Genomic DNA, 43,764 nt, shown 5'->3' with positions numbered 1-43,764 from the left:
AGCACCCTCGCGCACCGAGACGCACCTGGACGGACCGCAGGCCCGGCCCCCTCGCATCGGGGTCCGGGCCTGCGGCGTCCAAGAAGACTAGTGCTGAGCGGCCTCGTGCTCGGCGATCTTCTCGCGGACCTCGTCCATGTCCAGGCCCTCGACGGCGTCGATGAGCTGCTGGAGGGCGGGACCGGGAAGCGCGCCGGCCTGGTTGAAGACCATGATGCCGTCGCGGAACGCCATGAGGGTCGGGATCGCGGTGACGCCGAACTTGGCGCCCAGCTCCTGCTGGTCCTCGGTGTCGACCTTCGCGTGGACGATCTCGGTCTTGGCCTCGGAGGACTGCTCGAAGATCGGCGCGAAGCGCTTGCACGGGCCGCACCACTCGGCCCAGAAGTCGACGAGGACGATGCCGTCCTTGCCGACGGTCTCGTCGAAGGTCTCTGCGGTCAGATCGATCGTTGCCATGTATTCCTCTCCTGCGGTGTATACCCCCGGGGGGTATCTTACCACCGCTCGAGCTGCTGCGCCTGCGTGTTCAGATTGTCATGTCCCGGCGCGGATGGCGGACCATACGCACCGACGCGGTAGAAATGACTCATGACCGAGATGGCCGAGCTTCCCGACGAGCCCACCGGCTGGCTGTCCGACCGTGAGTTGGACCATGTCCGCAGCGAGCTCCCGCTGGTGTACGTCAACGTCGTGCCGGTGCGGATCAATTCCATGGGCGAGGTGACGCAGGTGGGACTCCTGCTGCGCGCGTTCGACGGGTCGATCTCCCGCGCGATCGTGGCGGGCCGCGTGCTCTATCACGAGCGCATCCGCGACGCGATCGTGCGCAACCTCGAGAAGGACCTCGGGCTGGCGGCCATGCCGCAGGTGCCGCTGTCCCCGACACCGTTCGCCGTCGCCGAGTACTTCCCCTCCAAGGGGGTCTCGCCGTTCCACGACTCGCGCCAGCACGCCGTCGCTCTCGCCTACGTGGTGCCGGTCGAGGGGCACTGCGAGCCGCAGCAGGACGCACTCGACCTCACCTGGCTCTCGCCCGAGGAGGCCGCGTCGGACGAGGTCGCGGGCGACATGGCCGGCGGCCAGCACGTGCTGCTGCGCCAGGCGCTGGCGCACTGCGGCGCGCTGCAGTAGGCCCTAGCCGAGCAGCCGGCCCAGCTCCGACCACCACGCGAGGCGCGTCGCCCGCCCGTCGTAGGCGGCGCGTCCCTGGTTGCGTCCGCTCGGGCTGGGCAGCACGAACACCCGTGCGCCCTCGAACGTCCAGCCCTGCTCCCCGAGGCCCGGGCGCGGGCGGCCGAGCCACCGCGCGGCCTGCATGCCCGCCTCCTTCGAGGTGAAGGCGATCCAGGCGGGACGATGCGCGGCCACCTTCGCGGCCAGCGCCGGGACGTCGTAGGGCAGGCCGCGGTCGTGGCTCTGCGCCAGGGTCTTCACCAGGTCGGTGAGGCCGATGCCGTGCGCGAGCACCCGCGAGTCGTCCTCGGGCCCCAGCGGCTCGGGGACGATCCCGGCCTCGTGAAGGAACGGCCAGAAGCGGTTGCCCGGTCCGGCGTAGTAGTGGCCACGCGCGGCCGAGGCCAGCCCGGGCGCGGTGCCGCAGAAGACGGCGCGCAGCCCGGGCGCCAGGAGGTCCGGGAGCACCGGCGCACCCACGTCAGGCCCCGAGGACCTCGGCGACGTGCGGCGCGAGCATCCGGAACGCCCGGCCGCGGTGCGAGATCTCGTTCTTGCGCTCGGGGGTGAGCTCCGCGTTCGAGACGGCCTCGCCGTGCGCGCGGAAGATCGGGTCGTAGCCGAAGCCGCCCTCACCCGCGGGGGCGCGCAGCAGCTCGCCCTCCTGATGCGCCACGCACGTGTGCTCGACGCCGTCGGGGGTCACCAGCACGGCGGCGCACACGAACCGCGCGCCGCGGTGCTCGTCGGGGATGTCCGCCATCTGCGCGAGCAGCAGCTCGAGGTTCTCGCGGTCGGCGCCGTGGCGGCCCGACCACAGCGCCGAGAAGATGCCCGGCGCGCCGCCCATGACGTCGACGGCGATGCCGGAGTCGTCCGCGATCGCCGGCAGCCCCGTCGAGGCTGCGAGCGCGCGCGCCTTGATGAGCGCGTTCTCGGCGAACGTCACGCCGTCCTCCACTGGTGAGGGCGCACCCAGCTCCCGGGCGGACGCCACATCGTCCCTGCTCAGCCCCGGTACGAGGGGCGCGAGGATGCCCCAGATCTCTCCCACCTTGTGGGAGTTGTGGGTCGCGATGGCGAGCCGCGGCATCGTCACCCCTCGAGCGCGAGGCGCTGCAGCTCGGCGAGGCGCGCGTTGCCCGCGGTCGCGAGGTCGAGGAGCGCGTCGAGCTCCGCCTTCGAGAAGGGGGTCTTCTCGGCGGTGCCCTGCACCTCGACGAAGCCGCCGTCGCCCGTCATCACCACGTTCATGTCGGTCTCGGCGCGCACGTCCTCGACGTAGGGCAGGTCCAGCATCGGGGTGCCGTCGATGATGCCCACGGAGATCGCGGAGACCGAGCCGGTGAGCGGTCGCGCGCCGGGCTTGATCGCACCCTTGGCCTTGCCCCACTCGATCGCGTCGGCGAGGGCGACGTAGGCGCCGGTGATCGCGGCGGTGCGGGTGCCGCCGTCGGCGTCGAGCACGTCGCAGTCGAGGACGATCGTGTTCTCGCCGAGCGCCTTGACGTCGACCACGGCGCGCAGGGAGCGGCCGATGAGCCTGCTGATCTCCATGGTGCGGCCGCCGATCTTGCCGCGCACGGACTCGCGGTCGTTGCGGGTGTTGGTCGCGCGCGGCAGCATCGCGTACTCGGCGGTGACCCAGCCCGCGCCGGAGCCCTTCTTCCAGCGCGGCACGCCCTCGGTGAAGGACGCGGAGCACAGCACGCGGGTCCCGCCGAACGTCACCAGGCAGGACCCCTCGGCGGAGCGCTGGAAGCCGCGCTCGAAGAGCACGGGGCGGAGCTGGTCGGGAAGGCGGCCGTCGGCACGGGTAGCAGTCATGGGCACGAGCCTAACGGCGCCCCTTCCCCTGCTCCTCCGGACAGTACGCACGGATCTCGAGACGACACTCCGGCGAACGGCCCCGCACGATGCCCGACACGCCGCACACCCGGGACCAGCTCCGTGCGGAGTGTCCGGTGAGCGGGGGCGGGCGGCGTGGGTCGGGGACCGGGGAGGTGCGCCCGGCGTCAGATGACGTAGACCTCGCCCGGCGTCGCGAGCGCCGCCGGGGCGCCGTAGGCCGCGGTCGCGAGCTCGAGCGCGCCGGTCGGGTCGACCCAGGAGGCGACGTGGGTCAGCACCAGCTCGCCCACCGCGGCGTCGCGCGCGAGCGTGCCGGCCTGCGTGCCGTTCATGTGGATGCCCTCGGGGTTGACGCGCTGGTGCGCCCAGCCGGCCTCGGCCAGCAGCAGGTCGGCGTCGCGCGCGAGCTCGAGCACGGGCTCGCAGACGTCCGTGTCGCCCGTGAACACCAGCGAGCCCGTCTCCGTCACCACCGACGGACCCGTCACCCGCACGGCGACCGCCGGGATCGGGTGCCATGCGTCGGCGAAGTCCAGCACGAACGGGCCGACCTCCACGCGGTCGCCCCCGGCGACGGGCGTGTAGGAGAAGGGGTCGAGGTCGTGGTCGTCATGGGAGCCCGCGATCTGGACGATGCGCTGGTCCAGCCCGGGCGGGCCGTACAGCGGGATCGGGGCGAGGGCGCCGTCCTTGCGCGGGCCGTACCGGCGCAGCACCGACAGCGCCGCCAGGTCCGCGCAGTGGTCCGGGTGGCCGTGCGAGACGACGACGGCGTCCACGGTGGCCGGGTCGCAGAACCGCTGCAGGGGTCCGATCGCACCCGATCCCAGGTCGAGGACGACCCGCCAGGTACGTCCCTCGACCTCGGTCTCGACCAGGTAGCACGAGGCGGCGGAGTCGGGGCCGGCCGTCGAGCCGGCGCAGCCGACCACCGTGAGCCTCATGACAGCGCCTCCACCACGGGAAGCGACTCGACCTCGGTGACCACCGGGCCGAGGAAGCGCTGGGCGAGCGCCTCGAAGCGGTCGCGAGGCCCGGTCGCGTAGAAGCGGTGGCGCGGCGGCACCTCCCCCGAGGCCTCGAGCCCGTTCTTCGCGAGCGCCCGGTACACGTCGCGTGCGGTCTCCGTCGCGGAGTCCACCAGGGTCACCTCCTCGCCCATCACGTAGCCGATCGCGCCGGCGAGCAGCGGGTAGTGCGTGCAGCCGAGGATCACGGTGTCGACCTCCGCCTCCCGCAGCGGGGCGAGGTAGTCGCGCGCGACGTCCACCACGCGGGGCCCCGACGTGACGCCGGACTCGACGAGCTCGACGAACCGCGGGCAGGCCTGGCTCACGACCTCGATCTCCGGGGCGGCGGCCAGCGCGTCGCTGTACGCGCCCGAGGTCACCGTGGCGACGGTGCCGATCACGCCCACGCGACGGTTGCGCGACAGCGCCGCCGCGCGCCTGGCGGCCGGGACGATCACCTCGACCACCGGCACGCCCCGCTCCTGGGAGAAGCGCTCGCGCGCGTCGCGAAGCACCGCCGCGGACGCGGTGTTGCAGGCGATGACCAGCATCTTCACGCCGTCCTCGACCAGCGCGTCCATGATGTGGAGCGCGTGACGGCGGACCTCGGCGATCGGCAGCGGCCCGTAGGGGCCGTGCTCGGTGTCGCCCACGTAGTGCACGGACTCTCCCGGCATCGTGTCCATGATGGCGCGTGCGACGGTGAGGCCGCCCACGCCCGAGTCGAACACGCCGATGGGCGCGTCATTCATCGGATCCTCCGATCCTGAGGGAGACGAGCGACTCCTGCAGCCAGGTGAGCGCGTCGTAGAGCATGCCGAGCCACAACCGCTCGGGGTCGAGGCCGAGGTCCTCGGGATCCGCGGTCCGCAGGCCCGCGGACGCCTCGGCGATGTCGCGGTGCAGCGCCTCCGCGTCCTCGTCGGACTCGATGCCGAGGCGCGACGCGACCACGAGCCGGACGTCGGTGAGCGCGGCGGCTGTCGCCATCACCTCGTCGCTCGGGACCGCCCACTCGTCGCCGGGCGCGCTGAGCTGCTCCCAGACCCGCCGCAGGCGGTCGATCTTGCCGTCGCGGATGTCCTGGTGCGTGAGGCGGCGGAACTCGTCGGCGACCTCGCGGTCGTCGGGCGCGGCGTTGGGCAGCAGCCTCAGCAGCGCCGGGTCGTCCGGCTCGACCGCCGCATCGTCCAACCGCTCGAGGAAGCGCATGACGGAGGCGAGGTCGTCCCGCTCGGGGGTGCGCGCCTCCCCGTGGCCGAAGCTCTCGGCACCCAGCAGCAGGCCTACGTCGGCGACGATCCGCGCGATCACCAGGCGCTCGTCCTCGTCGAGACCCGCGACCGCCTCGTGGTCGCGCACGACGAAGGCCCTCACTCGCCGCTCCTCTGGAGGGTCGCCCACAGGCCGTACGAGTGCATCGCCTGCACGTCGACCTCCATCTGCTCGCGGCTGCCCGTGCTGAGCACGCTGCGGCCCTGCTCGTGCACCTCGCGCATGCGGGCCTCCGCCTCGGAGCGGGGCAGCGCGAAGTACTCCTGGAACACGCGCGTGACGTAGCTCATGAGGTTCACCGGGTCGTTCCAGACGATCGTGACCCACGAGTCGGCGAGGCGCGTGCCGGACTGGCTGGCGACCTCGGTCTGCTCCTGCGTTCCCACGGGCTCAGCCTACGGCCGGGACCGCGCGCAGCCCGTTATTCGCCGCCGTCGTCCGACCCGAACGCGGCCTCCATGATCTCCTTGCACGCCGGGCACACCGGGAAGCGGTTCGGATCGCGGCCGGGCACCCACACCTTGCCGCACAGCGCGATCACGGGCTCGCCCGACAGCGCCGACTCGAGGATCTTGTCCTTCTTGACGTAGTGCGCGAACCGCTCGGCGTCACCGGGCTCGACCAGCTCGCGGGTCTCGGTGCGCTCGATGGTCGCGGTGCCGCCCTGGGGCGAGGTCTGGGGCTCGAGGGTCTCGCTCATGGCGCCCATGGTACGCGCGGCCCGCCCGATCGCGCGGGCGGCGTCAGGCGACGGCGGCGAGCAGGCGGCCCGCCCGCTTGTCGTACAGGACGCCCGCGAGCGTGACGCCGCCCAGGTAGGCGGCCCCTCCCACGGCCAGTCCGGCGACCGCCGCGCCCCAGCCCCAGCGGGGGTCGACCACGAGGCCCAGCACGAACGGCGCGACCACGACCGGCAGCACCACCATCGCGACGGCGGACGAGACCAGCTGGGCCGCGAGCCCCGCGCCGACGGAGCCGACCTCCGCACCGAACGGGTTCTGTCCGGGGGCGGGGGTCCGGTACGGGGTGGCGACGGCGAACACAGCCGCGATCCCGAGGCTCACACCGAGCACGCCGACGGTGGTGCCGAGCAGGCTGCCCGCGTCCTCCCAGCGACCGGTCCACGCGACCGTCGCGAGCGCGACCAGCACGGTCACGGGGAGCCCCCAGGCGACCGTCGCGGACATGCGTCCGCGCATGACGGCGGAGCCGAGCCGACCCGACACCACGTCGAGCCACAGCCCGGTCGAGTCGAACGCGACGTCGTTGTGGCGGCCCCAGCCCACCGATGCGGCGAGCATGAGCGGGACGGCGTACGCCCAGCGGCCGTCGAGGTCGAAGACCGGCACGACCAGGATGAAGAACGATGCGGGCAGCAGCAGGACGCCCGCGAGCGACGCGAGGTAGCGGGGGTCGGACAGCCACGCGCGGCGCAGCCGGGCGTGGACGGCGGCGGCGGGGGCGTCGGTGGGGGCCGCGAGCGTCGGCGGCGCGTCGAGGACGCGGTCCTGTCGGCGGCGCGCACCCGAGCCGCGCGACAGCGGCCGCACCAGCGCCCTGGCGATGTTCGCATGCCACGCGCCGATCAGCAGCAGCGCCCAGCCGGCCTGCAGGCCGAGCCGCCACGCCGCACCCCACCAGTCGCCGTACGCGGCGGACCGCCCGACGGCGGCCCCCGCCCCGAGCGGGGTGAGCGCGAGCTGTGCGAGCAGGGTGTCGAGATCCGTCTCGACCAGGCCGCTGAGGCCCTCGATGAACAGCGACCGGGCGATCACGGCGCCGATGGCGAGGCCCACGAGCATGGTGGCGGCCGTGACGAGCTTGGCGCGCCGCGATGCCAGGAGGCGGGTGCCCCACAGCGCGGTCACGCGGGCGCCCACGATCATGCACAGGAGCGTCGCCGCGAGGCCCGCGTAGGCGACCGCCTGCACCGCCCAGCCCTCGTCCGCCCACACGGAGCCGATCACCGCGAAGGCGAGCGCGAAGAACACCGCGGGCAGGGTGAGGAGCGCCGCGACGAGCAGGCCCGGCAGGATCGCGCGGGCCGGCACGCCGACGATCCTGAAGCGGGCGGGGTCGAGCGTGTCGTCGAGGCTCGCGACCACCAGGGGCACCACCACCCAGCCGAGCCCGGCGAGCGCGGCGATCGCCACCAGCCCGTCGCCCCGGATCTGGGCGTCCTGGGTCGCGAGCGCGGCGCGGATCCAGACCAGCGACGGCAGCATCATGACCACCCAGAGCACGCCGAAGCCCGTGAGCAGGGCGCGCCACCACTCGCGCCGCAGCAGGTGGGCCGCGGTGCGGAAGCGGATGCCTAGGACCGCTGCAACCATGTGAGGTCCCGCTGGTCCTGCACGTCGCCCACGAGCTCGACGAACCGGCGCTCGAGGTCGGATCCGCCGCTGACGTGGGCGAGGGGCCCCGACGCGAGGATGCGGCCGTCGCCGACGATCGCGACGTGGTCGCACAGCCGCTCGACCAGTGCCATCACGTGGGAGGACATGATCACCGTCCCGCCGCCGGCGACGAAGGCCGCGAGGATCCGGCGGATCGCGCCGGCGGACACCGGGTCGACCGCCTCGAACGGCTCGTCGAGCACCAGCACGCGCGGCGCGTGCACCAGCGCGCAGGCCAGCCCGATCTTCTTGGTCATGCCCGCCGAGTAGTCCATCACCAGGGTGCTGCCCGCCTCCGCGAGGTCGAGCGCCGCGAGGAGGTCGTCGCGACGGGCGCGCACGGTCTCGCGGTCGAGCCCGCGCAGCCGGGCGGCGTACGAGATGAGCTCGGCGCCGGTGAGCCGGTCGAAGGTGTGGAGCCCGTCGGGCAGCACCCCGAGCAGCGGCTTGGCCTGCGCCGGATGCCCCCACAGGTCCACGCCGAGCACGGACACCGTCCCGTGGTCGGGCTCGAGCAGGCCCGTCGCCATCGACAGCATGGTGGTCTTGCCGGCGCCGTTGGGTCCGACGACGCCGTAGAACGAGCCCGCCGGGATGTCGAGATCGACGCCCGCGACCGCGGTGGTCTCGCCGAATCGCTTGACGAGCGCACGGATGGACAGGGCGGGGACGGTCACGCCGTCAGGCTACCGCCGCATCGTCGCCGCGCGGCATCCGTCACCCACTTACTTGTATCTACAACCAATGTGGGATACGGTGGCCTCCATGACCGCATCCCCGCACCTCTCCGACCGCATCGCGGCGGGTACCCGGATGGGCCCCGTCGAGCTCCACGTCCGCGACCTCGATGCGATGCTCGCGTACTACCGCGACGTGCTCGCGCTGGACCACCTCGCGAGCCACGGCGACACGCACGTGCTGGGCCGCCACGGCGTCGCGACCGTCACGCTGACGCGCTCCCCCGACCTGCCCGTGTTCGACCGCTCCGGGGCGGGCCTGTTCCACACCGCGGTGCTCTTCGACACCGCGCCGGGGCTCGCCGCCGGCGTCGCCCGCGTCGCGCAGTCCGGGCTCGGGCGCTACACCGGAAGCGCGGACCACCTGGTGTCGGAGGCCTTCTACTTCGACGACCCCGAGGGCAACGGCGTCGAGCTCTACCTCGACCGGCCGCGCGAAGCGTGGAAGCGCGACGCGGCCGGGCGCCCCCTCATGGACACGCTCTACCTCGACCCGAACGCGTTCCTCACGGCGCACCTGGGCGAGGACGAGCTCGCCGCTCCGACCGCGGTGGCCAAGGTGGGCCACGTCCACCTGCAGGTGGGCGACATCCCGTCGGCCAAGGACTTCTACGTGGGCGTGCTCGGTTTCGACGAGGTGCTCGACATGGGCTCCGCGCTGTTCGTCTCCGCCGGCGGCTACCACCACCACATCGGGCTCAACACGTGGAACTCGCGCGGCGCGGGACCGCGAGCCGCGTCGCTGGGCCTCGGCACCATGGACGTGGTGCTCCCGGCGGAGGATGACCTGGCCGCGCTGCGGGATCGCGTCGCGCACCGCGGCGGCACGGTCGACGACGACGGACGCACGGTGCGGATCCGCGACCCGTGGGGGTCCGAGCTGCGGTTCACCGTCGACGGCCGCGGCTGAGCCACGCCCTCCGGGCGGGACGATGCGCGGGCTCAGCCCTTGCTGAGGGCGTCCGTCTCGTCGGTCGACTCCCCGCGCGCCGGGGCGATGTAGGACGCCTCGAGCGAGTCCTCGCGGCGCGCCTTGCCCGCGACGAACGCGTACGCGACGCCGATCACCAGGCCACCGCCGACCAGGTTGCCCAGGCCGACGAAGACCATGTTCGTGCCGAAGTCGAGCCACGTGACGTCCACGGCCCCGCCCAGGAGGCCGAGCGCGAAGGTGGTCATGTTGGCGACCACGTGCTCGAAGCCGGCCGCGATGAACGCCAGCACGGCCCAGAAGATGATGACGGCCTTGGCGACCTCGTTCGTGAGACGGGCCGCCGCCCAGATCGCGACGCACACGAGCACGTTGCACATGACGCCGCGCCAGAACAGCTCCGAGGGCGTGTGGTCGATCTTGCCCTCGAGGTAGGTGGCGAAGAACTCCCCCGCCGGGCCGTGCGCGAGCACGCCAGTCTGGAGCAGCACCCACGCGAGCGCGAACGCCCCGACCATGTTCGAGAAGACGATCGCGAGCAGCACGCGCGCGCCCTGCCACCACGTGATGGTGCCGCGAAGGGCCCCGATCGGCAGGATCATCATGGCGGAGGTCGCGAGCTCCGAGCCGGCGAAGACCACGATCGTCAGCGCGGCGGCGAACACCGCCCCGGCGACCAGCTTGGCGGCGGGATCGCCCGCGACCGCGAAGGGGCCGGCGGCCGCCCACATCAGCGTGTCGCCGACGCCGATCCACATGCCCGCGAGCATCGCGGACACCAGCAGTCGCAGCGGGGTCCGGGCGAGCGTCACCTTCGCGGCGGCGGCGCGGGCGTGGACGTCGACGGTGTCGGGGAGAGTCAGCACTCCCACACGGTACGAGGCACGATCCGCCCGGGCGCGGGGCGAAGGTCCCCGGGGCGAGAGTCCCGGGATCAGCTCGCGGTCGTCAGCAGCAGCACCGTGTAGCCGATCCACGCGGCGAGCAGCACCGCGCCCTCGACGCGGTTGATGCGCCCGTCGCGATGGCGGTGATAGCCCATCACCACCAGCGCCAGCGTCATGCCCACCAGCACGGGGATGTCGCGGGTGAGCGCGGACGGGTCGTTCACGGACGGCGCGATCAGCCCCGCGAGGCCGACCACCGCGAGCGTGTTGAAGATGTTCGAGCCGATCACGTTGCCGAGCACCAGCTCGGTCGCGCCCTTGCGGGCCGCGACCACGGCGGCGGCGAGCTCGGGCGCGGACGTGCCGATCGCGACCACGGTGAGCCCGATCACCAGGTCCGACCAGCCGAGGCGCTCGGCGATGCCCACGGCGCCCCACACCAGCACGCGGGACGAGGCGACCAGGAGGAGGATGCCGCCCAGGGTCCATCCCCAGGCGGCCCGCCGGCTCATCGCCCTCTCCAGCTCGCGCTCCTCGATCTCGACGGCCAGCTCGTCGGCGGGGACGGTGACCGCCTCCCGCCTGCCCGTCCGGATGGACCACGCCAGCTGCGCGACCAGGACCAGCAGCAGCACCGCCGCGTCGAGGCGCGAGGTCTCGCCGTCGAGCATCGTGCCGACCAGCACCAGGGTGACCAGCAGGAGCACGGGCAGCTCGCGGCGCAGGACGCCGCGATGGACGACGATCGGCACCAGCAGCGCGGTGACGCCCAGGATGAGGCCGATGTTGGCGATGTTCGACCCGAGCGCGTTGCCCAGCGCGATCTCGGGATTGCCGCCCGCGGCGGCGAACGCGGAGACCACCAGCTCCGGGGCGGAGGTGCCGAAGCCGACCACCAGCATGCCCACCAGCAGCGGCGCCATGCCGAGGTGGGAGGCGACGGCGGACGCCCCTGCGACGAACTTGTCCGCGCTCCAGCCGAGCGCGACGAGCCCGAGGAGCGTCACGAGGATCGCCAGGGCCATGAGCCGAGCCTAGCGAGGAGGGCGGATCGGACGATGCGCGGGCACGCGAACGGCCGCCTCACCCGGGTGGGTGGGCGGCCGCTGACGAACCGCAAGGGACGAATGGAGATGACCGTCACGTTCACGGAGTTCTCCCGACTTGGGGCTCTTCCGTTGAGGGTCAGCCAGCGCGAGCCTCAAGCGGCGATGCGTCGTCCGGCAAGCGGCTGCCCCTGGGACTAGATACCGAATGCGCGCACGATTGCCCACCCGTACAACGCGATCAGCGCGACAGCGTGCCAAGAGGCACCAGTCCACTCGCGGGCCACCACGACCGGGCCGTCGACAGGTGAGACGTCAGCGAGGGCCGTGCGGAGCTCGCCTGCGACCTTGTCCACGCGTGTGGCTCGTCCCAGCATCAGCATGAGGTTCGTCGCCTGGATGGCCCAGCACTTGAGCTCCCTGCCGTCGACGAGTTCGATCACCAGGCGCGCCTCGCCCTGGGAACGGACCGCGCGCACGGCTCCCGCAGCGCACCGGTGCGACACGAACACGTTCCGAACGACGAGCTCATCCCCTTCGAGAACAACCCGTGCGCGGAACCCCATCGCCGAACCCCACACGACGAGGAACATGGCCGCGAGCCCGAACACCAGGGCGTCCGACATGTCGCCGTCACCCGCGCTCTCATGCGCACCCACCAGCGCTGCCGCGGTCGCAACGGGGTACAGAAGCAGCGCCACGACCATCCGCAGCTGCCACGATGCACGCCAGATGCGGGGTGGCGGCGTCCGCGCAACCGTCGCGACTCCGCGTCGGGTGCGGGTCCCGCGCGGGGTCATGGGTTGTTCTGCTCGCTGCGCGCCGGCTCATTTCGCCCACCGCGCGCCCGGGGCGTCACCGAAGCGGTCGCCACGCCGGGGTCACGCGCCTCGACAGCGCCCTGGCTCTCGCGCCGCATCTGAGTCCACGACACCAGCACTGCCGCACCCGAGAATCCGAGCTCCGGCCAGAGCAGCGCAGAGTTGAAGTAGACGCCCGCGCCACAGAGACCGCCCGCCGCGACGAGACCGGGGAACGCGGCCGCGAGCAGCTTGTCGATTCGCTTCGTCTGCGCCACCACGCACCCTTCTCGGACGATCCCGCGTACCCGATCGTAGCCACGCGAGCAAAGCACGCTTCGGCTCTGACAAGCGCGTTTCGTTTCGTCCATCACTCGCGCAGGATTGGCGTGCGGCCCACCATGTCAGGTCGGCCAGGCCGGCCGCGATTGACAAGGCACAGTCTTGTCGCGCCTCCACGCTTGGGAGGAACACACCCGGGCACGCGAACGGCCGCCTCACCCTGGTGGGTGGGCGGCCGCTGACGAACCGTACGGGATGAGTGGAGATGCCGGGAATCGAACCCGGGTCCGCATGTCCAAACCGAAGTCTTCTCCGGGCGCAGCCTGAAGAAGGTTTTCTCGGCCCCTCACCCACCATCAGGCAGGTGGTGAGCGGGCTCAGTCATCTAAGAGTCCCGCAGCCCCCGATGACGTGAGGCTGAAGCAAGTTCCCTAGTCGACGCCAGGATCCGGGTCGGGAACACCCCCGGGCTGACGGACTTCATGGCGCTCGCTTAGGCAGCGAGGGCGAAGTCGGTGCGCTTGGAATCGGCACCTATTGGTTTGCAGGGGTCGTTAACGAGATAACCCTGCGTTCTCGGCCCGCTTCCCTTCGGAAGTAAACACACGTCGAAACCGATCATCCCCTGTGCAGTTGTGACTTCATTCTACCGGGAGGTCCGACACCGCCCAAGCCCCCTCCGGGGCCCGCGGCGCCGCAGCGCCCGCCCCCGGCCGAGCATCGTCCCTCCTTCCTGCACGACTCGCCCGCGCCCTCTCGCCAGCGAACCTACGGTCCCGTAGGGTTGCGGTCATCCGCACGACGAGCCCTCGCTCAGCCCCCGACCGGGAGGTCACCCCCACACCCCCCAGGAGAGGCATGCCCACCTCGCAGCCCGCCGCGCCCTCGTTCCCCCTCAACCCCGTCACGCAGTCGTTCGCCCCACTGGCCGCGACCGTGCGCGAGATGGGCCTGCTGCGCCGCAGCTACGGGTTCTACTCCGGATTCGGCGCCGCGCTCGTGCTGGCGCTCGGGGGCGTGATCACGGGGTTCGTCCTGCTGGGCGACTCCTGGCTCCAGCTGCTGATGGCCGCGGCGCTCGGCGTGGTCCTCACACAGGTGGCGTTCCTGGCCCACGAGGCGTCGCACCGCACGGTGCTCGGCTCCGGCCCGGCCAACGACCGGCTGGGGCGTGTGCTCAGCACGGTCATCGTGGGCGTGAGCCACCAGTGGTGGATGACCAAGCACACCCGCCACCACGGCAACCCGAACACGGTGGGCAAGGACCCCGACATCGAGAAGGACACCATCTCCTTCCTCGAGGACGATGCGCGGGAGTCGCGCGTCCTGATCCGCGCCATCACCCGCCGCCAGGGCTGGCTGTTCTTCCCGCTGCTCACGCTCGAGGGGCTCAACCTCCACTACCGCTCGATCGCGTCGCTGATCACGTCCGGCACCCGTCGCCAGCGGTGGATCGAGCTGCCCTCGATCGCGCTGCACTTCGGGCTGTACCTGGTGCCGGTGTTCTGGTTCCTGCCGCTGGGCATGGCCTTCGCGTTCGTCGGCGTCCAGATGGCAGTGTTCGGCGTGTACATGGGCGCGTCGTTCGCGCCCAACCACAAGGGCATGGCGATCATCCCGGCGGGCACCCGTGTCGACTTCCTGTCCAAGCAGGTGCTCACCAGCCGGAACATCCGCGGCGGCTGGGCGATGTCGATCCTCATGGGCGGCCTCAACTACCAGATCGAGCACCACCTGTTCCCGTCGATGGCGCGGCCGCACCTGGCACGCGCCCGGGAGATCGTCCGCGAGCACTGCGCCACCGTCGGCCTGCCGTACACCGAGACGTCGCTGCTCCGCTCCTACGGCATCGTGGTCGCGTACCTCAACCGCGTGGGCCTCGCGGCCCGCGACCCGTTCGACTGCCCGGAGCGGGTCGCGCTCGGGCGCTGACCCCCGGGCTCAGCGCTCGGGCGAGAGCCCGGGGAGCCCGAGCACGATCCGCCAGATCCACCGGCCGGCCTCGTCGGCTCCGGGCCGGTCCTCCTGGGCGAGCCATTCCCCGATCACCCCGAGCACCAGCCCCGTGATCCCCGCCGCGACCACGTCGACGGGCACCTGGCGCGGCATGATCGGCTCCGCCTCCGGCGCGAGGCCGCGGATCGCGTCCCGCGCGTTCGCGCGCAGCCGTGCGAGCACCGCGCCGTAGCCGGGCTCGCTGAACACCCGCGCATAGAGGGCGGCGTGCGCCTCGATGTGCGCGAGGAAGCCCAGGAGCGCCTGCGGCGGGTCGGGCGAGGCGAAGTCGATCTCGCCCAGCTGCGCCCCGGCCTCGTCGGCGATCAGGTCGAGCGCGTCGGCGAGCAGCGTCTCCTTGTCGGAGTAGTGCTGGTAGAAGGTCGACCGGTTGACACCCGCCCGGGCGGCGATGTCGCTCACCGAGATCTCGTCGACGCCGCGCTCGCGGGCGAGCGCGAAGAGCGCCTCCTGCAGGCTGCGGCGGGTTCGGACGATGCGGGCATCCACGGGGAGATTGTGGCATCACTTCCTGGGCCTTGGCCACATGAAAACCAACAGTTGTCGCAGAACTGGGTTTTCTGACCTAGACTGACCGCAGGCCCAGGCCACGCCCGACCGCCCGGTCGAGGCGCCCGCCGGCCAGGCAGCGTCGCCGCCCTCACCTGCTCCGTCCCCACCCTGAGAAAGGCACACCTGTGGCCCACCTCCTCTACCGCATCGGCCGCGCGGCCGCGCTGCGCCCGATCGTGGCGATCGTCGCGTGGCTGCTCGCGCTCGGCGTCGCCGGCGGCTCGTTCGTCGCGTTCGGCGGCACGCTCACCGACAGCTTCTCCATCCCCGGGCTCGAGACCGAGAAGGTCACCGAGCAGCTCACCGAGGAGATCCCGGAGCTCGCCGGCGGGTCCTCGCGCGCGGTCTTCCAGACCGTCGACGGCGAGCCGTTCACCGCCGAGCAGGAGCAGGCCGTCACCGAGGCGCTCGCAGCCGCGGAGACCGTGGACTCGGTGACCGGCGTGGTCGACCCGTTCGCCACCCAGGCCCAGCTCGAGGCGCAGGCGGCGCAGCTCGCGGACGCCCCGCAGCAGATCGCCGACGCCCAGGCCCAGCTCGACGCCGGCCAGGAGCAGCTCGACGCCGGCCAGGCCCAGCTCGACGCCGCGCGTGCCGAGCTCGAGGCGGGCCAGGCGCAGCTCGACGCCGCGATCCAGCAGGCCCAGGACGCCGGCACCTACGAGCTCGCGAAGGAGCAGCTCGATGCGCAGCAGGCGCAGCTCGACGCGGGCCTCGCCCAGCTCGACGAGCAGCAGGCGACCATCGACGCCCAGCAGCAGCAGATCGACGACGGGCTCGCGGAGCTCCAGGCCCAGACCGAGCAGCTCGACCTCGGCGCCCAGCTCGCCGAGGCCGCCTCGGGCATCACCACCGTCTCGGAGGACGGCACCACCGCGCTCGGCATCATCCAGTTCGACGCGAGCGTCTACGAGGTGGTCCAGGAGGACAAGGACGCCGTCATCGAGGCCGTCCGCGAGGCGACCCCGGAGGACGTCACCGTCAACTTCTCCGCCGACATCGCCACCTCCGTCGAGGGTGTGATGGGCGCCGGCGAGATCGTCGGCGTGCTCCTCGCCTTCGTGGTGCTGATGGTGATGATGCGCGCCATCTGGCCCGCGCTGCTGCCGATCGTCACCTCGGTGCTGGGCGTGGGCGTCGGCGTCGCCACCGCGCTCGCCTTCTCCGGCGTGGTCGAGATGTCCTCCGTCAGCCCGATCCTGGGCGTGATGCTCGCGCTCGCGGTGGGCATCGACTACTCGCTGTTCATCGTCAACCGCCACCGCCAGCAGTACAAGCGCGGCATGGATCTCCACGAGTCGATCGGGCTCGCGAACGGCACCTCGGGCAACGCGGTGGTCTTTGCGGGCTCCACCGTGATCGTCGCGCTGCTCGCGCTGAACATCACCGGGATCCCCTTCCTCGGGATCATGGGCTCGGTCGGCGCGTTCTGCGTGGGCATCGCCGTCCTGATCGCGGTGACGCTCACGCCGGCGGCGCTCGGCCTGATCGGGCACCGCGTGCTCGGCAGGAAGGCGCGCGCGACCATCGGCGCACCCGAGCACGCCGAGGCCCCCGTGAAGCCGATGCGCACCGGCCGCGCGCTGCTCCGGTTCACCGCCGCTGTGGTGGGGCTCGCCGTGATCGCCATCCCCGCGATGTCGATGCGCCTGGGTCTGCCGGACGGCACGCAGGAGCCCCAGGACTCGACCCAGTACATCGCGTACAAGACCGTCGACCAGAAGTTCGGCGAGGGCCTCAACGGCACGCTCCTGGTGACCGCCGACCTCCCCGAGGCGGTCGCGGACGAGGACCTGCTCGCGGCCCAGGTCGCCGTGGTGAACGCGCTCATGGCCGACGAGGACGTGGCCGCGGTCGCGCCCGCCGGATCGTCCGCGGACAACAGCTTCCTCGCGTTCCAGGTGATCCCGCAGGAGGGACCGTCGAGCGAGACCACCGTCCAGCTGGTCTCGGACCTGCGTGAGCTGTCACCGCTCGACGACGGCACCGTGATCGGCGTCGCCGGCGAGGCGTCGGGCAACATCGACGTCTCCGAGAAGCTCGACGCGGCGCTGCCGGTCTACCTCGCGATCGTGGTCGGGCTGTCGATCATCATCCTGATCGTGGTGTTCCGCTCGCTGATCGTGCCGCTCATCGCGACGCTCGGGTTCGTGCTGTCGCTGTTCGCCGCGTTCGGCATGGTCACCGCGGTGTTCCAGTGGGGCTGGCTGGGCTCGCTGTTCGGCGTGCACGACCCGGGTCCGATCCTGAGCTTCCTCCCCATCCTGCTCACGGGCATCCTGTTCGGCCTCGCCATGGACTACCAGCTGTTCCTCACCACCGGCATGCGCGAGGCGTACGTTCACGGCCTCGACGCGCGCCGCTCGGTGGTGGCGGGCCTGCGCCACGGCCGCGCGGTGGTGACGGCCGCCGCGATCATCATGGTGTCGGTGTTCGGCGGCTTCATCTTCTCCCACATCGCGATGATCCGGCCCATGGGCTTCGGCCTCGCGATGGGTGTGCTGTTCGACGCCTTCGTGGTCCGCATGGTGATCGTGCCGTCGCTCATGCACCTCGTCGGCGAGAAGGCGTGGTGGCTCCCGGCCTGGCTCGACCGCATCCTGCCGAACGTGGACGTCGAAGGCTCCGCGCTCGAGCGCGAGCACCCGGTGCCGCACGCCGAGGAGGAGTCGGAGGCCGCGACCGCCTGACGGCCCGGCTCAGCACGCGAGACGGCCCGCACCCCTGCCCGGGGAGCGGGCCGTCTCGCATCTGCGGTGAGCGGGCGCGGGGCGTGATCACCAGCCTCCGCCGCCGCCACCGCCGCCGCCACCACCGGAGAAGCCTCCGCCGCCGCTGAAGCCCGAGCCCCCGCTCGAGCCCGGGGTCGGCGCGCTCATGGCGGCGTCGGCGAGCGTCGCGAACTCGTTCATCCGGGTGCCGAAGCCCGCGGCGTGGGCCCAGAAGAACCCGTAGGCCGCGCCTCGGTACCAGGTCGGCTCGGCCAGCCGCACGCCCTGAGCGGCGAGCGCCTCGAACTTCTTGGACCACTGCTCGGCGACGCCGAACGCGATCGCGAACGGCAGATAGCGCCCGAAGACGTCGTGACCCTCCTCGAACCGCAGCTGGTTCGCCTCGGCCGTCTTCAGGTACAGCTCGAAGCCGCGCGTCTCGGCCAGCACGCGGGTCCCCTCGGCGGTCCGTGCGGGCGCCGCCATGGTGGTCGCGAGCATCATGATGCCGAGCACCACCAGCGGCACGCCCAGCAGCGCGAGCGTGGTGGTCGCGGCGAGCAGGATGGTCAGCAGCACTCCGCCGACGAGCAGCGCGACGCCGATGCCCGCCCACTGGTTCCTCGCGTGCGAGGGGTTCCGGTTGAACCAGCCCTGCGCGGTGACGTTGCGGTACAGCTGCGCCTGGACCTTCGCCATGTCGGCATGGAACGTGGTCTTCAGCTCCGACAGCGTCACCCGCTGCCGGCCCTCGAAGACCGCGTCGATCAGCATCTGCTCGTACGGGAAGAGACCGGCGTCGGCGTCGCGCAGGCGCACCAGCGCGTAGTCACGGTCCCCGCGTCCGTCCGCCGGCGCGACCTCCTCGATGACCAGGTAGCCACGCACGGCGAGGTCGACCACCGTCGCGGTCACGTCCCGCGGGTCCGCCTTCTCGTCGATCAGGGTGCCCAGCTGCCCGGGCCTGAGGCCCGGCGGCGGCTGGAAGGCGACCGCCACGGCCGCCCGCTTGTCGCGCCGCTCGGTCGGCGCCTCCGCCCCGAGCGCGGGCGAGGTCCCGGGCACGATCCCCGCGTACTGCTGGTCCGCTCCCACGTGGAGGAGCCTCCGCGCCAGCACCCAGAGCCCGCCGATGAGGATCGCCGCCGCGCCTCCCACGGTCCACGGGGTGAGCCGGAAGGCGTGCGCCAGGTCGTTGCTCTCGATCAGCGCCGGCTCGGTGGAGAACGTCCCGGTCGGGTACAGCACATCCACGGTGAAGGGCTGGCCCGGGTCCAGGGCGTCCTGCGTGAAGGTGGCGCGACCCCCGCTCCCGGCGGCCGACGTGCACGGGTCGGCGACGCCGGGGCGCCCCGCCCAGCACTGCTGCGCCTGCACGTCGGCGGCCCCGTTGACGGTGACGGTGATGTCGCGGATCGGGGTGGTCCAGCCGTCGCCGATCACGTTCCAGTACAGCTCGTCGCCGGCGATCCCCGTCGAGGTCTCGTCGGCGGTGGTCTCGTTCATCACGTCGTGCACGGTGTACGTCAGCACATACGTCTGCACGCCCGAGACGTCGTCGATCGACTCGTCGCCCACCCTCACCGACGTGTAGCTCCGCCCCTCGTCGAGGTAGACCCTCGCCGGCGCCCCTGTCGGCGACTCCGCGGCCACGTCCGTGACCGCGTAGAGCCGGTCGAACGTCTCGTCGTACCCCTGCCGCGTCACGAAGGTCCAGTAGGGACCGTGACCCGGGTCGTTCCCGAAGTCGAAGTCGATCTCGACGCGGACCCGCGCCGAACCGTCGGGCTGCAGGTCGTAGGTCGCGTCCCAGCGCTCCACGCTGCGGCCGCCGTCGGGCGCCTCCGCGTGGGCCGCGGCGGGGATGAGCACGGCGGCGAGGGCGGCCAGGAGCGCCAGGGCGGCTCTTCTCATGGCCCCCATCATGCCGGACAGGAGGGACGATGCGGTGGTCTCCCGCGCATCGTCCCGCGCCCGGGCGACGGCGTCAGGTGTTGATGCGCCGCTGCGTGCCGAAGGCCCGCTCCGCCTCGCGCTTGTCCTGCTTCTCGCGCAGCGCCTGACGCTTGTCGTGCATCTTCTTGCCTCGGGCGATGCCGATCTCGAGCTTCGCGCGACCGTTCAGGAAGTACATCCGCAGCGGGATGATCGTGAAGCCCTTCTCGCGGGTCGCCTGCTGCAGCTCCTCGATCTCGTGGGTGTGCAGCAGCAGCTTGCGCTTGCGCCGCGGCGCGTGGTTGGTCCACGTGCCCTGCGCGTACTCGGGGATGTGGAGGTTGTCGGCCCACGCCTCGCCGCCGTCGACGTAGACGTAGCCGTCGCCGATGGTCGCGCGCCCCTGGCGCAACGACTTCACCTCGGTGCCGGTGAGGACGATCCCAGCCTCGAAGACGTCGTCGACGAAGTAGTCGTGGCGCGCGGCGCGGTTGGTCGCGATCACCTTCTCCGCCTCGACCATGGCTCACCTCCTCGACTGCTGGTCCTGCTGATGCGGCCCTCCAGTCTAGCCGGGTCCGCGCCGCGCGGGGTCAGCCGCCGATGAGCGTCATCGGATCGACGGTGTCGCCGTTGACGTACACCTCGAAGTGCAGGTGGCAGGCCGTCGACGTGCCCGTGTTGCCGGAGTAGCCGAGCAGCTGGCCCTGGGTGACGTACTGACCCGAGCTCACCACGGAGCGGGTGAGGTGGTTGTAGCTGGTCATGAGCGACTTGCCGTTGACGATCCCGTGGTCGACCATCACCTGGTTGCCGAACCCCGACATCCAGGTCGACCACTGGACCCGGCCCTCGCGCGCGGCGTAGATGGGCGTGCCGCAGTACGCGCGGAAGTCGGTGCCGGCGTGGAGACGCCAGTAGTGGAGCACCGGGTGGTAGCGCATGCCGTAGGAGCTGGTGATGTACGGCACCGCGGTCGGGTAGGCGAGCACACCCTTGGCGATGGTGCCGGTGTTGTTCGCGGCCGCCTCGGCCGCCTTGCGCTTGGCCTCCTCCTCGGCGAGCTTCTTCTTGACCAGCTCCTTGATCTTGTCGCGCGTCGCGTCCTGCTGCGCCGCCAGCTCCTTCTGCTTGGCGATCGCCTGGGCCTTCTGCGCCTCCAGCTCCTTCTTGATCGCCGTCTGCTCCGCGATGATCGCGTCGAGCGCGGCCTTCTTCTCCTCGGCGATCGCCTGCAGGCGTTGGGTCTCCACCACCAGCGCGTCGGCCTCGGCCTTGAGCTCGACGATGTAGTCGCGGACGGCCTCCTGACGAGCGCCGCGGTTGCGGTTGACCGCCGCGATCTCCTCCATGTCGGCGAGCGCGTTCGACTGCACGCGGGAGGCGTTGTGTTCGGCGGCGAACGCGTCGATGAACTCCTGCGACGTGGTCGACCCGAACACCAGGCCGAGAGCCTCGTCGTCACCCACCCCCTGGTACTGGGCGCGGGCGAGCGCGGCGACGATGTCCTGGAGCTCGTCGATGCGGGCCTCGTCGGCGGTGATCTGGTCGGAGATGGCCTGGTCCTGCGCCTCGGCGGCCGCGAGCTTGTCCGCGACGAGCTTCTGCTGGACCAGGGCCTCGTCGACCTTGTCGTTCGCCTCGTCCAGCTCCGCCTGCGCGGCGGGCAGCTTGGCCTCGGTCTCGAGGAGCTTCTTCGCCGCCTCGACGATCGCGGCATCGGTGTCCTCGAGCTCCGCCTCGAGCGCCTCGATCTTCTTCTCCAGCGCCTCCTGCTGCGCCTTCGCATCGTCGATGTCGTCGTCGTAGCTGGACGCGGTCTGGAAGCCGCCCATGGCGGACGCCCCGGACAGCGTGAAGCCCAGCAGCAGCGCGAGCGCGAACGTGCCGGCCGCGGCCACGAGTGCGATGCGAGAGCGGATCATGCGCGCGTGTACCTCCCCAGCGTCACCACCGAGGCGACGGCGGCGAGGCCCACCGCCACCACCAGCAGCCACGGCGCGACGGTCCAGACGTCCGCGGTGCCGATGTACCGGACCCAGGTCACCGAGCCCTTCAGCCAGTCCTCGACCAGGTACGTCACCCCGAAGTACAGGCCGCCCACGGCGAGCAGCGCTCCGCCGGTCGCCGCGACGGCACCCTCGAGCATGAACGGCATCTGGATCAGCGAGCGGGACGAGCCGACCATGCGCATGATCTGGGTCTCGCGTCGACGGCTGAGCGCGCTGAGGCGGATCGTCGTGGTGATCAGCAGCATCGCCGCGATCAGCATGACGCCCGCGAGCGCGGCGGCGACCACGGTGGCGGCGTTGAGGAACCGGAACAGCTCGGAGAAGATCTCCCGCTGGTCACGCACCACGTCGACCCCCGGCAGCCCCTCGGTCGCGTCCGCGACCACCTCGAACTGCTCGGGGTCCGCCAGCTTCACGCGGAAGCTCGGCTGCATCTGGTCCGGGGTGAGGCTCGACCAGATCCCCTCGGAGTCGTTGGCGACGAACTTGTCGTACGCCTCCTCGCGCGACTCGTAGTAGACGGTGTCGACCAGGTCGCTCAGCGCGCCCTCCTCGAGCACCGCGCGGATCGCGGCCTCCTGCTCGGGGGTGGCGGCACCCTCCGCGCACTGCTCGTTGGTGGAGTTCTCCGGGCACAGGAAGATCGAGATCTCGACCTTCCCGTACCAGTCGTCCTTGAGCTGGTCGATCTGCATCTGGGTGAGCGCGGCCGCGCCGACGAACATCAGCGAGACGAACGTCACCAGCACCACCGACAGCGCCATGGTGCCGTTCCGGCGGAGCCCGTTGACGACCTCGCCGAGGATGAAGCGCAGCCTCATACGCGCTCCAGCCCGTAGACCCCGCGGTCCTGGTCGCGGACCAGCTGGCCGCCCCTGAGCTCGATGACGCGCTTGCGCATCTGGTCGACGATCTCGTCGTCGTGCGTGGCCATCAGCACCGTCGTGCCGGTGCGGTTGATGCGGTCGAGCAGGCGCATGATGCCCACCGAGGTGCCGGGATCGAGGTTTCCGGTCGGCTCGTCGCACAGCAGGATCGGCGGGTGGTTGACGAACGCGCGCGCGATCGCCACGCGCTGCTGCTCTCCGCCGGAGAGCTCGTGCGGCATGCGCCGCTCCTTGCCGGACAGGCCCACCAGCTCGAGCATCTCGGGCACGGTCGCCTGGATGTGGTGCTTGCTCTTGCCGATCACCTGCAGCGCGAACGCGACGTTCTGGTAGACGGTCTTGTTCGGCAGCAGGCGGAAGTCCTGGAACACCGCGCCGATCTCGCGACGCAGGTGCGGCACGCGCCAGGCGGAGAGCTTGTTGAGGTGGCGGCCCGCCACGTAGACGTCTCCGCCGGTGGGGCGCTCCTCGCGCAGGATCAGCTTGAGGAAGGTCGACTTGCCGGATCCCGAGGACCCGACCAGGAACACGAAGTCCCCTCGCTCGATCTCCACGGAGACAGAGTCGAGGGCGGGGCGTGCGCCCCGCTTGTAGACCTTGGTGACGTCATCGAGTCGAATCATGCGGTGATGGCGTGCGAGGGGTAGGACCCGCACCTCTCCAGCATCGTAGGAATGCGGCTCCGGCGCTCGGGGGAGGCGCGCCGCGACCCGCGTGCCCGATTGGTCACATGTCGACCATCGGTGCTTCCTTGAGCTTCCCTCCCGGACGGTGCGCACGGATCTGGGCGCGACACGCCGAGCCGAACCGCGCATCGTCCCGCGACACACCGCCGACCCGGGACCGGTTCCGTGCGGGCTGTCCGGGTTACTCCGCGTTCTGGCCGGCGCGGCGCCAGCGGATGCCGGCGTCGATGAACCCGTCGAGGTCGCCGTCGAAGACCACCTGGGGGTTGCCGACCTCGTAGCCGGTGCGCAGGTCCTTGACCAGCTGCTGGCCGTAGAGGAAGTAGGAGCGCATCTGGTCGCCCCACGACGCCTTGATGTCGCCCGCGAGCTCCTTCTTCTGCGCGGCCTCCTCCTCCTTCTTGAGCAGCAGCAGGCGCGACTGGAGCACGCGCATGGCGGCGGCGCGGTTCTGGATCTGCGACTTCTCGTCCTGCATCGACACGACGATGCCGGTCGGGAGGTGGGTGAGGCGCACCGCGGAGTCGGTGGTGTTGACCGACTGGCCGCCGGGGCCCGAGGAGCGGAACACGTCGACCTTGATCTCCGACTCGGGGACCTCGATGTGGTCGGTCGACTCGATCTGCGGGATCACCTCGACCGCGGCGAACGAGGTCTGGCGCTTGTCGGCCGAGCCGAACGGGCTGATGCGCGCGAGCCGGTGGGTGCCCGCCTCGACGGACAGGGTGCCGTAGGCGTACGGGGCGTTGAGCTCGAAGGTCGCGGACTTGATGCCGGCGCCCTCGGCGTAGGAGGTGTCGAGCACCTTGGTGGAGTAACCGTGCCGCTCGGCCCAGCGCAGGTACATGCGCAGCAGCATCTCGGCGAAGTCGGTGGCGTCGTCGCCGCCGGCGCCGGAGCGGATCGTCACCACGGCGTTGCGCTCGTCCCACTCCCCCGTCATCAGGGTGCGGACCTCCATGGCGGCGAGGTCGGTCTTGAGCTTCGCGAGCTCGGCGTCGGCCTCGGCGAGGGTCTCCTCATCGTCGCCCTCGGTGCCCAGCTCGACCAGCACCTCCAGGTCGTCGATCCGGCTGCCCATGCGGGTGACGCGCTCGAGCTCCGCGTTCGCCTGGCTGAGCTGGCTGGTGACCGCCTGCGCGTTCTCCTGGTCGTCCCACAGGTCCGGGGCAGCCGCCTGCTCCTCGAGCTCGGCGATGCGCGCCTTCAACCGGGTCGGGTCCGTCACCGCCTCGATCTGGGAGAAGGTCGAGCGGAGTTCCTGGATCTCGGTCGCGAAGTCGGTGGCCACGAGCGTCAAGTCTAGTGGCGGACGGGCGGCGCAGCGCCCGGACGTGGGGCCCGGTCAGCCCCCGGTGACGGAGTCGAGCGCGTCCTTGGCGCTGTCGACGGCGTCGTTCGCACTGTCGACGGCCTCGCCGACGCTGTCCTGGATCTCCTCGGCGCGCTCGCTCGCCTCCTCCGCCACCTCGTTGGCCTTCTCGATCGCGTCCTTGGCACCGGAGGTCGCGTCGGCGATCGACTGCTCGACGTCGCCGCAGCCGGTGAGCGACAGCGCGAGCGCGCCGGCCGCGAGGGCGACCACGATGCGACGGACGGACGGCAGGGCCATGAGACGCCTCCAGAGGTAGGGAAGGGCTCCAGCGTAGGTCACCGACGCATCGTCCCCGGGCAGAGGGAAGGGCCCCCGATCCTTGTGGGATCGGGGGCCCTCCTGGAGAGGACTACCGGGGCGAGATCACCCCAGGAGCCAGATCTGTCAGGCCTTCTTCGCGGCGGCCTTCTTGGCGGGAGCCTTCTTGGCCTCCACCTTGGGCGAGGCCTCGGTCTTGCGGCCGGCCTTCACCTGGTCCCAGGTGGTGCCGTAGTACGCGGCCTCCATCATCACCTTCATGTCCTCGAGGATCGGAAGGCGCGGGTTGGCGGGGGCGCACTGGTCGGCGTAGGCGTTCATGGCCAGGGTGTCGAGGCCCGACATGAAGTCGGTCTCGTCGACGCCGACCTCCTGGAAGGACCGCTCGATGCCGACCTTGTCGCGCAGCTCCTCGACGGCCTTCGCGTAGGACTCCACGCCCTCCTCGGGGGTCGAGGCCGGGAGACCCAGCATCTGGGCGATCTCCTGGTAGCGCTCGGGGGCGACGTAGGACTCCGCCTTGGGCCACGAGGTCGGCTTGGTCGGGACCTTGCCGTTGTAGCGGATCACGTGGGGCAGGTAGATCGCGTTGGTGCGACCGTGCGCCACGTGGTGGGTCGAGCCGGTGACGTGGGACATCGCGTGCACCAGGCCCAGGAAGGCGTTGGCGAAGGCCATGCCCGCGATGGTCGCGGCGTTGTGCATCTTCTCGCGCGCCTTGACCGCGCCGCCGCCGACCGTGACGGACTCCTCGATGTACTGGAAGACCATCTTGATGGCCTGCAGGGCGAGACCGTCGGTGTAGTCGTTCGCGTACACGGAGACGTAGGCCTCGGTGGCGTGGGTCAGGGCGTCGAAGCCGGAGTCGGCGGCCACGCGCGACGGGAGGTTCGCGGTGAGGACCGGGTCCACGATCGCGACGGTCGGCGTGAGCGCGTAGTCCGCGAGCGGGTACTTGCGGCCGTTCTCCGGGTCCGAGATGACCGCGAAGGGGGTGACCTCCGAGCCGGTGCCCGAGGTGGTCGGGATGCAGACCAGCTTGGCGAGCTCGCCCAGCTTCGGGAACTGGAAGGCGCGCTTGCGGACGTCGAAGAACTTCTCCTTCAGGTCCGCGAAGTCGACCTCGGGGTGCTCGTACAGCAGCCACATGACCTTGGCGGCGTCCATCGGCGAGCCGCCGCCGACCGCGATGATCGTGTCGGGCTTGAAGGCGCGGAGGGTCTCGGCGCCCTTGCGGACGGTGGAGACGCTCGGCTCCGGCTCGACGTTGTCCATGATCTGGACGGAGACCGGGTTGGTGCGGCGGTTGAGGACGTCGAGGACCTTGTCCACGACGCCGATGCGGGTCATGGTCGCGTCGGTGACGATCGTGACGCGCTCGACACCGTTCATGTCGTGGAGGTACTGGATCGCGTTCGGCTCGAAGTAGGTCTTGGCCGGAACCTTGAACCACTGCATGTTGTTGTTCCTCCGGCCGATCCGCTTGACGTTGATGAGGTTCACCGCGGTGACGTTCGCGGACACCGAGTTGCGGCCGTAGGAGCCGCAGCCGAGCGTGAGGGACGGCATGAAGGCGTTGTAGATGTCGCCGATGCCGCCGTGCGAGGACGGGGAGTTGACGATGATGCGGACGGCCTTGCAGCGCTTGCCGAACTCCTTGACGAGCTCGTCGTCGGTCGCGTGGATCGCGGCGGAGTGGCCCAGGCCGTGGAACTCGACCATGCGCTGGGCGTACTCGAGGCCCTGCTCGGTCGACTCGGCCTTGAGGACGGCCAGCACCGGCGCGAGCTTCTCACGGGTGAGGGGCTCGGACTCGCCGACGGTGGACACCTCGGCCAGGATGATCGAGGTCTCCTCCGGGACGGAGAAGCCGGCCTGCTCGGCGATCCACTGCGGGGTCTTGCCCACCACGTTCGGGTTGAGCTTGGCGCCGGCGCAGTTCTCGCCGTTGGCCTGGACGCCGAAGATGAACTCCTCGAGCATCGCCTTCTCGGCGGGGGTGGCCATGTACGCGTGGAGCCGGTCGAACAGCGAGAGCGCCTCGTCGTAGATCTCGGCGTCGAGGATCACGGCCTGCTCCGACGCGCAGACCATGCCGTTGTCGAACGCCTTCGAGATCACCAGGTCGTTGATCGAGCGCTTGAGGTTCGCCGACTTGTGCACGTAGGCGGGGACGTTGCCCGCGCCGACGCCCAGGGCGGGCTTGCCGCAGGAGTACGCCGCCTTGACCATCGCGTTGCCGCCGGTCGCGAGGATCAGCGCGACGCCGTCGTGGTTCATGAGCGCGTTGGTCGCCTCGATCGAGGGGGTCTCGACCCACTGGATGCAGTGCTCGGGGGCACCGGCGGCGATGGCCGCGTCGCGCACGATCTTGGCCGCGGCGATCGACGACTTCTGGGCGCTCGGGTGGAACGCGAAGATGATCGGGTTGCGGGTCTTGAGCGCGATGAGCGACTTGAAGATCGCGGTCGAGGTGGGGTTGGTCACGGGGGTCACGCCGGCGACGACGCCGACGGGCTCCGCGATCTCGATGATGCCCTTGATCGGGTCCTCGTTGATGATGCCGACGGTCTTCATCGGCGCCATCGAGTGGGTCACGTGCTCGCAGGCGAAGATGTTCTTGACGGCCTTGTCCTCGAACACGCCGCGGCCGGTCTCCTCGACCGCGAGGACGGCGAGCTCGCCGTGCTGGTTCAGGGCGGCGACCGAGGCCTTCTTGACGAGCAGGTTGACGTCGTCCTGGGTGAACGCGCTGTAGGCGTCGAGCGCCTTCTTGCCGTTCTGGACGAGCTGGTCGATGGCGTCGGCGACGGAAACCGTGGCCTTGCTCTCCGGGGCGGTGGTGGTCATCTCTATCTGGCTCCTCTGTGCTGGGCTTCGACCCCCTCCGGGCCTCATCCCCATGTCCCTCAACGTACGCCCGGGACCGGGACCTGTCTCGCGGCGAAGGTCCCGGGGACCATTGGCCTACTACCAGGGGTTTTATACCCCACGGGGCATATTTTCCAGGGAGGATGAAGGGACAAATCGGACACGCATCGTGCCGTGCACGACCGCCCATGAGGACGATGCGGGGGTTGCGTGGAGCGCCACGGGCGCCCCGGGCATCGTCCCGTCCCGGCACGACGCGGGGCCGGCATCCCGCAGGATGCCGGCCCCGCGCCACGGCCGGGCGTCAGCCCGTGAACAGCGCGAATGCCTTGACGGCGGTCTGGCTGATCCCGTAGATCAGCCCGGCCCCGACGAGCACCCAGAGCACGTACGCGAGGGGATTGGTCACCCCGGGGGTCCTCCGCTCCATGGCTCAGCCCTCCTTTCCCGCGCCCGCGAGCGCGGGCTCCTCGATCTCGGCGGCGTGGTGCCGCTCGTGGTCAGGCACCGCGTCCGCCGCCTCGTGCCAGCGCGCGTGCACCGGCCGCACCAGCAGGTTCGCGATGAAGCCGATCGCCAGCACGCCCACCATCACGAGCATCGACGGGCGGTACAGGTCCGCACCCTCGAGCCCCTGACCCTCGAGGATGTCGAGCAGGCCGTTGATGATGAGCGGACCCGCGACGCCGGCGGCGGACCACGCGGTGAGCAGCCGCCCGTGGATGGCCCCCACCTCGAACTCGCCGAACACGTCCTTGAGGTACGCCGGGATGGTCGCGAAGCCGCCGCCGTAGAAGCTGATGATCAGCACCACCAGCGCCACGAACAGCGCCACGTTGACGGGCCCGAACAGCGCGACGCCCGTGTAGGCGAGCGCCCCGACCCCGAGGTAGATGACGTACATCGCCTTGCGCCCGATCACGTCGGAGAAGCTGGACCAGCCGATCCGGCCACCCATGTTCGCGAGCGACAGCAGGCCGACGAAGCCGGCCGCCGCGGCCGCCGTGACGGCCGGGAAGTAGTCCTCGATCATGGGCTTGGCGTTCTCGAGGATGCCGATGCCCGCGGTCACGTTGGTGAACAGCACCAGCCACAGCATCCAGAACGGGAAGGTCTTGATCGCGTTCTTCGCGCTCACCTGTCCGCCGCTCGAGACCTTCGCAACGTGCTCGGTGGGCTCCCAGCCGTCCGGCTTGTAGCCCTTCGGGGGGACCCTGACCACCGCCGCGCCCATCAGCATCAGCGAGGCGTAGAGGCCGCCCAGCGTGAGGAACGTCGGCACCAGCGCGTCCGCCTCGGTGTCGCCGTAGGTCTTGAGCAGGAACTGGGTGAGGGGTGCGGCGAGCAGCGCGCCACCACCGAAGCCCATGATCGCGAGACCCGTCGCGAGGCCCGGCCGGTCCGGGAACCACTTGATGAGGGTCGACACCGGCGAGATGTACCCGAGCCCCAGGCCGATGCCGCCGATCACGCCGTAGCCGAGGTAGACCACCCACAGCTGGCCGATCGACACGCCCAGACCCGCGATCGCGAAGCCGCTCACCCAGGCGGCCGCGGAGATCACCATGGTCTTGCGCGGGCCGTTGCGCTCCATCCACCGGCCGCCGAACGCGGCCGACAATCCCAGCATGACGATCGAGATCGAGAAGATCACGCCGATCTGCGTGTGCGAGGCGTCGAACCTGTCGCGCAGGGCGTCCTTGAGGACGGAGTAGGCGTACACCTGGCCGATGCTGAGATGCACGGCGAGGGCGGCGGGCGGCACGAGCCACCGGTTGTACCCGGGTGGCGCGATCGTCCGTTCGCGGTCAAGGATGGACATCGTTGTTCTCCCTTCGAAAAACCCCGGCGACAGCGCCATTGCTTTTCGAAAGACGCCGGTGTCAAGCGGCATCCTCCCGGACTCGCGGACCCGATTCGGGGGACCTTGGTCACACGCCTGCGCGGCCGCGATCGGATGGACTCGGAGAAGCGGTACCCGCTGGGGTATATCGTGACCGCGAAGGAGGACCCATGAGCGCACCCGTCGCCCCCGCATCGTCCCTGGCTCACCTGCCGGTGGGCGTGTTCGCCATCGCGATGGGCGTCGGCGGCACGGCCGTCGGGTGGCACCGCGCCGTCGAGACGTTCGACCTCGGCGTCGCGGTCGGGCAGGCGCTCGCCTGGGCCGGGCTCGCGGTGCTCGCGGTCGCGCTCGCCGCCTACGGCGCCAAGGTGATCCGCCACCCGCGCGCGGCGCTCGCGGAGTGGACCCACCCGGTCAAGGCGGCCTTCGTCGCGACCATCCCGATCTCGATGATGGTCCTCGCGATCGCGTTCCTGCCGATGAGCGAGCCGCTCTCCGCGGGACTGTGGTGGACCGGCGCGGGGCTCCAGGCGATCGCGACCGTGCTGATCATGCGCACGTGGATCGCCGACGCGCGGATCGAGACCATCCACGTGCATCCCGCCTGGTTCATCCCCGTGGTGGGCAACCTGGTGGCGCCGCTCGCCGGCGTGGCCCACGCGCCCGCGGAGATCAACTGGTACTTCTTCGGGATCGGCTCCGTGTTCTGGCTGGGGCTGCTGCCGATCGTGCTCCAGCGGCTGTTCGTCGCGGGCGTGATCCCGCCGCGGCTCGCACCGACGCTCGCGATCCTGGTCGCGCCTCCCGCGGTGGCGGCGCTGTCATGGGTGCGGCTCGGCGGCGCCTGGACCGACCCGCTCGCGATGATGCTGCTGGGCGTGGTGATCTTCCAGCTCGCCCTGCTCGCGGCGCAGGCCAACGCGCTGCGGCGGGTCCCGTTCGCGGTCAGCGCGTGGGCCTACACGTTCCCGCTCGCGGCGGCGGCGTCGGCGCTGCTCGCGGCCTACGGGGCGGGCGCGACCGCGTTCGCGGCCTGGGTGGGCGCGCTCGCGCTCACCGCGGCGACCCTGCTCGTGCTGGGGCTCGGGTGGCGCACCGGCGTGGCCGTGGCGCGAGGGGAGCTGGTCAAGCCCGAGGGGTGAGGCTCAGGGCCGAGATCGGCACGATTCTCTTCGGGAGATCGATCCGCGCCCCGCGAACGACACGATCGTCTTCACGAGGCGGTCGGGGTGCGGATCGGGCGCGGGTGCGGATCGGGCGCGGGTGGGGCTGGAGGGAGAGCCCCCGTCAGCCCGCGACGATGTCGCCCGTCCAGGCGCCGATGCCGCCCTCCAGGCCCACGGTGCCCTCGACGCCGTCGGCGGCCATCCCCTCGATCGCGGCGCGCGAGCGGTTGCCGGAGCGGCAGTACACGGCGTACTCGCCCTCGGGGTCGAGCGCGGCGATCTGCGCGTCGAAGTCGGCGCCCTGGACGTCGATGTTCACGGCCTCGGGCAGGTGGCCCTCGGCGTACTCGGCGGGCGTGCGGACGTCGATGACGACCACGCCGTCGGTGGCGACGGCCTCGGCGAACCGCTCGGCGCTGACGTGGCCTCCGTCGAAGGCGAGGGGGGCGTCCTCGCCGCCCGAGCAGGCGGACAGCGTGACGGCGGCGAGCATGGCGGCACCGAGCATGGCGGCGCGGGTCTTGATGCGGGTCATGGGGAGAACTATACCCCAGGGGGTATGCATCCGGTGAGCGCGATGCGCCTCGCCCCCGACCCCGCCCCCACTCGCGACCCTCTCCCCCGACCCCCTTCCCTCGCTCATGAAGGGAATCGTGTCGACCTCGAGCGCGGATCGCCCCCCGTGAAGCGATCCGTGCCGGACACGACGGCGCCCGGCGCGCATCGCGGAGAGACAGGCGATGCGGCCGGGCGCCGGGTCGGCGAGCGGGCTCAGGCCACGCGGATGAGCTTCTTGTTGACGAACTCGTCCGCGGCCAGCAGGCCCATCTCCCGCGAGGTGCCGGAGCGCTTCACACCGCCGAACGGCAGCTCGGGGCTGTCGGCCAGCACGCAGTTGACGTAGACCATGCCGGCCTCGATCGCGTCGGCCACGCGCTGCGCCTGCGCCTCGTCCGTCGTGTAGACGTAGGAGCCCAGGCCGAACGCGGTGTCGTTCGCCAGCGCGATCGCCTCCTCCTCGCTCGTGACCTTGTACACGGCGGCCGCGGGCCCGAACAGCTCCTCGCGGTACACGTCCATCTCGGGGGTGACCCCGGTCAGCACCGTCGGCGCGTAGAAGGCTCCGTCGCGGGTCCCGCCCGCGACCAGGGTCGCGCCCTGCGCGACCGCCGTCGCGACCTGGCCCTCGAGCCGCTCGGCCGCGGCGAGGGAGGACAGCGGTCCGATCACCGAGTCCTCCTCGAAGCCGTCGCCGGCCTTGCACGCGACCATGGCGGCGGTGAACTTCTCGAGGAACTCGTCGTACAGCGAGTCGATCACGATGAACCGCTTGGGGGCGTTGCAGGACTGCCCGCTGTTGTCCATGCGGGCCTCGACGGCGCCCTCGACCACGGCGTCCATGTCCTCGGTCGACAGCAGGATGAACGGGTCCGACCCGCCCAGCTCGAGCGCGACCTTCTTGAGGTGCTGGCCCGCGAGCGCGGCCACGGCGGAGCCCGCCCGCTCGGAGCCCGTCACCGAGACGCCGTGGATGCGCGGGTCCGCGATGATCTGCGCGGCCTGCTCGTTCGACGCGTACACGTTGACGTAGACGCCCTCGGGGGCGCCTGCGTCGCGGTACATCTGCTCGATCGCGGCGGCCGACTCGGGGCACTGCGGGGCGTGCTTGAGGACGATGCTGTTGCCCACCACGATGTTCGGCGCGGCGAAGCGTGCCACCTGGTAGTAGGGGAAGTTCCACGGCATGATGCCGAGCAGCGGGCCGAGCGCCGAGCGGCGGATCACCGCGGTGCCCTCGCCCAGGATGTCGATCGGGGTGTCGCCCGTGATCGCCTCGGCGTTGTCGGCGTAGTACTCGGTGATGTCCGCGGCGAAGTCGACCTCGCCCAGGGCATGCGACATCGGCTTGCCCATCTCGCGCACGATGATCGCGGCGAGCTCCTCGCGGCGCTCCCGGTGGAGCTCCGCCACGCGACGGATGACGGCGGCGCGCTCGGCGGGCGTCGAGCTCCGCAGCCAGCCGCGGTAGGCGGCGTCGGCGGCGGCGACGGCCGCGGGGACCTCGGCGTCGGTCATGGTGGGGTACTCGGCGAGCGTCTCTCCGGTCGCGGGGTTGACCACTGCGTAGTTCATCTCTCTCCTCTTCCTTGAAGCTCGGTCGGTCTCAGTCGACGGGGATCAGGGTGTACTTGGTGGACAGGTACTCGTCGATGCCCTCGAGGCCGCCCTCGCGCCCGATGCCCGACTGCTTGACGCCGCCGAACGGTGCGGCGGCGTTGGACACCACGCCCGCGTTCAGACCCATCATGCCGGTGGCGAGCGAGTCGATCAGGCGATGGCCGCGCGCGAGATCCTGCGTGTACGCGTACGAGACCAGGCCGTACTCGGTGGCGTTGGCGAGCGCGACGCCCTCCTCCTCGGTCTCGAAGGTCGCGATCGCCAGCACCGGCCCGAAGATCTCCGTCGAGAGGATCTCGGAGCCGGGCTGCACGTCGGTGAGGACCGTGGGCTGGAGGAACGTGCCGGGGCCGTCCACCGCCGCGCCGCCGGTCGCCAGGGAGGCGCCCCTGGTCACCGCATCGTCCACCAGGGCGAGGGACGATGCGACGGCCCGGTCGTCGATGAGCGGCCCGATCTGGACGCCGTCCTCGGTACCGCGGCCGACCCGCATGGCGGTGACGCGCTCGGTGACGCGACGCGCGAACTCGTCGGCGACCGACGCGTGGACGATGAAGCGGTTGGCGGCGGTGCACGCCTGGCCGATGTTGCGGAACTTGGCCATGAGCGCGCCCTCGACGGCCTTGTCCAGGTCCGCATCCTCGAAGACGAGGAACGGCGCGTTGCCGCCCAGCTCCATGGACACCCGGAGCACGCCGTCGGCGGCCTGCTTGATCAGCGCGCGCCCCACCTCGGTGGAGCCGGTGAAGGACAGCTTGCGCAGGCGCGGGTCCGCGAGGATCGGAGCGGTGACGCCGCGCGAGTCCGTCGAGGTGATGACGTTGACCACGCCCGCCGGCACGCCGACCTCCTCGAGGATCCCGGCGAACGCCAGCGTGGTCAGCGGCGTGAGGGCCGCGGGCTTGACCACCACGGTGCAGCCCGCCGCGAGCGCCGGCGCGATCTTCCGGGTCGCCATCGCGAGGGGGAAGTTCCAGGGCGTGATCAGGTACGACGGTCCGACCGGCCGCCGCGAGACCACCATGCGACCCGTGCCCTCCGGGTTGAGCCCGTAGCGGCCGGTGATGCGGACCGCCTCCTCGGAGAACCAGCGCAGGAACTCGTTGCCGTAGGCGACCTCTCCGCGCGCCTCCGCGAGCGGCTTGCCCATCTCGAGCGTCATGAGCAGCGCGAGGTCCTCGGCGCGCTCGCGCACCTTCTCGAAAGCGGCTCGCAGCAGCTCGCCGCGCACGCGCGGCGCCGTCGCTGCCCAGGCGTCCTGCGCGGCGACAGCGGCGTCGAGGGCCCGCTGCGCATCGTCCGGCGACGCGTCGGCGATCGACCGGATCACGTCGCCCGTCGACGGGTCGCGGACGTCGAACGTCGCGCCGGTGGACGATGCGGTCCACTCCCCCCCGATGTACAGCCCGGTGGGCATGGCGTCGAGGACGGCGCCCTCCCGCTCCGCGGTCATGCCGACGCCCCGGCGAGCTGCGCCGCGATCACGTCGAGCCCCTCCGCCAGGAGAGCATCCGAGATGGACAGCGGCGGCAGGAATCGGATGACGTTGCCGTGGGTGCCGCAGGTGAGCACGATCACCCCCTCGGCGATCGCTCCCTTGGCGACCCTGCCCGCGAGCGCCGCGTCCGGGGCGCCCGTGGTCGGGTCGACGAACTCGACCGCGACCATCGCGCCGCGCCCGCGGACCTCGGCGATGCGCGGGTCGGACTCGCGCATCGTGTCCAGGCGGGAGGTGAGCAGCGTGCCGATCTCCGTCGCACGGTCCACCAGGCCGCCGTGCTCGAACGCGTCGATCGAGGCGAGCGCGGCCGCGCACGCGATGGGGTTGCCCCCGTACGTGCCGCCCAGGCCGCCGGCGTGCGACGCGTCCATGATGTCCGCGCGGCCGGTGACCGCGGCGAGCGGCAGGCCGCCCGCGATGCCCTTCGCCAGGGTCATGAGGTCGGGCTCGACACCGAACAGCTCGGACGCGAACATCGCGCCGGTGCGGCCGAAGCCGGTCTGGACCTCGTCGGCGATGAAGACCACGCCGTTGTCGCGGCACCAGTCCGCGACGGCGGGCAGGAAGCCCTCGGCCGGGACGATGAAGCCGCCCTCGCCCTGGATCGGCTCGATGATGACGGCCGCGAGGTTCGCCGCACCCACCTGCTTCTCGATGAGGTCGATGGAGCGCGCCGCTGCCTCCGCACCGGACAGGCCGTCGCGCAGCGGGTAGGACGCGGGCGCGCGGTAGACCTCGGACGCGAAGGGCCCGAAGCCGCTCTTGTAGGGCATCGACTTCGCCGTCAGCGCCATGGTGAGGTTGGTCCGCCCGTGGTAGGCGTGATCGAAGGCGACCACGGCCTGCCGGCCGGTGAACTTGCGCGCGATCTTGACGGCGTTCTCGACCGCCTCTGCGCCGGAGTTGAACAGCGCGGACTTCTTGGCGAAGGCGCCCGGCACGAGGCGGTTGAGGGCCTCGCACACCTCGACGTAGCCCTCGTAGGGCGACACCATGAAGCAGGTGTGCGTGAACTGCGCCGCCTGACGCTGGACGGCCTCGACCACGCCGGGGTGGGCGTTGCCCACGGACGTGACCGCGATCCCGGAGCCCAGGTCGATCAGCGAGTTGCCGTCGGCGTCGACCACGACGCCGCCTCCCGCGGCGACCGCCGAGATGGGCGCGGTGTGACCGACGCCCGCCGCCACGGCGGCCGCCTTCCGGTCGAGGAGCTCCTGCGAGCGGGGCCCCGGGATCGCCGTGACCAGGCGGCGCTCCTGCGGCAGGCCGGGTCCGCCGATCAGCGGGCCCGCCTCGGGGGTGAGGGTCATGCTGCTGCTCCGTCTGCGACCACGAGGGCCGCGTCGATGATGTCCAGGCCGCGGCGCAGCTCATCCTCGGTGATGACCAGCGGGGGCGCGACGTGGATGCGGTTGAAGTGGATGAAGGGCCACAGTCCGGCCTTCTTGCAGGCGGCCGCGAGGGCCGCCATCGGGGCGGCGTCCGCACCCGACGCGTTGAAGGGCACCAGGCCCTCGCGGGTGTCCCGATCCTTGACCAGCTCGATGGCCCAGAACAGGCCCGTGCCGCGGATCTCGCCCACGCTGGGGTGGGTCTCGAGCCAGCCCTCGAGGGTGGGGCGCACCACGCGCTCGCCCAGGTCCTTGACCCGCGCGAGGATGCCGTCACGCTCGAACACCTCGAAGGTCGCGATGCCGGGGGCGCAGGCGAGCGGGTGGCCGGAGTAGGTCAGGCCGCCGGGGAACGCGCGGTCGTCGAAGACGCGGGCGATCGCGTCCGAGATCACCACGCCGCCCAGCGGAACGTAGCCGGAGTTGACGCCCTTGGCGAAGGTGATGAGGTCCGGCACCACGTCGTGGCCCTGGAACGCGAACCACTCGCCGGTGCGGCCGAAGCCGACCATCACCTCGTCCGCGATGTAGACGATCCCGTACTTGTCGCACAGCGCGCGCACGCCCTGGAGGTAGCCCGGCGGGGGCACCAGCACGCCGTTGGTGCCCACCACGGTCTCGATGATGATCGCCGCGATGGTCGCCGCGCCCTCGAGCACGATCTGCTGCTCGAGGTGCGCGAGCGCGCGCTCGGTCTCCTCCTCGGGGGTCTGGGAGTAGAACGGCGAGCGGTAGAGGTAGGGGCCGAAGAAGTGCACGACCGAGCCGTCGGCCGGCTCGTTGGGCCAGCGGCGCGGGTCGCCCGTGAGGGAGATCGCCGTGGTGGTGTTGCCGTGGTAGCTGCGGTACATCGCCATCACCTTGCGACGGCCGGTGCTCAGGCGCGCCATGCGCACCGCGTTCTCGTTCGCGTCGGCGCCGCCGTTGGTGAAGAACACCTTGGAGAAGGGCGCCCCCGCCACGTCGACGATGCGCCGGGCGAGCTCGCCGCGTACGTCGTTCGCGAACGACGGCTGGATGGTGGCCATGCGCCCCGCCTGGCGCTCGATCGCGGCGACCAGGTCCGGATGCTGGTGGCCCAGGTTGAGGTTGACCAGCTGCGACGCGAAGTCGAGGTAGCGGTTGCCCGCGTAGTCCCAGAACTCGGCGCCGGCGCCGCCGGCGACGGGCAGCGGGTCGATCTGGGCCTGCGCGCTCCACGAGTGGAACACGTGCGCGCGGTCGTCCGCGCGGACGCGGGCCTCGTCTCCGGTCATCAGCTGCTCGGTCATACGGTTCCTCTCCTGCTGCTCAGTGGTTGCTGGGGAAGCCCAGGTCGATCTGGGACTCGGACGGCAGGGGCCACCGCGTGGTGACCACCTTGGAGCGCGTGTAGAAGTGGATCGACTCGGGGCCGTAGATGTGCGAGTCGCCGAACAGCGACTGCTTCCAGCCGCCGAACGAGAAGGCCCCGATCGGCACGGGCAGCGGCACGTTGATGCCCACCATGCCCACCTGGATGTCGAGCTCGAACCGGCGCGCGGTGCCGCCGTCGCGGGTGAAGATCGCGGTGCCGTTGGCGAAGGAGTTCGCGTTGACCAGCGCGACGGCCTCGTCGTAGCTGTCGACACGCACCACGGAGAGCACGGGGCCGAAGATCTCGTCGGAGTACACCTTCATGCCGGGCTTCACGTGGTCGACCAGCGAGACGCCGATGAAGTAGCCGTCGCCGTCGAACTCCTGCGCCGTGCCGTCGACCACCACGGTGGCGCCCTCGGCGGGCGCGCCGGTCACGTAGGAGGCGACCTTCTCCCGGTGCTCCCGCGTGATGAGGGGGCCCATCTCCGACGCCGGGTCGGTGCCGGGACCGATGCGCAGGTTGCCGATGCGCTCCGTCACCTTCGCGACCAGCGCGTCGGCGGTCTCCGCGCCCACCGCGACCAGCACCGAGATCGCCATGCAGCGCTCGCCGGCCGAGCCGTAGGCGGCGGACACCGCCGCGTCGGCGGCGCCGTCGAGGTCCGCGTCGGGCATCACGATCATGTGGTTCTTCGCGCCGCCGAGCGCCTGGACCCGCTTGCCGTTGCCCGCCGCGCGCTCGTAGATCGAGCGGGCGATCGGGGTCGAGCCGACAAAGCTGACGGCGCCGACCTGCGGCGAGTCGAGGATCGCGTCGACGGCCTCCTTGTCGCCGTGGACCACGTTGAGGACGCCTGCCGGCAGGCCCGCCTCCTCCCACAGCCGGGCCAGGAACACGGCCGAGCTCGGGTCCTTCTCCGACGGCTTGAGGATCACCGCGTTGCCGCACGCGATCGCGGACGCCGCCATCCACAGCGGCACCATCACCGGGAAGTTGAACGGCGTGATCGCGCCGACCACGCCCACGGGCTGCTTGAGGGTGTGGACGTCGACGCCCGAGGCGACCTGGGTCGCGTGCTCGCCCTTGAGGAGGTTGACCAGGCCGGACGCGAACTCGACGTTCTCGATGCCGCGGCTGATCTCGCCCTTGGCGTCCGCGATGACCTTGCCGTGCTCGGAGGTGATGACCGCCGCGAGCTCGTCGGCGCGCTCGACCAGGAGCTGCCTCATCCGGAACAGGACGTCGGCGCGACGGACGAGGCCGGTGGCCGCCCACGCACGCTGCGCCTCGACGGCGCTCGCGATCACGGCGTCAACCTCGGCGGACGATGCGAAGGTCACCTCCGCGCGCTGCTCGCCCGTGGCCGGGTCGAAGACCGGCCCGGTGCGCTCGGTGCTGCCGGTCGCCTCCCCGGCGACGTGATGACGGATGACCTCCACGAACACTCCCTCTGACGACGGGCGCCGGACACTCTGCAGGGTCCGGCTACGATGGCTGTCACCCAAGACTCACACAGAGGGCAGGCACATGGTGGTGGCCGATCGTCGCAATCTCGCGAGCACCCGAACACATCGTCCGGAGCGCCATGCGCTGTCCGCGCTGCCCTCCGTCGCCGAGCTGCTGACGGAGCCCGCCTTCCTCGAGGGGGTGCCCGAGGTGATCGTCGGCGGCGCCGCTCTGGAGGCGCCGGTGAGGTGGGTGCACACCTCGGAGCGCGACGACATCGCGGTCCACCTCGACGGACGCGAGCTGCTGCTGTCGATGGGCACCGCGTGGCCCGACACCGACGCCGAGCTCGACGCCTTCATCACCTCGCTCGTGGACGCGGGCCTGTCCGCCCTGCTGCTCGAGCTGGGCACCCGGTATCTCGAGGTCCCGACGGCGGTCCGCGCGGCCGCGCAGCGCCACGGCCTCGCGCTGGTGGTGCTGCACCGCGTGGTGCGCTTCGTCACGCTCACGGAGGCCGGCCACAGCCGGATCATCGCGGGCCAGATGGCGGCGCTGCGCGCCCGCGACGAGGTCCGGGAGCTCTTCACCGGTCTCGCCCTGCGCGGCTCCCCCGCGGACCACGTGGTCCGCGAGCTCGCCCGCACCCTGGGCGCCCCTGTGGTGCTGGAGAGCCTCGCGCACGAGATGCTGATCGCGGAGGTGCCGGCCGGGGCCGAGGCGGCGGCGCTGCACGACTGGGAGCGGCGCTCGCGCGGAGCGCACCGCGGCAACGCGCTCGAGGAGGGCTGGGTCGTGGTGCCCGTCGACGCGCGCGGCAAGCGCTGGGGCTCGCTGGTCGCGCTGCCGGGGCCCGCCCATCCCGCCGGCCGCCGGAACGTGCTGCTGCAGGGCGCGATCGCCCTCGCGCTCGGCCGCCTCGCCGACGGCGGCGTCGACACCTGGTCCACCCTCGCGCGCCGCCACCTGCTCGAACCGCTCATGGCGGGCCGCTTCCAGAGCCCCGAGGCCGCGGCCGCGCGCCTCGAGGCCGCAGGCGTCCCGGTCGCGGGCCGGCTGCTGTACGGCCTGGTGCTCAGCGGCGCGGGTCGCACCCCGGCCGACGTCGAGGCGTGGGCGCTCGCGCTCGGCGCCCGCGCCCGCGCGCTGGCGATCACCAGCCGGACGGGCGCCCCGCTGACGATGGTGCTGCTGTCGAACCCCCAGCATCGTCCCCTCGACGACGACCACCTGCGCACGCTGCTGCGCGCGGCCCCCGACGGGGGACGCGTGTGCGCCACGATCGGCACCGCGGCCACCGACATCGAGGGCGCCCTGCTGTCGCTGCACGAGGCGCTCGACAACGCCCCCGACACCGCGGCCGAGCAGCAGGTCCACTGGGTCGAGCGACGCCCGCTGGCGCGCCTCATCAGCAGCCTGCGCGACGACCACCGCCTGCTCGACCACGGCGAGCGCATGCTCACCCCGCTCATCGAGCACGACCAGCGCACGGGCGGGGACCTGCTCCAGGTGCTGGGCGCCGCGCTCGCGCATCCCGGCAACCGGACCGCGGCCGCGAAGGCGGCGCACCTGTCGCGATCGGTGTTCTACCAGCGCCTCGACCTGATCTCGCGCCTGCTCGAGGTCGACCTCGAGGACGGCGAGACCCAGACGGCGCTGCACATCGCGCTGCTGTCCCGCCACCGCGCCTGACGGCCTCAGGGTGCGACGTAGACCTTCCGCAGCGTCTCGGTGACCGTCCACCGCGTGCGCATGCCTGCCTGCAGCCACACGAGCGAGCCCGGGCCGACCTCCGCGGGCGGCAGCGCGGGTTCGAGGTACTCGATGCGCGCGCGACCCGCGAGCACGACGAACACCTCGTCCACCTCGACGTCCGTGGCGACGCCCGGCGTCATCTCCCAGACCCCGATCTCGACCGCGCCGATCTCGGCGAGCGCCGCCGCGCCGTGCACGGGCGCGCCGGCCTCCAGCGCATCGTCCGGCACCGGCTCGGTCTCGATCGGCAGCGCGGTGAGGTCGACGGCGGCGCCGGGAGCGATGTCGGTCATGAGTCGAACCCCAATCCGAGGCGGTCGAGCGTGCGGAGCAGCAGGTTGCGGCGCCCCTCGTGGTGGTCCGCGCGATCGAGCGACCAGCGTGTGGCGTTGATGCCGATGCTCGCCAGCGGCTCGGGCGGGAACGGCAGCGGACGCTCCCGCACCATGCGCAGGCGGGTGCGCTCCGTGTCCTCGCCGGTCAGCAGGTCGAGCATCACGTTCGCGCCGAACCGGGTCGCGCCGACGCCGAGCCCGGTGAAGCCGACCGAGTACGCGACGTCGCCGCCGCGGGCCGAGCCGAAGAAGGCGCAGAACCGCGTGCTCGTGTCGATCGCGCCCGCCCAGCGATGGGTGGCCTCGATGCCCTCGAGCTGCGGGAAGGTGGTGAGCAGGTGGCTCGCGAGCCGCTCGTAGGACTCGGAGCGGTCCTGGTAGGCCGCCTTGAGACGACCGCCCGCGTAGTAGATGGCGTCGTAGCCGCCGAACAGGAGGCGGTCGTCAGCCGTCAGCCGGTAGTAGTGGAACTGGTTGCCCAGGTCCGCGACCCCCTGGCGCCCCTCCCACCCGATCGCCCCGAGCTGCGCTGCCGTGAGCGGCTCGGTCATCAGCGAGTAGTCGAAGACCGGCACCGTCATGAGCCGGTTGCGCTTGAGCAGGGACGGGAACACGTTGGTCGCGAGCGCGACCTTGCGCGCGGCGACCACGCCGTCCCCGGTGCGCACCGCCGGGCCGTCCTCGAGAGCGGTCACGGGCGAGCGCTCGAAGATGCGCACGCCGAGCTCCTCGGCCACCCGTGCGAGCTCCCGGGCGAGCTTCGCCGGATGCACCAGGGCGGTGTCGTCCGGGCTGAGGCTGCCGGCCAGGTAGGTGGGCGAGTCGACCAGCGCGCGGGTGCCGGCGGCGTCGAGGAAGCCCTCGTCGTCGCGGAGCCAGTCGACCTGGTGCGGCTCCACGGCCACGGCGAGGGCGCCCGTGCGCTGCCAGTCCACGTCCATGCCGTAGCGGGCGACGGTGGCCTCGATCTGGTCGAGGTTCTCGCGGCCCAGCTGGTCGAGCCGGTCGATCTCCTCGGGCCAGCGCGACTCTCCGTTCTCGCGCCCGTGCGTCAGCGAGGCCTCGCAGAAGCCGCCGTTGCGGCCCGAGGCCGCCCATCCGACGCGGCGCGCCTCGAGGATCACCACGTCGAGGTCGGGATCGCGCTCCTTCGCCATCACCGCGGTCCACAGGCCGCTGTAGCCGCCGCCGACCACCACCAGGTCGGCCCGATGGCTGCCCGCGAGGGCGGGGCGCTCCGGCCCCGGCGCATCGTCCGTCCAGAAGGGGGCGAGGCGCGACGACGCGAGCATCGCGCGCACGGCGTCGGCGGAGGGTCGGTCACGTTCGAAGACCGTGGTGCCCACGGATATCAGCTCCAGTCCTGTCCAGACGGTCCGGCCACGGGGACGCCGCCTGAGGAGATCGAAGCCCACCCGTGCCATCGCGCGCAAGGGGCGAGGGACCCGGCCGGACGGACCGGCGGACGATGCGGCACCGCCTGACGCATCGTCCACCCATGACCGTTGACGGGCGCCCGGGGCGCTCGGTTACCATCCTGTTCAGACGCCGTCGCGCGTCGCGATCGGGTCGCGCCAGGCCGGCGGCCGATCGGTCCCCTCCGTTTCTCGGAGACACCCGACGCCAGGCCGGTCGGGTGGAGGGAACCATGCCTGTCATTCTCGACCGCGCCCGCATCGCCCAGCTCATCGAGGAGCAGACCGCGCTCCTCAACGAGCGCACCACGAAGTCCAAGGCGATGTACGCGCACGCCAGCGAGCACCTCTCGGGCGGCGTCGCGTCCAGCTACCAGGGCCGCGACCCGTGGCCGATCTACATCGAGTCCGGCGCGGGCGACCGCATCACGGACGTCGACGGCAACGAGTACTTCGACTTCCACAACGGCTTCGGGTCGATGGTCCAGGGCCACGCGCACCCGGCGATCGGCGACGCGATCCAGAAGCGCTACCCGCTCGGCACGCACTTCGCCGCGGCCACCGAGGACGTCATCGACGTCGCCGACGAGCTCGCCCGCCGCTGGGGCATCCCCAAGTGGCGCTTCACCAACTCGGGCTCCGAGTCCACGATGGATGCGATCCGCATCGCCCGCGCCTACACCGGCCGCGACACCGTCATGAAGATCTTCGGCTCGTACCACGGCCACCACGACACGGTCATGGTGTCGATCGGCGTCGAGTACGACAAGATCGGCGACCGCGAGAACCTCGCCTCGCTCCCCTACGGCGCGGGCATCCCGCAGGCGGTGGTCGACATGACCATCGCTGTGCCGTTCAACGACGCGGGCGCGATGGAGCGCCGCATCGAGCGCCTCGACGCGGAGGGCCGGAAGCCGGCGTGCGTGATCATGGAGGCCGCCATGATGAACCTGGGCGTGGTGCTGCCCGAGCCGGGCTACCTCGAGGCCGTCCGCGAGATCACGCGCAGGCACGGGATCGTCCTGATCTTCGACGAGGTCAAGACGGGTCTCGCCATCGCCGCGGGCGGCGCGACCGAGAAGTTCGGGGTCACCCCCGACATGGTGACGCTCGCGAAGGTGCTGGGCGGCGGCATGCCCTCGGGCGCCATCGGCGGCACCGAGGAGGTCATGAGCGTGGTCGAGGACCACTCCGTCTACCAGGTGGGCACCTACAACGGGAACCCGCTGTCGATGGCCGCGGCGAAGGCCTCGCTGCTCGAGGTGCTGACCCCCGAGGCGTACGTGCGGCTGGGCGAGCTCAACGATCGGATCGTCGCCGGCTGCCAGGCCGTGATCGACAAGTACGACCTCGCGGGGTACGCGATCGGCATCGGCTCCAAGGGCTGCGTGACGTTCTCCACCGAGAAGATCGTCGACTACGAGACCTTCAAGAACGCGCAGGACGTCGAGCTGTGCGATCTGGCGTGGCTGTGGAACATGAACCACGGGATCTTCATGACGCCCGGCCGTGAGGAGGAGTGGACCCTCTCCGTGGTGCACTCCGACGAGTCGGTGGATGCCTACATCGCCGCGTTCGACGCGCTCGCGGCGGCGCTGACGAGCTGAGGTTGGGGGGTGGGGGTGGGGCGGGGGCTGGGTCCCCCGGCCCGCGCCCCCCCCCCCCCCCCCCCCCCCCCCCCCCCCCCCCCCCCCCCGT

General features: G+C 71.5%; 41 protein-coding genes and 1 other RNA gene. 7 read left to right on the top strand and 35 right to left on the bottom strand.

The features are described 5' to 3' along the window. Nucleotides 1-87: 87 nt before the first annotated feature. Nucleotides 88-459, bottom strand: coding sequence for a thioredoxin (gene trxA, locus QQX13_RS13540; protein ID WP_301121246.1), 372 nt, complete (start codon nt 457-459; stop codon nt 88-90). A gap of 132 nt (nt 460-591) precedes the next feature. Between trxA and QQX13_RS13535 the strand changes: the two genes are divergently transcribed. Further along, a complete protein-coding gene (locus QQX13_RS13535) occupies nt 592-1,134 on the top strand; it encodes an NUDIX hydrolase family protein (RefSeq protein ID WP_301121248.1) in 543 nt (180 codons plus the stop codon). Between the two features lie 3 nt (nt 1,135-1,137). Here QQX13_RS13535 and QQX13_RS13530 read toward each other — a convergent pair whose 3' ends face one another. The 10 genes from QQX13_RS13530 to QQX13_RS13485 form a co-directional block, all read right to left on the bottom strand. Then, nucleotides 1,138-1,644, bottom strand: a complete 507-nt coding sequence (locus tag QQX13_RS13530) for a mismatch-specific DNA-glycosylase (RefSeq protein WP_301121250.1) — start codon at nt 1,642-1,644, stop codon at nt 1,138-1,140. Between the two features lie 13 nt (nt 1,645-1,657). Next, on the bottom strand, nt 1,658-2,269 hold the full coding sequence (rdgB, locus tag QQX13_RS13525; RefSeq protein ID WP_301121252.1) for an RdgB/HAM1 family non-canonical purine NTP pyrophosphatase: 612 nt from the start codon (nt 2,267-2,269) through the stop codon (nt 1,658-1,660). Nucleotides 2,270-2,271: 2 nt separating this feature from the next. After that, the gene (rph, locus tag QQX13_RS13520; RefSeq protein WP_301121254.1) at nt 2,272-3,003 is read right to left on the bottom strand and encodes a ribonuclease PH; all 732 of its coding nucleotides are present in this window, start codon (nt 3,001-3,003) and stop codon (nt 2,272-2,274) included. A gap of 188 nt (nt 3,004-3,191) precedes the next feature. Next, nucleotides 3,192-3,971, bottom strand: coding sequence for an MBL fold metallo-hydrolase (locus QQX13_RS13515; RefSeq protein ID WP_301121256.1), 780 nt, complete (start codon nt 3,969-3,971; stop codon nt 3,192-3,194). Further along, nucleotides 3,968-4,789 (bottom strand): glutamate racemase, encoded by an 822-nt coding sequence (murI, locus tag QQX13_RS13510; protein WP_301121258.1) that lies wholly within the window; start codon nt 4,787-4,789, stop codon nt 3,968-3,970. Before murI ends, QQX13_RS13515 begins: the two co-directional genes overlap by 4 nt. After that, a complete protein-coding gene (locus QQX13_RS13505; protein ID WP_301121261.1) occupies nt 4,782-5,414 on the bottom strand; it encodes a DUF2017 family protein in 633 nt (210 codons plus the stop codon). Before QQX13_RS13505 ends, murI begins: the two co-directional genes overlap by 8 nt. Then, nucleotides 5,411-5,698 carry an ATP-dependent Clp protease adapter ClpS gene (clpS, locus tag QQX13_RS13500; RefSeq protein WP_301121263.1) on the bottom strand — a complete coding sequence of 96 codons (288 nt, stop codon included), beginning with the start codon at nt 5,696-5,698 and terminating at the stop codon, nt 5,411-5,413. The genes QQX13_RS13505 and clpS overlap by 4 nt, the downstream gene beginning before the upstream one ends. Nucleotides 5,699-5,733: 35 nt before the next feature. Continuing rightward, a complete protein-coding gene (locus QQX13_RS13495) occupies nt 5,734-6,012 on the bottom strand; it encodes a DUF3039 domain-containing protein (protein WP_301121265.1) in 279 nt (92 codons plus the stop codon). 43 nt (nt 6,013-6,055) lie between these two features. Further along, nucleotides 6,056-7,645, bottom strand: a complete 1,590-nt coding sequence (locus QQX13_RS13490) for a hypothetical protein (protein WP_301121267.1) — start codon at nt 7,643-7,645, stop codon at nt 6,056-6,058. Further along, on the bottom strand, nt 7,627-8,385 hold the full coding sequence (locus QQX13_RS13485) for an ABC transporter ATP-binding protein (RefSeq protein WP_301121269.1): 759 nt from the start codon (nt 8,383-8,385) through the stop codon (nt 7,627-7,629). The genes QQX13_RS13490 and QQX13_RS13485 overlap by 19 nt, the downstream gene beginning before the upstream one ends. A gap of 88 nt (nt 8,386-8,473) precedes the next feature. Between QQX13_RS13485 and QQX13_RS13480 the strand changes: the two genes are divergently transcribed. Further along, complete coding sequence (locus tag QQX13_RS13480) at nt 8,474-9,355, top strand: VOC family protein (protein WP_301121271.1); 882 nt, start codon at nt 8,474-8,476, stop codon at nt 9,353-9,355. Nucleotides 9,356-9,387: 32 nt separating this feature from the next. Here the strand turns inward: QQX13_RS13480 and QQX13_RS13475 are convergent, their stop codons facing one another. The 5 genes from QQX13_RS13475 to ssrA form a co-directional block, all read right to left on the bottom strand. Continuing rightward, a complete protein-coding gene (locus QQX13_RS13475; protein WP_301121273.1) occupies nt 9,388-10,242 on the bottom strand; it encodes a formate/nitrite transporter family protein in 855 nt (284 codons plus the stop codon). A gap of 68 nt (nt 10,243-10,310) precedes the next feature. After that, nucleotides 10,311-11,288: a calcium/sodium antiporter gene (locus QQX13_RS13470; RefSeq protein ID WP_301121275.1), complete on the bottom strand. Its 978-nt coding sequence runs from the start codon at nt 11,286-11,288 to the stop codon at nt 10,311-10,313. 218 nt (nt 11,289-11,506) lie between these two features. Next, a complete protein-coding gene (locus QQX13_RS13465; RefSeq protein WP_301121277.1) occupies nt 11,507-12,010 on the bottom strand; it encodes a PH domain-containing protein in 504 nt (167 codons plus the stop codon). A gap of 95 nt (nt 12,011-12,105) precedes the next feature. Continuing rightward, nucleotides 12,106-12,387, bottom strand: a complete 282-nt coding sequence (locus QQX13_RS13460) for a hypothetical protein (RefSeq protein ID WP_301121279.1) — start codon at nt 12,385-12,387, stop codon at nt 12,106-12,108. A gap of 261 nt (nt 12,388-12,648) precedes the next feature. After that, nucleotides 12,649-13,017, bottom strand: a transfer-messenger RNA (tmRNA) gene (gene ssrA, locus QQX13_RS13455). 232 nt (nt 13,018-13,249) lie between these two features. Between ssrA and QQX13_RS13450 the strand changes: the two genes are divergently transcribed. After that, a complete protein-coding gene (locus tag QQX13_RS13450; protein ID WP_301121281.1) occupies nt 13,250-14,323 on the top strand; it encodes a fatty acid desaturase family protein in 1,074 nt (357 codons plus the stop codon). 9 nt (nt 14,324-14,332) lie between these two features. Here QQX13_RS13450 and QQX13_RS13445 read toward each other — a convergent pair whose 3' ends face one another. Further along, complete coding sequence (locus tag QQX13_RS13445; RefSeq protein WP_301121283.1) at nt 14,333-14,896, bottom strand: TetR/AcrR family transcriptional regulator; 564 nt, start codon at nt 14,894-14,896, stop codon at nt 14,333-14,335. 188 nt (nt 14,897-15,084) lie between these two features. Between QQX13_RS13445 and QQX13_RS13440 the strand changes: the two genes are divergently transcribed. Next, nucleotides 15,085-17,649: an MMPL family transporter gene (locus QQX13_RS13440; protein WP_301121285.1), complete on the top strand. Its 2,565-nt coding sequence runs from the start codon at nt 15,085-15,087 to the stop codon at nt 17,647-17,649. Nucleotides 17,650-17,736: 87 nt separating this feature from the next. On the opposite strand, the gene QQX13_RS13435 is transcribed toward QQX13_RS13440, so the two are convergent. The 10 genes from QQX13_RS13435 to QQX13_RS13395 all read right to left on the bottom strand — a co-directional run bounded on the left by QQX13_RS13435 (nt 17,737) and on the right by QQX13_RS13395 (nt 29,516). Next, the gene (locus tag QQX13_RS13435) at nt 17,737-19,584 is read right to left on the bottom strand and encodes a DUF2207 domain-containing protein (RefSeq protein WP_301121287.1); all 1,848 of its coding nucleotides are present in this window, start codon (nt 19,582-19,584) and stop codon (nt 17,737-17,739) included. Nucleotides 19,585-19,657: 73 nt separating this feature from the next. Further along, entirely contained in the window at nt 19,658-20,128 is a 471-nt protein-coding gene (gene smpB, locus QQX13_RS13430) for an SsrA-binding protein SmpB (RefSeq protein WP_301121289.1), read from the bottom strand. A 70-nt stretch (nt 20,129-20,198) separates the two neighbouring features. After that, nucleotides 20,199-21,530 (bottom strand): M23 family metallopeptidase, encoded by a 1,332-nt coding sequence (locus QQX13_RS13425; protein WP_301121291.1) that lies wholly within the window; start codon nt 21,528-21,530, stop codon nt 20,199-20,201. Further along, entirely contained in the window at nt 21,527-22,438 is a 912-nt protein-coding gene (gene ftsX / locus QQX13_RS13420) for a permease-like cell division protein FtsX (protein ID WP_301121293.1), read from the bottom strand. Before ftsX ends, QQX13_RS13425 begins: the two co-directional genes overlap by 4 nt. After that, nucleotides 22,435-23,127, bottom strand: a complete 693-nt coding sequence (ftsE, locus tag QQX13_RS13415) for a cell division ATP-binding protein FtsE (protein WP_301121295.1) — start codon at nt 23,125-23,127, stop codon at nt 22,435-22,437. Before ftsE ends, ftsX begins: the two co-directional genes overlap by 4 nt. A gap of 244 nt (nt 23,128-23,371) precedes the next feature. Continuing rightward, the gene (gene prfB / locus QQX13_RS13410) at nt 23,372-24,481 is read right to left on the bottom strand and encodes a peptide chain release factor 2 (protein WP_301121297.1); all 1,110 of its coding nucleotides are present in this window, start codon (nt 24,479-24,481) and stop codon (nt 23,372-23,374) included. A gap of 54 nt (nt 24,482-24,535) precedes the next feature. Then, nucleotides 24,536-24,802 (bottom strand): hypothetical protein, encoded by a 267-nt coding sequence (locus QQX13_RS13405; protein ID WP_301121299.1) that lies wholly within the window; start codon nt 24,800-24,802, stop codon nt 24,536-24,538. Nucleotides 24,803-24,949: 147 nt separating this feature from the next. Further along, on the bottom strand, nt 24,950-27,673 hold the full coding sequence (adhE, locus tag QQX13_RS13400; RefSeq protein WP_301121301.1) for a bifunctional acetaldehyde-CoA/alcohol dehydrogenase: 2,724 nt from the start codon (nt 27,671-27,673) through the stop codon (nt 24,950-24,952). A 325-nt stretch (nt 27,674-27,998) separates the two neighbouring features. Next, entirely contained in the window at nt 27,999-28,103 is a 105-nt protein-coding gene (locus QQX13_RS13835; protein ID WP_436968583.1) for an MFS transporter small subunit, read from the bottom strand. 24 nt (nt 28,104-28,127) lie between these two features. After that, nucleotides 28,128-29,516 carry an L-lactate MFS transporter gene (locus QQX13_RS13395; RefSeq protein WP_301121303.1) on the bottom strand — a complete coding sequence of 463 codons (1,389 nt, stop codon included), beginning with the start codon at nt 29,514-29,516 and terminating at the stop codon, nt 28,128-28,130. A gap of 191 nt (nt 29,517-29,707) precedes the next feature. On the opposite strand from QQX13_RS13395, the gene QQX13_RS13390 reads away from it, so the two are divergent. Then, nucleotides 29,708-30,682, top strand: coding sequence for an SLAC1 anion channel family protein (locus QQX13_RS13390; RefSeq protein ID WP_301121305.1), 975 nt, complete (start codon nt 29,708-29,710; stop codon nt 30,680-30,682). 145 nt (nt 30,683-30,827) lie between these two features. Here the strand turns inward: QQX13_RS13390 and QQX13_RS13385 are convergent, their stop codons facing one another. The 6 genes from QQX13_RS13385 to QQX13_RS13360 all read right to left on the bottom strand — a co-directional run bounded on the left by QQX13_RS13385 (nt 30,828) and on the right by QQX13_RS13360 (nt 38,554). Then, complete coding sequence (locus tag QQX13_RS13385; RefSeq protein ID WP_301121307.1) at nt 30,828-31,241, bottom strand: rhodanese-like domain-containing protein; 414 nt, start codon at nt 31,239-31,241, stop codon at nt 30,828-30,830. A gap of 236 nt (nt 31,242-31,477) precedes the next feature. Then, nucleotides 31,478-32,839 carry an NAD-dependent succinate-semialdehyde dehydrogenase gene (locus QQX13_RS13380; RefSeq protein ID WP_301153650.1) on the bottom strand — a complete coding sequence of 454 codons (1,362 nt, stop codon included), beginning with the start codon at nt 32,837-32,839 and terminating at the stop codon, nt 31,478-31,480. 31 nt (nt 32,840-32,870) lie between these two features. Then, on the bottom strand, nt 32,871-34,337 hold the full coding sequence (locus tag QQX13_RS13375; protein ID WP_301153649.1) for an NAD-dependent succinate-semialdehyde dehydrogenase: 1,467 nt from the start codon (nt 34,335-34,337) through the stop codon (nt 32,871-32,873). Beyond that, complete coding sequence (gene gabT / locus QQX13_RS13370; protein WP_301153647.1) at nt 34,334-35,695, bottom strand: 4-aminobutyrate--2-oxoglutarate transaminase; 1,362 nt, start codon at nt 35,693-35,695, stop codon at nt 34,334-34,336. The genes QQX13_RS13375 and gabT overlap by 4 nt, the downstream gene beginning before the upstream one ends. Next, nucleotides 35,692-37,047: an aspartate aminotransferase family protein gene (locus QQX13_RS13365; RefSeq protein WP_301153645.1), complete on the bottom strand. Its 1,356-nt coding sequence runs from the start codon at nt 37,045-37,047 to the stop codon at nt 35,692-35,694. Before QQX13_RS13365 ends, gabT begins: the two co-directional genes overlap by 4 nt. Nucleotides 37,048-37,066: 19 nt before the next feature. Beyond that, entirely contained in the window at nt 37,067-38,554 is a 1,488-nt protein-coding gene (locus QQX13_RS13360; protein WP_301153643.1) for a CoA-acylating methylmalonate-semialdehyde dehydrogenase, read from the bottom strand. 88 nt (nt 38,555-38,642) lie between these two features. On the opposite strand from QQX13_RS13360, the gene QQX13_RS13355 reads away from it, so the two are divergent. Next, nucleotides 38,643-40,253, top strand: coding sequence for a PucR family transcriptional regulator (locus QQX13_RS13355; protein WP_301153642.1), 1,611 nt, complete (start codon nt 38,643-38,645; stop codon nt 40,251-40,253). 5 nt (nt 40,254-40,258) lie between these two features. On the opposite strand, the gene QQX13_RS13350 is transcribed toward QQX13_RS13355, so the two are convergent. Together QQX13_RS13350 and QQX13_RS13345 are read right to left on the bottom strand one after the other, a co-directional pair. Then, complete coding sequence (locus QQX13_RS13350) at nt 40,259-40,609, bottom strand: cupin domain-containing protein (protein ID WP_301121328.1); 351 nt, start codon at nt 40,607-40,609, stop codon at nt 40,259-40,261. After that, nucleotides 40,606-41,997 carry an NAD(P)/FAD-dependent oxidoreductase gene (locus QQX13_RS13345; protein ID WP_301153640.1) on the bottom strand — a complete coding sequence of 464 codons (1,392 nt, stop codon included), beginning with the start codon at nt 41,995-41,997 and terminating at the stop codon, nt 40,606-40,608. The genes QQX13_RS13350 and QQX13_RS13345 overlap by 4 nt, the downstream gene beginning before the upstream one ends. Nucleotides 41,998-42,299: 302 nt before the next feature. On the opposite strand from QQX13_RS13345, the gene QQX13_RS13340 reads away from it, so the two are divergent. Continuing rightward, nucleotides 42,300-43,673, top strand: a complete 1,374-nt coding sequence (locus QQX13_RS13340; RefSeq protein WP_301121332.1) for an aspartate aminotransferase family protein — start codon at nt 42,300-42,302, stop codon at nt 43,671-43,673. Nucleotides 43,674-43,764: the final 91 nt, after the last annotated feature.

This window comes from Demequina lignilytica (assembly GCF_030418375.1).
GTDB classification, from domain to species: Bacteria; Actinomycetota; Actinomycetes; order Actinomycetales; family Demequinaceae; genus Demequina; species Demequina lignilytica.
Note: the sequence above shows the minus strand (reverse complement) of the source record. Positions and strands in the feature narration are given on the sequence as shown.

What these genes read in the sequence shown, in the direction of transcription:
- trxA (WP_301121246.1), bottom strand. Translation starts at nt 459, where the DNA reads ATGGCAACGATCGATCTGACCGCAGAGACCTTCGACGAGACCGTCGGC.
- QQX13_RS13355 (WP_301153642.1), top strand. Translation starts at nt 38,643, where the DNA reads ATGGTGGTGGCCGATCGTCGCAATCTCGCGAGCACCCGAACACATCGT.
- QQX13_RS13535 (WP_301121248.1), top strand. Translation starts at nt 592, where the DNA reads ATGACCGAGATGGCCGAGCTTCCCGACGAGCCCACCGGCTGGCTGTCC.
- adhE (WP_301121301.1), bottom strand. Translation starts at nt 27,673, where the DNA reads ATGACCACCACCGCCCCGGAGAGCAAGGCCACGGTTTCCGTCGCCGAC.
- QQX13_RS13390 (WP_301121305.1), top strand. Translation starts at nt 29,708, where the DNA reads ATGAGCGCACCCGTCGCCCCCGCATCGTCCCTGGCTCACCTGCCGGTG.
- QQX13_RS13425 (WP_301121291.1), bottom strand. Translation starts at nt 21,530, where the DNA reads ATGATCCGCTCTCGCATCGCACTCGTGGCCGCGGCCGGCACGTTCGCG.
- murI (WP_301121258.1), bottom strand. Translation starts at nt 4,789, where the DNA reads ATGAATGACGCGCCCATCGGCGTGTTCGACTCGGGCGTGGGCGGCCTC.
- QQX13_RS13340 (WP_301121332.1), top strand. Translation starts at nt 42,300, where the DNA reads ATGCCTGTCATTCTCGACCGCGCCCGCATCGCCCAGCTCATCGAGGAG.
- QQX13_RS13350 (WP_301121328.1), bottom strand. Translation starts at nt 40,609, where the DNA reads ATGACCGACATCGCTCCCGGCGCCGCCGTCGACCTCACCGCGCTGCCG.
- QQX13_RS13480 (WP_301121271.1), top strand. Translation starts at nt 8,474, where the DNA reads ATGACCGCATCCCCGCACCTCTCCGACCGCATCGCGGCGGGTACCCGG.
- rph (WP_301121254.1), bottom strand. Translation starts at nt 3,003, where the DNA reads ATGACTGCTACCCGTGCCGACGGCCGCCTTCCCGACCAGCTCCGCCCC.
- QQX13_RS13490 (WP_301121267.1), bottom strand. Translation starts at nt 7,645, where the DNA reads ATGGTTGCAGCGGTCCTAGGCATCCGCTTCCGCACCGCGGCCCACCTG.
- QQX13_RS13385 (WP_301121307.1), bottom strand. Translation starts at nt 31,241, where the DNA reads ATGACCCGCATCAAGACCCGCGCCGCCATGCTCGGTGCCGCCATGCTC.
- QQX13_RS13470 (WP_301121275.1), bottom strand. Translation starts at nt 11,288, where the DNA reads ATGGCCCTGGCGATCCTCGTGACGCTCCTCGGGCTCGTCGCGCTCGGC.
- ftsE (WP_301121295.1), bottom strand. Translation starts at nt 23,127, where the DNA reads ATGATTCGACTCGATGACGTCACCAAGGTCTACAAGCGGGGCGCACGC.
- QQX13_RS13395 (WP_301121303.1), bottom strand. Translation starts at nt 29,516, where the DNA reads ATGTCCATCCTTGACCGCGAACGGACGATCGCGCCACCCGGGTACAAC.
- QQX13_RS13495 (WP_301121265.1), bottom strand. Translation starts at nt 6,012, where the DNA reads ATGAGCGAGACCCTCGAGCCCCAGACCTCGCCCCAGGGCGGCACCGCG.
- QQX13_RS13380 (WP_301153650.1), bottom strand. Translation starts at nt 32,839, where the DNA reads ATGAACTACGCAGTGGTCAACCCCGCGACCGGAGAGACGCTCGCCGAG.
- QQX13_RS13515 (WP_301121256.1), bottom strand. Translation starts at nt 3,971, where the DNA reads ATGAGGCTCACGGTGGTCGGCTGCGCCGGCTCGACGGCCGGCCCCGAC.
- QQX13_RS13435 (WP_301121287.1), bottom strand. Translation starts at nt 19,584, where the DNA reads ATGAGAAGAGCCGCCCTGGCGCTCCTGGCCGCCCTCGCCGCCGTGCTC.
- QQX13_RS13450 (WP_301121281.1), top strand. Translation starts at nt 13,250, where the DNA reads ATGCCCACCTCGCAGCCCGCCGCGCCCTCGTTCCCCCTCAACCCCGTC.
- gabT (WP_301153647.1), bottom strand. Translation starts at nt 35,695, where the DNA reads ATGACCCTCACCCCCGAGGCGGGCCCGCTGATCGGCGGACCCGGCCTG.
- QQX13_RS13365 (WP_301153645.1), bottom strand. Translation starts at nt 37,047, where the DNA reads ATGACCGAGCAGCTGATGACCGGAGACGAGGCCCGCGTCCGCGCGGAC.
- QQX13_RS13375 (WP_301153649.1), bottom strand. Translation starts at nt 34,337, where the DNA reads ATGACCGCGGAGCGGGAGGGCGCCGTCCTCGACGCCATGCCCACCGGG.
- QQX13_RS13405 (WP_301121299.1), bottom strand. Translation starts at nt 24,802, where the DNA reads ATGGCCCTGCCGTCCGTCCGTCGCATCGTGGTCGCCCTCGCGGCCGGC.
- ftsX (WP_301121293.1), bottom strand. Translation starts at nt 22,438, where the DNA reads ATGAGGCTGCGCTTCATCCTCGGCGAGGTCGTCAACGGGCTCCGCCGG.
- smpB (WP_301121289.1), bottom strand. Translation starts at nt 20,128, where the DNA reads ATGGTCGAGGCGGAGAAGGTGATCGCGACCAACCGCGCCGCGCGCCAC.
- rdgB (WP_301121252.1), bottom strand. Translation starts at nt 2,269, where the DNA reads ATGCCGCGGCTCGCCATCGCGACCCACAACTCCCACAAGGTGGGAGAG.